Genomic DNA, 57,113 nt, shown 5'->3' with positions numbered 1-57,113 from the left:
CGATGGACAGTCGCGGCCAGTATGCACCGCCACCGCCGGTACCCGTCGATGTCCACCAGCCTTTTTCTCTGCTTACGCTGTCAGCACAATGCCCTGTAGCAGTCCCGGTCAGTTCCCTCGCCGACTATCTGGACGCCGCCGCGACAGACATTGAAAGCGGTCTGAACGCGGGAGCCCGGATTGAGCGCGGCTGCGGCTATCGCTTCAGACTTGCGCCCGCTCATCAGCCAGAACACTAACACTTGGGTGCTGGCGTTCCGGCACGTAAACACAGAGGTCACCTGTCACAATGCGAATTTCGGCGATTCAGAAAGACATCCTGTTTGTTCTCTATGCCCTGAGGGTCCGGGGGAACAAAGGCCCGGTTGCAAGCACTCGCCTGCTGTCCCTTATCAATGCCCACCGGGGGCAGGAGATCCACAGCTCCAACTTTCGGATTTCCTGCCACACCATGGCCCTCCACGGGCTGGTTGTCCTTTCGTACAGCAAAAGTCTGAAGCTTCTTGTCGGGCTCGGCATTGACGGGAACATCATCGGCAGTGAGATCTATGATGCTCGTCTTCGTGAATTGCAGGATGACGCGACACCGTCCGTGGGCCAGACTGATATCATTTCTGCCTGAAGTAAGTGGCAGCAGCTGCCGATACATATCACACCGCTGCCGGAAAACCCGGACACCTTCGTAACCAGAGAGAGAATAATGAAACGAACGCTTATCGGTTTTGTACTCGCATCCGTCTGTAGCTTCCAGGCTCATGCCGGGACGTCTTCTGACCAGCAAAAAGTGATGGATTTCTGTGCCACGACCAAGATCCCACTGGGCGTTGCTGCGATGCAGTTCACTAATCTACTGGCGAACAACACCCCACCTGAAAATGCCCGTACCGAAGCGACCCAGACGATGAAGAGCTCATCGCAGTACAGGCAGGCGTCTGCTGAACTGAAGGACGTGATGGACAAAAACACCTACATGGCCACGGACAGTAATGCCATGCTCAATCACCAGAAGGCGATGATGGATATGGGAGAGAATATGCTCAGCACCATCGCAATGAGCTGGGGTATTAAAAGCACGGAATCTTTTTTGGCGTGGTGCAATTTCAATCATCTCAGCAGCTGATGGGGAGTCCTGCACAGTCTGCACGGGATTAGCAGCCGGAAAGAGAAGCGTGTCTCAGTAAATGATCGTCATCGCGCTTTTGGAATATGGCCCCGCACACACGACGGGGCCATTCTTTAAGAAAGGAGTTCTACAGCACAGGTTCTGTCGCTCTTAAAACCACCGGATAAAGTTATAACCGCACCGAATAATGGTTTGAGCTGCATGACTTCCGTCGGATATACGCTAACAATAAGGCGTTTCCCATGCTTTCTTGCTGTCCTGATAAAATGCAGAACTTTCGAATTACCCGATGCATCACCTGCGGTGACGCCATCTAGAATTAAGGTTCGCTCCGGCGTGTTCAGGAAATCAAAATCATCAAAGTTGTCATCACAAAGCTCCCAGCGTTTTTTCCCAGTATTCAGATCCGGGAAGTGATAGTACCGGGAGCCACCGTCGACCGTTCTCAATTCTGCTAACAGTGTGGTTTTCCCTGAACCCGAATCACCCGTGACCAGAATGTGTCTATCATGATTTTGTAATACATCAATAGCGAGTTGGCGCATAACTACCCTCGGTTAAATTTTTTTCCTGCAATCAATTCAACTGCCCCATCGACTCATCAGCGTAAGGTATCGGGTACTGAGCTTCGTGACATCTGCTTCCGTCAGCCCCTTGTAATAGTCCGTACGGTGCAGGTGCGGGTAGCCCACCGGGAAAAGGGAGGCTTCATCATCCAGACAGATGAACGATTTAATCCGGTGCGTATAGACAAAATCCTCACATTCCGCAGCCCGTACCCCGGTCTGCCCAGGCATCAGATAAAGCGAGCTTGTGGCACCAATGAGCCGCTCCTCGCACGTTTTTGGGAATAATGCCCTCAGGTAGCCCACGCTGGCGCATTCCCGCCACGAGCTGGAAATCACGATGACCATGGCGGGGCACTCCTCCAGCAGGCGTTCCAGCAACGGCATCTTCTCAAAGGTTTCACTCTGGCAGGGGTGACATACCCCGTCAAAGTCCAGAAAAAGCACCACATGTTTTTCCGGGAGCGGACGCCACAGGCCTGAAACAGCTTGTTCTTCCTTTCGCGACGGTGTGACCGGGGCCGGGACCTCGATTTCTGGTGACTGAAAAAGACGCAGCAGTGGTTTGATAACGGAAGCAATCATCAGTGATCCTCTCAGGGCGTTTTGTAAATTCTATCACTTTCAGAAATGCCTCCCCGCCGACACAGAAGGTGAGTTTTATGCATTTCAACACCCAAGCCATCCAGACAACAGCGATGGACAGCAGTGTTTTCCCCGGCGAGTGCCCCGGACCGTTCAGACAGGCAACCGGAAAAATAACTTTCACCGAGACACCGACTGAACGGCCATCATCCCCAGCGCTACAGGCCAAAAACAGGCGCTTAACGTCGACTTTTAAAATGGCGCGATACCGTATTATTTCGCTACGCCTCTCCGGGAAGAAAAGTTACTTTTTTCTCCGCGCATTATTAGATAAGTGAGCCAACTGTGTATCGTGGTTACACAAACCACTGAAAAGAAGGAAGACCGAAATGACTTCAATCGCCACTGAAGCAACCAAAACCGCCACCCCTGAACAGAGCCTGCGTGGCTATGTTGAGCGCACCGGGAATGGCAAACGTAAAGCCAACGGCATCGTAATTGACCCTGCGGTCATCGTTGAGCTGGAAGGGTTTAATACTCGCACGGCGGGGATGGGGGAAGCGTATTACTCAATGCCACACGTCCTTGAGCACCTCAACGGTCTGGCTGAGGCCTACCTTGAAGACCCGATGTCGGTCACCCCGGTAGTGCTGCAAATTCTGGACGGAAAACCCGTGCTGCGTCAGGGTGCATGTCGTATCCGCGCCATCGCCATTGCTAACCGCCAGTTGGAAGCAGAAGGCCTCCCACGCATCAGTGAGATCCGCACCGAAGAATTCCGTGGTAGCCCTGCCAAAGCCGAGCTCTTCACGCTGACCGGCAACTCATCCTTGTCCCTGTCCGTGGTAGCACAGGCGCTGTCCATCAAGCGGCTGGTGGAGGATAAAGAAGAGCCATACAGCTACGCGGATCTGTCCAAAAAGCGCGGCAAGTCTGAACAGCATCTTCGCCAGATGGTGCGCGTACTTGACCTACCGGAGGCCCTTCAGACCATGCTCGTAGCGGATGAAGTATCAATGTACGTTGCGCTCGAAGAATATCTCTACAGCGGCGAAGCGGCGTTGGAGAATATTCGCAAGGCTATCGACGTCTACGGCAAAGCGACCGCCAGCACCCTGAAGCACGTTAAAGCGGTCAGACTCAGCACCACCGGCACCAAAAGCGCCCCAGGCCTGACACACGGCAACGACGCCGAAACACAGACGCAAACCGATGACGGGGCAACGCCACCGGCTCACAACCCGGAAGAGGAAAATACCTCCGTCAATGCCGCCAATGACGGGACTGAAAACGAAAGCGGGCAGGACACTGAAGGTCAGCCAGCGGAAGGACAGACCCCGCCGGTCAACAAGTCGCCGACGCCTCCGATTGAACCCAAGTCGCCTTCACTGTCCAGCGTTCTGAACAAGAAAACCGTGACTACCATTGCCGATACGGCTATCCCGCTGTTTGGCCGCATTGCCGAAGCTGCGTCACACAAGCCGGGTGAGTTCATCGGCGAAGACACATACACCCTCGTGCTGACTCATGACGAAATGACCGCTATCATTAACGCCCATTCTGACCTGGAAACATTCCTGCGTAAGCACAAAGATAAGCAAGACCAGGGTAAGGCGTGAAGCTGACTCCGGTCCAGTCAACTGGATGGGCCGGAACATTACCCTGTTCCCCGTGAGTCAAAAGTGGTGACCTATGATCCACCCCACCGCCAGTCCTTTGAAGGCTGCGGCCCGGTCGGACTGAGCAGTCTAGCCGGTGCCAACGCCTCATCTCGAAACCCGATATTTCCCGCAGCAGCGTAACCGTATCCGCCACATCATTGCCAACCCACAATCGGAAAGGGAACCGTTTTCCCTGATGTTCTGCCATCGCCTCCAGCACAAACAGCAACATTCTGTTCCTCGCCACTATCAATCAACCTTCCTGGTGACCGGCCCGTTAACGTCCCGAAACGATGCCAACGCAAATGCTGGCGCCGCAGATAACTGCCGTGTTGTCATGCCGCCGATGTTAAAAGACTGGCAGTCGGAAAAAGAACGAGTCTGGATCAGCTTCCAGCCTTAAATTAGCCGTCGTCTAATTTTATATAATTGAATTAATTTGATTTATTTACTCTTCGGGTTATTAGCTCTGGTAGAGCAGTCCGATAAAATCAAGGAAAAAGAAAGGAGCAGATATGAACACTACACTGACCTATGCCGGTAATGCCTCCGACGCAGAATATCGTGTTATCTACCGGGCCCTACAGCGACTCTCAGCTGCTGAGAATGAAAGCCTCTACCAGCTGGCCATTGCCGAGTGCCAAACCCAAAAGCAGATCCAGGCCAAGGCAGGGTGCTATGCCGGTGTATGGCAGGCCGTTTTTAATGCCTGGTGTGAGAACCGCTTGCCTAACGTGGTCGTGCGTCCGCTACTGTTCAGACCGGTGCTCTCCGCCTTGGAATTTCACCAGCTGGTTACGCGCTGGAAATAAACCCCATTCGCACGGGCCAAGCCCACAGGAGCAAGACCATGTTCAGCAAAGATCGTGACACAACATTCCTGACACACACCAATGTCATCCAGCCGGTCTATCGCAATAACGGGGCAGGCCAGTTTGAGTTCGACCGCAAGAAGATGACTGATACCGTCGACCTCATTTTTAATAATCTCATGCCCGGGCGTGATTACCTTACGGAGTTTCCCCGCTGGGTGCAGGTTAAGTCCGCTCGCCGCGTGGCCCAGTTCGATGACGGTACCGTCCGCTATGGCGTTCACGTGGAGTTCTACAGCAACGCCGACATTAACGTCTTTCGGATCTTCAAAGAGGAGGGGCAGGACTGCCACGATTTGTATTTCTTTAAAGCCAGCCAGGACCACGCGGATCTGCTCGACTGCCGACTGAATGTTACCGGCATGTACCTGAGCTCTGTGTTTACGCATGCGACCGGCCTGTACCTGTCCTATTAAAGTTCCCGTTCGGGAACCATCGGAAGGATTCCAGATCAACAATGAACCTGGGGATCACAATGAGCCAACATGTTACGCACGGTACCGCGATTTCAATGGCGCAGGCCAGGAAATTGCAGCTCAATATCGCAATGTCACCATTGAAGACGTCCATCTGGGTGGTCATTTCCGTATCGTTATCCGTAATATCGCCTTGCCATGCACTCCGATGATCTGGCGCTACTGGAATTTCGATGCAGAGGCGCTTGCGGAGCTGGAACGCAATCTGCAAACGGATGGGGTAAAAGCCTGTATTGATGACCCGTTCTGAACATTCACCGGGTAGTACTGGTTACGGCCACCGGCAGTGGCGTACTGCGTCTGCTGGTGGATGGGTGAAAGAGGGCAGACGGCCACAGGAAAAAAAGATGAAAGACATCACGATGACCAAAGAGCAACTGGTCGAAAGTATGAAAGCCCAATATCAGCGGGTAAATAAGCTCGGCAGTTATCAGCGAGCCTGCCTGGCATTCGTAGAACGACATGGTACGATTTTCCTCAACCAGTGCAGCAATCGTGACCGTAAAACCTACGACCGTCTGGTCGAGTTAGGCTTTCTGGTGCTGTCGCACGGAGAGACCCGGACAGATTATCTAGGCTATCGACTGCCCCACAAAACCCTCACTAAAGAAGTGCCACCTAAAGGCAACATTTGACAAACTGTTAGAGTTCACCCCGGCCCAGTAAAAAACAAGGAATCGGCTTTAAAACATTCAATGATATTAAGGCGGCGGGCGGCAAATTTTATACATCCCTTGAAACTGTACACGGGTACAACGGCGCCCATGTTCAGTGTATTGAGAATACGGGCGATCACAGCCAGCATGAACACAGTATGCCTGCCTTTATCTTCGATAAAGGCAGGCCGGGTATGCTGATGATGAGTATTTTGTGACGTTCAAGCGGGATTAGAGAAACTGGACCACTAACGATGCAGGCGGGCCCCCAGCCAGGCTGGGGGAGTCGTACTGCATGGTATCGATGCCCCGGGGGCAGTACCGTCCTGTCGACTGAAAAAATCGGTGGCGGCGGAAATCGTCGTTCGCATCCGGGAAAAGTAACTTTTCGCAGATCTCGCCGAAAGCCATGGGCCACGGCAGGGACAATGTCCTGCAAACGGGAAAAAGCTCTGATGCTTTTGTACTGTAGCATGTATGCGGAGCGCCGGTCGGCGTTCGAATTTACAGTAGGCGGATTTGAAAACGGGGGGCACGTCCGGCGGGTGGCCGATGCTTAATCTTGTGTCCGTCCATCCTAACAAGTCAGCTTGGTGACGCGCTGAATCGGACATATGCCAACCTGTCTGATTGGTTGAGCCAAAGACACGCAGCCGGAAGAAAATCCTCTGGTAACGGACATAAATACATTATGGTGCAGGCTGGTTTTTTTTGTGCGCGGTGATTGTTAGGTTGATAAGGCGATTGCGTATAATAGGCATATAGAAATCGGGGAGGTCACAATGAGCTTAGAAACATTCTTTATCGTCTTTGTTCTGGTCATGGTTGTATGGCGCGTAATTCGTCATCTTAAAGCTGAAAAGAAGCAGACAGTGCGACTGAACAGCAATGGCCGCATTATTGAAGTGGTTCCGCTGGTGGTGTTTGACCATTCTGTACATGGGGAACTGATCAAAGAAAAATGCAGCGAAGATAAACCCTGTATGGATTCATTCTTCGAAGAAATGAATGAAGAACAAAATAAAAGGAATATGAATTACGTTGATGCCATGAATAACCCAGCGAATCCTATGCACGATGTTTTATTTCCTGATAAGTAATTAGTCTTGTTTTACGGGAGGGGGTAATGCCGATGACTCAGATTTTTAAATCGACAGAAATAGTACCTTTCAGACGCCCTAAAGGTACTCTGGACAGTCGTTATATGCCGCAGGCGTATGCAATGGTGCGGGATTGGGCTAACCATCTGGAGAGGACGGGCAACGACGGAAGTAAGGCGCCCGTTTTATTGCTCGGCTACCAGTTAAAAGGGACGCGTGTTTACTTAATGCTGGTGCCGGTCGAATTCGAACAGGATGATGTGGAACTTACCAGTACCGTATTACGTCCCACGCAGCCTTTAGGCGAGATCATGCAATCCATGCAGACTGCGTGGCAGGAAATCCCCGCATTAAACCCGTAGGGGCCCATAACAAGGCCTCTTACGGTTTCACGATTTTCTTGAGGCGATTTAAAACGGATACCGCAATTTCTATTATCAGCAGAGTTATAAGCTGATCTACTTTCATACTTGTCTGGAATTTATTATTCAGAAAATGAATGTGTTTTAAGTCGGTATACAATCCTGGCGGACGACGCATGACATTCAGCTGGTTTTTGATGTTACTCAGTGCCTCCTGCTGGAACACTTCGACATGCTTTCGCGCCTCTACTTTACGTGCAAACTCCTCGATCCCCATGCACAGCCAGTCAGGTTTTACGGTACCTCCAAACTTACACTTGCCGTTGATAATAACGACGTTTATGCATTCGAGGTCTGCATAGTTAAGGGTATGTTGTATTGCCTTTATGTGGCTGTAATTTTGACGGAACGGGTTTTGCAATTTCATGACTTTTGAAGCACCGCCAAATTTTGTCCAGCTTCGGTCCGCCATATTCCCCAGCAGGCGTCCACTGTAGTTTTTTTGCTCGATGACATAGAGCCCGTGAGGAGCAAGAAGCACGTGATCAACTTGCGTTGTCCCCACTGACTCAAGACTCAGTGTCAAATCACTCATAAGCCCGTCAGCGCAATCAGGCAGCTTACTGGCTATCTGCTTGGCAGTTCTGCGTTCAACGATATCCATGATAATAAAATTTTTCAGGCAGTATAAGACGATCAGGAGCAAGCCGATGAGGACGAGCCCTGCCAACTGCCATACCTGCATCAGCGAGCCCATCACCTTTACCTCAGCTTAGGGTGGCTGGCGGAATCTAACGACTCGGCGAGCCTGCTGGTGGTCTGGGTAAGGCTTTCTACCGATGTTGTCAGTGAAGCTAACATCCCCAGTGCCGAACGCAGATTTCTCTGGGGCTCGTTGTAATTCTTAAATCGTTGAATGCCGTACATAGCTGACAGGCGAGAACGGACTTCAACTGAAGTCACATCGGCATCAATGAGCCCGTACTTGATAGCCGTGGGTGTCGGCCAGACACGGCCGCTGTAAAGTTCCACAGATTCGGCATCTGACGGGCTGAGGATTTTCTTTCCCCTGGCCAGCTCGACGTCGGCGATGAACTGCTTATGCATATTATCCAAGATCTGCGTTTGCATAAAATCACGGGTTTTTTCACTCAGAGGATGATAAGGATCGAGTGAGTCTTTATTTCCACCGGCAATCAGTGGTTCGTTTTTAAGCCCAATTGTTTTCATCACCTGGGACACATCCCAATGGTCCATGCGTACGCCGATAGAGCCTATCAGAGCATTGCTGTCGGCAAAGATAGCATCGGCAGGAGATATGGCGTAATAACAGGCTGATGCGCAAATTGATTTCACGCTAACGATAATTGGTTTGTAAGGATAAAGCTCATTAGAGATAAAGGTTCCCTGCCCGGTGGACAGAACAGATAGAGTATTGGCTTTGATCTTCTCCAGTTCCTCCTGCTTTGTTTTCATTGCTCTGGCTTGAAACTCTGGAGTCAGAGGGACGGGAATCTCATTCGGTGGCTGAAGTTTTCCGTTAACAATTTTGTCTACTCTGATTTTTTGCTGGTGGCCTCGCAGCGCATTAATTTGGCGATAGATGGTGATGGCATCGGAAGGGCTACCGCCACCGGATTCTGCCTCTATGACGATAGCTTTGGCGTGAGGGTTACGATACGCCTTTCCCAGAGCCGTGGCGATGACGGTACCGTCGCCCGTATCCGATCCTGACGACATTTCCCCGCTCAAACGGATAACCGCAATATGGTCACGTAAACCTTCACTTTCCTGATATTGGTCGTAGAGATTATAAAATGAGTAGCCCACGGCAATGATGGCCAGTCCTGACATGACGATTTTCGCCGACGTACTGATGCGAAACATGCCATAGAAACGATTGGCCTGATGGTTGAACGCGTGCTTAAAGTTGGCAGGTGATTCTTTTTTTTGCTTTAACATTTTCAACCTTACATGAGTTTCTGATAATTAGCCCAGAGGCGGTTTAAGGCAACGCCTAATATAAAGAGCGCTGCTGGTGGGAAAAGCTGTGCCACGTTGTTAAACAGGGACATATTTGGGGTGACCAGATAAATAGTCGTGAGGACGCCTATCAGCCAGAACGCCCTGAACCAGACGCGATAAAACTGGACTGTGACTTTCCCAAAAACATACCTTTTCAGCTTCCACTGATACATGCCATCTGCTAGCAGAGCGAATAAAAACGGGGCAAAGACGAATGACCAGCCCACCAGTAAATTCCACCGGTACAGCGTCTGAAATATAAGAAGCGGAATGTTTTGTACCGCTGTATAGAGGAATGAGGACATCTTTTCTGCTGGAATACTCAACCCCCGGACTTTGCTATCTGGGTCGGGAATAAGGGTATTATTCAGAATTTCAATCAACTGGTATTTTGTTACCAGAATATTAAAGGTCGCTTCGGTTTTTCCGACAACATTGTTCCAGGTATCCGAGGGGATAATGCTCTGGCTGGCGTTGATTTCATCACTGATTTGTTTATTGAGTTCTGCCGTGTCCTGAATAGTCACGTTGTAGACCAAATAAGCAAAGAGTGTGACGCTGGCCAGCAGCCGTATTACTGTACCACGTGTTGCTGTTGAGTTAGCCATGGCTGACGCTCCAGTCTCGCATGAAGGCCACGCGCTTTTCGTGGTCGGGGTAATCGTGGCGCCACATCGTCGGGATCCCTAAATGCCAGTGAAACTCCGAAGGGATGATTTGGCGGATTAACGTATGTTCCGCGAACTGTCTCAGGGCTTCGCTTTTCCAGCTAATCTGTCCGATGACTGGCAAATATACCGAGCTTTCACTTTTTGTCGCCAGGCGCAAAAACTCGCCAAATTTAAACTCCCATGGCGTCCAGCTGCGACACCGGACATTATCGCCGGTATGAAACACTGGCAGTGCCAGTAATGTGTCGGTGTATTTTGAAACGACAGCACGGCAGACGCCCGGACTGTTGAACGGCTCCAGGCTCAGTTCCAGTTGAGCAATGAAGATTTTGTCGATGATATAATTGAAGGTGCTGGAATATTGGCATTCCTGATCCGGCAATTTATCGATAGCGTCGACCAGTTTGGTCTTCAGTCGAGACAGAAAGGGCGAGTCTTCAATTGCTACGATATGCTCGAAGGTCGTGGCGGGATGCACCGGGGATTTTAAACGCAGATTCCGGGCAAACGTCAGCTCTGAGGGGCCACTGATAAAGGCCGATGCCGCTTTGGAGAAATCAATAAAGTAAGGCAGCAGATAGCCACCGAATTTAAGTTGATTGTTATAAACAAGGGTGGCTCGGGCTGGCGGCTCATCAAAATAAATCCGGAATTCCACAAACTGATGATCAGACTGCTCGCTATTGAAATACGAACGCAACCACTCAGAGACTGCACCATTTGAGACAGACCAGTAATGCGTGGATCTATCCCCGTATCGATCACTGGTCGTCAGTTCGCCCTTCAGCAGGAAAAGCTCTGACAGCAATACTGCCGCCTGCATAAGCGAGTCTGCATTATTGGAATAACAGAATGTGGTTACATGCCTGGCGACATTTTTTTCTAATTTATTGAGCCGTTGCCGCGTTTGCTCATCGCCTACAAAATTCAAACCAAGAGACTGGAACCGTCGCTTGATGATTGATTTGCTCTTGCTGACTTTCATCGGGCTATTAAAACAATGTTGCCAACTGAGAGTAATGAAGTCATCCATCAATGCGTTTTCCTTAGGTATTTGCTAATTTCGGCAATATTCAGGTTTTTGCGTAAAGTAACTTTTCTTGGGCTTTTGATGAGCATCTCGACCAGTTTGGTTGAGGGTTTCATCGCTGACTCCGATACGGCAATCGGTATCTGTCCTACTATTTTCCGCCCATCCTGAAGCCTTGCAACAATATGCAAGTTTGGTACCTGCCCCATAAGTTCTTTCGGAATGCTCTCTTCAAGCGTTGTTTGTTTTCGTTCCGAGATAGAACCACTGAAATCATTATGCGATAAAGTTGTCCCGGTTCCGGTCGAGTAAGAGACCATATTTGTGCTTATAGGGCTTTTGCCGAAGTTTTCCACAACTAAAGTCTGGGTTGGGTTGTCGTTTATACGAAGGCTGATGTAGTTGTTGCATAGACCCGTAATACGATTCGCCGTTTCGGCATTTGCTGAAGCAATAAAATCGGAGATGGTCTGGGTGCAAATAAAGAGCGCGATTTTGGCGGCTCGACCCTGTGCCAGCAGGTTGATCATGGAGTTGTTGATGGCTGAGTGTGCCTCATCCACAAAAATGCTGATCCGGGAATGCCCTGAAAGGTCACCATCGCCGGAGTTGTATCGACTGCCAGCACAGGCGGTGAGGTCTGACATGATTAACTGCGAAATGTCACGAGCGGTTTCAGGGTTGGACAGGCCATCCAGTGCGATGTACAGAACACCTCCTGAATTGAAAATACCATCGCTGGTCACTACTTCACGACCATGATTCGTGCTGTCACTCGGTGACAACAGTTCATCCAGCGGGCTTTCTGTCAGGCGACTGAACAGCGGCATAATACCGGCCGTCATTTTCCCCATGTGCTCTGCACTTGAAGTCGAGTAGTCAATGAGCTTGGCAACAGTGTCCAGCCACTCAAGCTTTTCAAGGCCTTCATAGTTCATGAAGTGTGCGACATACCATTCAAATAAACGCTTTGCACGCTGCGAGAGAGGTTCATTCGGTGTGTACTTCACCTTCTCTATCCACTGATCGTGGCCATAAAACTTCGCATAGGCGCTTTCCAGTGCTTTTACCGTGAGGTTGATGATGGCCTGCTGGTTCATCATATTGCGATAAATAAGTTTGATAGACGGTTTAGTATCAATCAGGCGAAGGCCCGAGATGATTGTAGATATTAAAGATTCAGCATACTGCACAAACGGGTCTACCTTACCCGGTTCACTGACTAGGCTGAGTATGCGTGAAGTTAGGTCACTGACATTTACAAAGGAATTACAGACATCGATGCAGACTGAAGAAGAAGGCCTGCCAGGATGGAACTGATAGAAGGGCAGACCTAAATGTGCGGCCTCCTTTTTAAGGCCTTCTCGGCAGTCTGTATCGTTTTTCGGGTCAAGGAAAACGACGACGTGGCCCATATGCAGCATGCTGGCGCTGAGAAGACGCAGCAGCACAGTTTTGCCAGTACCTACGTTTCCGGTTATCAACGTATGACCAAACCAGTTTCTCTCGGTGACAAAGGTCGGTTCCCTTTCGTCAACGGCAAACAGCGCATTGCTCCCCCCCATGTTGCGGGCAAGCGAAGCAAAGTGCCTGGTGATCGGCTTCAGGACAAAGGGTAAAGCAATCTCCCGTAAATCGCTGGAGAGGTTGTTTATCTGATAGGCCCGATCAGCATGCTCTGGCCCCCAGGGGTAACCGTCACACAGATAGGTTTTTCTCTCCGGCATTTCCTTATTGGCTTTCGCATACTCATCGCTCAGCATTCGAAATTTTCGCTCGTTGGCGAAAAAGTCACTTTTGTTAATTATCCTGAGTTGATCGAGGCTTATAAAGAGAAATTGCCTTTTGAAAATTCTCCAGTGGGCATTAAAAAAAGGTTTAGCCGCATAGCAGCGCCAGACGCATAACAGAAAGAGGCTGGTGGCCATAATCAGGACGACGGGAGCCGGTGTCGAACCGTCTGACTGATATCCCTGTATAAGCGTCACCAGTGCGCAAACAAGTAGGATTGTCGCGCTTCTGTACTCAAGAACCGGTCGGTAAAGGTTTTCCTGGGCATGCAGGTTTGTTCGTTTTGTCTTTGCCATCATTGCTCCAGCAATTCGTCAAGAAGTGTAGAAAGGTCGATGTTTATACGGTCGGAAGCGGTCAGCAGTTGGTTCATATCGAACTGGAAGCACTTCGTGTTTTTGATAGCACCGCAGTTGACCCGGTAGATGGGCAGTTTAATAAACACGCTTTCCTCACCCTCGACCCCGTCAGGTTCAAAACGTTTGATTCCGGACTGTGTGATGTAAAGAAAGTTCCCAACCAGTAGAGTGAAACGATTCTTTCGGGCGCTATTAAAAAATTCCTTCATTTTGATGACGATGACCGCGAGATCCCGCGCTATCAATTCGTACTCAGCATGATTCGGAGCACCATCAGTCATTAGGGTAAAGGTACCGTCGGACTCCGGGTCTGACGCAGGCGCATCCCCACCTGAATTCACAGCGCCATTAGCAGATGCATTCTGGTCATGTGGCTTAACGTCGGGTTCCGACGTTGGCGTAGATTGCGCTTCGGCAACGTATGCCGTTGGAACGGCAAACAAGCGGGCCAGCGCAGGGCTCAGATGAGGTTTAGCGCTGGCAGGTCTTTCTGTCGGCGACGGGTTTTGGATGGACGATGCATCCTTCTCCGGTTCTGTTGGCGTGGATTGAATATGTTCAGATTCATGGGAGACCAAGAGCGCGTTGCGGGTATCCCCGACGTCCGACTGCTCATCAGCGGTCAGGACGGAACCTTCTATCCTGTGGCGAACATCGCCATCCAGTGCCTCACGGTCTGGTGCGATTTCCGCAAGTCCAATCAGATACAGTTCTTGGATTGAATCCATTTCCACGTCGGACTGGTCGTCTTCGCCATTGTGTGTGTTCAGGCGTTCCGGGGGGAGCGGTAACGGAGTATCGCGTGAATAGTCGTCCTCATCGTCATTGCGGCTCAGATCCAACGTAGCAATGTTCAGTGTCTGATACATGGACGTGTCGAGGAGGGACTTCAGTTCTGTTGAATTCGCTTCTGACTGGGCTCCCATATGAATCCCGGAACAACAGTCACCCAACTGCACCAAGCGCAGGTCATTAACATCCCTGACAATCCAGTGCCCCGTTAATGCACCATCCCGGTGTGTCTTCTGGAACATGGGTTCTCGGCAAAATGAGGTGTCATCCAGTGCAGGTAAGTGCTGTTTTGCCGCATCCACTACGAGAAAAGGTACGGAATCTACGAACCTGAGGAAGTTATTCGGTACCGTTGTAGTTTGGAGCATGCTCTGTAAGGTGAGTTCTGCGTTCACCTGTTCAGATACCGCATCAGTTTCAAGCACAAGTGCAGATGCCTCATCTTTGCCGACAATGGACTGGTGTTCGTCATCGGCACTGTGGGATTCGCGCTGAAATATGGTGGATTCGCTGTCTTCATCCATGACGGCAGAAAGCCAAATGTCATTAACAGCTGTACTGTCCGAAGATTCATTATCCCGTTGCACCGTATCCAGGGCGATTTCGCCATTAGGGTCTGGGTTGGCGGGATTGACTGTGCGCAATCCGACAGCTAGTGATTCCACGGTGTCAGTAATTTTTGTCACATCTTCTCGGCCGGGTACCGGCCTTCTGAATTCGGTAAGTGAGCGCTGTTCATTGATGTAAAGGAAATCTTTGTTGGCATTGATGCTGAATAAACCTGGCACCGAGTCAGGTATTTTGTACGAGTCAAAAACGAGCCCGACCCACTTCAGTTTAAGCAGATTATAAAATTCAAGATTTGCGATCCCTTTAATGAAAATCCGGGCAATATCATCTTCGCTAAACACTCCAGGAATAAAATAGTGTACGACCCGTTCATTGCTATAAGGTTCGATATACCCGCGTTGAACAAGGGCTTCCGTTAACACATTTTTTCCGGCTTCGCCTTGGGGGAAGTTGAATTGCATTTTTTCGAAATCAGCAAGAACAAAATCCAGAAACGCATTCTCATTCAGATACACTTCACCGTTGATGATGATTAAGTGCATCGGTTTGGATTTAAAATCATTAATATTGAGGTGCTGGAAGTTATGCTTCAGTGAGCCTAGAGCACGAGCAGCGGCGTCATTTGATCGTAACCCCATAACCGGATCACGCATGACGTTCAAGTCCGTTCCTGTGGAATAGTAATCGGCTTTCCGTACGCAGCGTGAAAGGTAGTCATTTCCGTCGTTATAGAAATTTAGAGCCGTGAGCATCTTGGAGTAGACCCTTTCTTTGGTCACAATATCAAGATATGCCATGCACACTGAATTTAAAATTCGCTCAAGAAAAACACCTGACCAGATATTATGTTGATTATGTACGCGTGAACGCCAGACAATTTCATATTCGAATATATTGTTTTCTCTCGCCCAGTCGAGAAGACTATGTTTGCTTGGTGTCCAGGTAATTGAGGGTTCGATATTAACACTTAGAATATCCACATCGTAGATTTTTCCTGCATCGTGGACCAAACCACTAATAAAGGCTGCATACAGATAGACCTTACGACGTTGCATCTCTTCATCTTGATATCCGATAGGTCTCAATTCTGAATGGTAGGCATTTTTTAAGGAGAGGATCGCAACATCAAGGCTATGTGAAAAAAGACCGCCGATTCCATTATGATGATGATTCTCAGAGGCCGGGAGGAGATGCACCCAACGTATATATTCAATGAGTGGTTTTAAAATTAAATTTGTAAAAGAAAAGGCATCCTCTCTGATATCACTATCGCCAATTGCAAGCAGCATTTGAGCCGTCTGGATTTTATCACGGTACAAAGAGAGAATGGACTGCTCATTAAAGCTTTGTATACCCGTAGGGCGGGATGGATATTCTATTAACTTCAGGACCTCCTGATTTGGATGATCAGGGACTGCATATTTTGCTTCGCCATTTATTTGGGCAAATGGAGAGTCAGGATCAACGTTAAATGCTGCCAGTTCATCGCCCTGCGAAACAGATACCTGACACATATTCCAGATTTTATTCAGAAAGGCCCTGAAGTTCATTACTTACTCCTCAGCAGTCTTGGAAGGTAGTTCGGCATCAATATATGCCTGAACGCTTTTATATTGCTTTACCTTTTCAATAAACTGTTCAGGGTTGTAAGCCCCTTTATTACGACGGGATACATTAAGGGTGCGTTTTACACGTTCAATGTAAATATCGATGCTTTTAATTATATTGTGGGCCATGACGTTGTAATCGCTGATTGCTAACAAACCGAGCGAGTTGTACTTAGACATGGTTGTTAAATGCGAATTCATAGCATGGATGTACTTATAAAAACGCATAGTGTTTGCATGGTTAAAGTTAAGCTGAATAGGGTCATAGGTATACGGCGTAAACTGAATCGAAGAAATAAATGGATCATTCTCATCGATAGGAATTGATTTCAGGAAATTATCCAAATTGGTACGTAATGCATCATTCTCGGCGTGAAGGGTATCAAACCAGTCCTGAACGGCCGCTATAAGATCTGGATGTTTAATTGGATCGATTGTTTTAAACAGGGATGATATGGCGATACTGACATCATTAAATCCGCGAACTGCTGCCCCGGCTTTGGAGATCAGATAGCGGTTAAACTCAGGTGTGCCTGGGTTAATTTGAACAGACGCCATGCCTGGAATTGAAAAACTGTTTAAACGGTATTGTCCCCGAGCTGGTTTCGCTGTGTCTTTATCGACGGATTGAACATCATTCATCGTTACGTCTGTCATAGGATCACCTTAGTTTGTGTTTAAGTGTCGGAGTTTTCGGCCTAACTCTATATATTGCACATGGTAGTATTCCAGGAGGTCCCGGTAAGGTTTGAGTTTGAACTCGGTACTTTCAATCATCTCCCATTCCCATGTTGCATGGTTTTGAAAACAGCTTTTTGTATACCCGCCTGACTTCGAATCCACTTTTTGAGACATATGGTTGGGTGGGTTATTTTTGAACGGCTTGAATTTATACCAGTGGACCGTTTTTTTCTTTCCATGCCCGATCACTACCATACGTGGCGCATACGAACCCAGATAAGTACGTTTAAGCTCACTGCTTGGGTGAGGTGTATTAATTTCAATTTTGTTACGTTCTTTCCATGCGCTCCAGTAGTCGTTAACCAATTTTTCAGCCTCACTGTGCAAGGCATTGATATTATCTCGTAACGTTTTACGTGTTAGTTCGATTGTTTCAATCAGATTAGCACTGACCATATCCCCTCCGTTTTATAACTACTCTACAGAAATATTTTTGTCAGATTTCTCGATATCGAGGCTTTTTTTCAATGTTGTTTTATTTGTTTTTGGAGGGGTGTTGGACAAACACGTAAAACCGACTTTCGAGTTCGTGATAGAGGCGACCACTTGTAAGCTCAGCAATAAGTGGATTGTCATACAGCAGGGGCTCAACAAAAGTAACTTTTGTTGATTCACGGACAGGGAAGATCTGCGATTTTCAAAGGCGCTTTCTTCTATTAATTACATATATATCTAGTAAGTTTTTTCGTCGAAAAGTGACACTATGCAAATCGGTACATAGTGTTACTTTTTCTAAAAGTGACACTATGCGTTAGGACACATAGTGTTACTTTTCCTTGAAAAATGACACTATGCGTGCATGACATAGTGTTACTAATGTCAATAAAATAACTCTATGTTATTAAGATATTAAAGATGTAGAAATGGTGTTTAATCACAGATTGAATTGCGCTGATTTGTGCTTAAGTCAAATTGTGGTAAATCGGGGAGTGACGCGTTGTCTTAACTACTTCACACTTTGCATGATTATTGAGATTACTCTCAAAATTCAGTATCGTTTTTGGTAAATAAGTGCTACAAGTAATGTCTACGAGTCTTTCGTATGATATACGAAGCTTTAAGCACTTGAACAAATACAAAAGTTACTTTTACCAAAATTAGCAAACCTGAAAAAATTCAAATCCGGATCGGAATGCTGGTTGATATTGCTGGAAGGAGTTAATCGCATGTCTAACGCAGATAACTTAATGCAGAGTTTACTAAGTCGCCTTTTTCGGACAGAAGTTTCTGTACTTCGTAGCTATCGAGCTTTCCTGATGCAATTACCAGTGCATGGTTCTGCCTGTTATCAAACTGGAACCCCCGTATTGCAAAAGCGCTTATTCGGGAAGAATTTTGGTATTGCAACTGATTCAGCATTTGATCTCATCAGTCGACCAGGAAGTATCCTTACACCTCGTTCATCCGGGAGAGAAATCAAATGGGATACTTTTTTCAATGCAATTATAAATGATGACAGCAATGTCATATCTGCCATTGATGCAGATGAACTTAATTCAAGCATCTACGGTTCTGGTGAAATAGTTCCACATTTAAATGGAAGCAAAGCCGAGTATAACCCGACACGCCTCCAGGAACTTCGGGAAAAATGTGTCGATGTTCAAAATGATTACTTAATGCAAATTGTTTTTTGTTCCATGCTTTCCCCTGAGTTGGTGAGCATTCTGTTTGGTTTAAAACCAGACACTTGTATCGCTATTAAGGATGTCGGTATTTCATCATTGAAACATATCAATGATCTGTATCTCTTTCCCCGCGTCATAACTCTAGGGCAAGGACCTAGAGAAGACGGCGTGGTAATAAATACCAAGATTTTTGCCTGGGCATATGAAATTGCTGCCGATGTAAAACTTGGCATAGTTAGTGAAGACTTAATTGAACTGCTTCGTTATGACACGTTGTTCACCAGCCATCGTCATGATGTTTTTGATACCCTATCCAATAAAACGAACGTATAGGAATGACCTAATAAATGGCAAAGGTTGATCAGCTCAGAGCATCATCATTGTTTAATGCAACCAAAACTATGGAAATGGGTGCTAACAAAAGCACGATCAGAATTCTATATGGCAGTAATGTGGCCGAGGGTATCGAGTTTAAACAAGAAAACAAAGTTGTCGTCAAGAAAGGGGTTCGTACGTGGTGCAAAAGTTATTACAATCGCAGAGTCTTTTCAGCGGTAATTGATATATCAGTCAATTATTTCGGTTTTGATCCGTTGCACCCTCAAGTGAGCTTCAGAAACATTGATTTCAATCGCGTTCTAAGCGTCATGGGGGCGTTGGGTTACTATATTCGGGCTCCTGAGCTGAATAAGTTAATTGAAACATTATGCTCTCTGAGTGACATAGAAGGGTTGGGTCAATGCGAACAATGCGAACGCCCGTACATTGTTTCCTCTACAAATGATTCACATTGTTCGCGTTGCCGACTGACTACGGTTTCATCCGCATTGTCCCGTTACAATTCTGACGAACTAGAATACGACTGACGGCGAGTTAACCGCCGCTTTTAATTTTTGATCGAACTCTGATTTTTTCGTTATTTAATTTGTATCCGACATGCGTTCCTGTTTCTGTCATTTTTAACGTTATTCCCTTCTCGTTATTTTGAGAACTGCTATCGGTCATTCCTCTTAAAGAGCTAAACCTTATCTGTCGTGACAATTCTTGATTCATATACTCGAACGGAATGCTGTTCTGTCTTCTTATTGAAGATTAATCTGATCGAGGTCTTGATATGGATGGCCTAAAACACACCTCCTTCCCCGATCTTTTCCCATGTACACGCAATTAAAACGCAGTGTTTGTCTTTTTTAGTTAACCGGAAAATCCTTTTATTTAAGCAAGAAAACCCAGGGTCTTAGCTGAAAACCAGAAATTTTTTGTATGTCACAATAAGGCATCTTGAAATGAGGAGTGTGGTTATGATTTCGCTCAAGGCTTTGCCCTCTAAGTTAATGTTGGCGCTTTCGCTTGTTATTACTGGCGTTCAGGCCGCACCGGAACAGCCCCTGATAAATGGCACTCCATTTATTTCCGGGCAGGCATTCAAAAAAGGGTTTTTCTGGTATGACGATCCAGCGCCTAAGGAAATCCCTGAAGAGGAAAAGCAATTTGCAATTCCACCGTCAGCATCGGCAAGTCAAACCGAAGAAGAAAAAATTGACTTGAACTCTAAATGGCTAAAGGAAAATATGCCGCATCTGCTGACTCAGGCGATGGATAATCCCACACCTGAAAACCTGTCTCGCTACTATACGGCACAGCGGTTAATGCTTGATATCAGTACTCGGTTCTCGGATAAGTCAAAAGATTACTTTTTGAAGAACCCGATGATGTCAGAGAAAAGAAGGCAACCTGTTGAAAAGGTCGCCCTTGATGCCCATCGTGAAATTGTCGAAAAAAACCAGCAATCGGTAATGAAAGATATTTTCACCAAGTCCGGGCTGTTCTTCTTTTTTCAGAGCACTTGCCAGTTTTGCCATGAAGAAAGCAATATCCTTTCCTTTATGCAAAATTACTATTCGGTCGATATTATGCCGATCAGTATGGATGGACTCGGGTTGCATAATGGCCTTTTTCCTGATTTCTCCGTGCCCAATCCGCAGATTATTGAGCAGTTTAAAATTCGCGAAGTCCCCACTATTTTTCTTGTATCAAAAGACGGCACGAGTGCGCAGCGCATTAGTGAAGGGATGATTTCGGCAGACGAATTGAAAAGCACCATTATCTTGGCCGCTAAGGGGATGAAACTGATTGATGACGTCTCCTTCCAGTCGACACTCGATGTCAAACGTCAGTACACCATTGGCGATGACGGTGTCATTTCTGTGGAGAAGAAAGAAATGGATACAGATCCGTTTCTTCTGCAAAGAATTATGGACCAGAAGCTGGAAGGCTATGACATGCCAACGGCTGATCCGGTGCATTACATGAACGCGGCGGGTTCACTCGGGGGCGCTTATGGTCAGTAAAATTCGCCACACGGCACAAAAGTTACTTTTGCCCATGATTATTTTTGCAGCGTGTAGCGGACAGACTGCGCATGCCGATAACGCAATGCGGAATATCTTCAATGGCATGATGACATCGACTTCCCCTGCGACGTTTGAAACGGCTACGCGGACCGGGATTGTGGGAGGGTCATTCTCGTACCGTCAGACCAATGTTAATACGAACCTCATTTCGATGTCATTCCCGAAAGCGTCCGTCGGTTGTAACGGTATCGACGTGTTTCTTGGTTCTTTCAGTATGATCAACGGTGACCAGCTTGTTCAGGTTGCGCGTGGCATTGCCCAGGGTGCCGCTATTTACGCATTTAACGTTGCAGTTTCCGCAATTTGTGCGGATTGTGCAGCCACAATCAACGATATTCAGAACAAGCTTCAGGCGTTAAACAAATTTGCGAAGGACAGCTGCAATGCTACTTATTCATTCCTCGCCGAAACTGCTGGTCCTCCATCTGATTATGCAAATAAGGTTAGTTCTGGCCCCGCTTCAATTTTGAACTCCGTTAATGGCCTGATACCTGATTTCGGATCATCCATGACAAAGGCCCCGGAAGAGATTACCCGGCAGGCCAAAGCCAAAGATCCTGATGACTTTAACGAGAAGTTCTCTGGCAATCTTTTCTATATGGCATTCATGGATATCGACAAGGGCTCTTTGAATATCGGGGGCGTGACTGAGCTCTCAGGATACCGTCTGGCAGAACAACTGATGTCATTGGCCGGGACGGCCATTATTAACTGGGATGCCAAGGGTGAAAGGGCTGGATTTGAGATCCGTCCATCCACAATGACGGTGAGTGATTTTATTTACGGACCTCCAAAGGGAGGCAGTGTGAAAATGTTGAAATGCGCACACGCCCCTGACACAACCAAGGATAGAAAGGCTCAGTGTTTGGTGATGAAGGAAGTTCAGGATGCCAACTTTAAGGGGCTAAAAGATACGATTGCTGAATTACTGACCAATGTGCAAACCAAAGTCATTAACAACCAGCAAGTTTCTGATGAGGAGTTACGCATCATTAACTTCATCGGCATTCCGACTATTCTGGAGTCGCTGTATACGTTTGAAACACCAGAAGGGTATTCCTATATCCAGGATATGAGTTCCGTTGCGGCTACCAGCCTGGTCATCAACATGCTTCGCCAAGTGGAAGCGAAAGTGACCACGATGAGTATACCAGTTGAAGCGCTTGCCAGCCGAAAAGATGACCTTAACCGTATGGTCGACAACCTGCATAAGCAGGTCGATGCTGCTAATAAATTAAGCAGGGACACGGTGGGAAGTGACTCTGAGGTTATCTCTACATGGGATGATCGGCGCATTAAACGTCAGGCATATGCGGAAAGCAAACGCTCACAACGAAACTGAGGCCTGCTATGGATTACAATATTTATACGTTGGGCGATATAGATTTTGTCTGGTCGGCTTTTAACGGTATCGCACTGATTTTTTCCAAATATACCGGCGTCAAAGAATTCATGACTACCGCCGCAGTGCTTGCCGGAGTAAATCTGTTTTACAAGACCTGGTTGTGGGTACTGAATCCGACCAAAACGGAGCTGCCGGTATTTTCGTGGTTCCTTGGCCTTATCTTGTTCATGATGGCAACGGTTCGCGTCGATGTAACTATTGAGTCTGTAAAATCAGGAGAGGTCAGGAATGTCGATGATATACCCATCTTTATTGCTGCTACGGCTACTGTTACGACAAACCTGAGCCAAGGGCTGCTGAAGGACTATAAAAAAGCCTTCGACCCCCTTTCTCCCGTTAATCTGTCAGCTACTACCCTCGACGATGATCTGACGCTGGGCCCAATGATTAAGTTCATGAAGTTCATGCAGTGGGGAGGCGACTCCCAGGGCTTCTGTTCGTTATTTCCGGAACCTGAGTCGGGCCTCGGCCCTATGAATCTGTGTGCAACAATCCAGTCAGTGGCCTATAACTGCCTCAATGCATCGCAGAACTCCAGCGCCAAAATCGCCGGTAAAGAAACTATCTTCAATACGATATTTTCCTCTGAAATTGAAAACAGCCTGTCACAGATAACCATGGCGGTGAACTCCGGGCTAAAAAATGCCAGTGCCAATGTGGTTGGGGCAAATGGCAGCGTTTCTAAACCCTGCAAAGACGCATGGGGGACAGTGCTTGGAATCACCGGAACGCCAGAAGCCAAAAACACAATGAGCAAAATAGCTCAGATCAACGGCATCATCAGTCCGGATGAAGCGAGCGGTGGCGGGAGTGCCTCAAGCTTTACTGATGTTATGGCTTCAGCAAACGGGGGGCATGCCACCGCAATGGCCGCGCATGATGCTGTCACCGCGCTTTTCGTAATGAATGAGCTCAAGAGCGGGGCAAGCAAATACAGAACGCCGTTGGGTATTGCCTCTGATATGCAGCTCTTTGAGGCATCATTGAAACGTACAAATACCATGGCCTCTCAGGGCCAGCTCTGGATGCAACTGTCCGGGGCCGCCATCGCTTTCTTAGAAATGTTCAGTTATATGGTTGCGCCATTTGCCCTCCTGATGCTGCTGGCATTGGGTGGTAACGGTGTGGCCGCAGCAGCAAAATATCTTCAGCTTATTGTGTTCGTGAATATTTGGCCACTCACGGCAGTAATGGTGAACGCCTATGTCAAAAAAGTGGTGACTGCCGATTTGGACACTTGGAGTACGATGAATGCAGATAATAATGCGGTGACTTGGATGGGCATACCCGGCCTTGCTGAAACCTACAGCTCTTATCTCTCAGTGGCTTCTGCACTGTATGCCCTTATCCCGGTTTTGACACTATTCCTGATGACGCAATCCATTCATCCGATGATGAATGCCACCAAAGGCGTTACACCGGACGCACCGATTAATAATGGTCACCTGACACCTCAGGTCTGGGATGCACCCAACAGCGGGAAATCGGCGTTCGGCGACGTAGCTCGCACTAACCTGATGAGTACGGGTCAGGGTTCATTGGACGGTGGTTCGGTCAAATCTAATCTTGAACGACTTGGCTCCTGGAACGTGGGGAGCGGGCTCAGTGCCGCACAGGGTCAATCAGGGAGTCAGACATCAGCAATCATGAGTTCCGCTCAAAACTCCTATCAATCGGCATACAGCCGCATGAATGAGTTAGGGAAGTCGAGCAGTGCAAATAGCCAGTTCTCCACAAGCCTGCAAAGCGGGAAAGCCTATGCCGATGAAGTTGGCTCCAGCGTGGCTAAAGATTTTTCTGCAAAATATGGCATTGATGCAAAAACATTGGCTTCCACGGTTAGTGCTGCGGTGCTGAATGGAGGACTATCTGGCAACTTAGGTGGCGGTTTTGATTCTGCAAAATTAGGCGCAAGTCTTGGAACCTCGGGTAACGTTAATAGCCAAGATAACAAAAGTCTTCAAATGGGCACTGCGCTTAATAACGCCATTAGCACAAAATTGGCTGAAAACGCTAAGGCGACGGAACAATTCTCACAGAATATGGCCAACGTGCGCTCCGATTCATTCGCGCAGACCAGTGCGTTTAAAGAAGGCTTCTCTCAGATGAATCAGGCCTCACAAACGATGGGGCAGAACCTGTCAACGTCGGTCTCAACAAACGCCAATGCAAATAGCCAGGCAGGTATCGACAGTAAACAGTCGGTGAATCTCGATATGTTGTCAGATTCTTTGCGGAAGAAGAACTTCTCTGATAATGATGTTCGCGCTTTTGCTCAGAAAAATGGCCTGAACGAAAATGCGTTTATGGACAAATTCCAAAGCTATAACGACACCTTCAAAGCCAGCAATCAACTGGGAGCAAAAATTCAGCGTGCTGATGCCCTGGTCGCCACCGTGCGTGATTTCAGCGATGACAAGATTGCCATCGATACGGCACATGGCGAGACAGCGGCCAGTAATGTCAAAGACCTTAGAGAGACATCGGGTTTGCTGAAGAACTTCATTGCGGATTTCGGCGGCAATGCACAACAGCTCAATCCGGTTATTAATCAACTGGATAAACTAAGTGGGGGGAGTTCCGGCACAGATACCCTTGCAGGGATGGAGAACCAAGTACCTCAACATATCGATACCGGCAATGTTATGGGGGCTAGAGCGGTTGAGGGGTTAGGTGCCAGCGTGAAAAGTGAGTCCAGTGGTAGGTTGGATGCGGGACAGCAGGCTGCAAACCAGCAACCTACGGGCCGCAGCAAAAATGGCATCACTGCGCAGAACGTAGGAGAGGAAGGTGGAAACGCCGTTCGTCAGAGTTACCAAGATTACAATAAGGATAACTACTCGGACAATGACCGTTCATTAGTGGAAAAACTGCCGTCAGTCGCGCCTGCCGTTTCGGACCGGGATATCAGCAAAATCGGGGCGAAAGGAGAAGCTCTGGAACGTCATGAGAAAACCTTTGATGACGCTAATGAAGCAACAGCCGGACGGACTACTAACTCAGGCGGTAATGCTATGCGAAATGCACTTAGTAATCGCTATGGAAATGATGAACAGAGGTATCTCAGTAACAATGTCGCGAACTATACGGATAAAATCCTGAACAGAACGGATATGTCTGACAGGGATAAAAATAGTGAGATATTGCAACAGGCCATCTATACCCAGGGGGCTGCTAACCGGTCAACCGGTGGCGAGAAGCGCCAGTACGAACAGGATGCGCAGAAACTGCTGGATACGCTTGATAGCCGGGGCGTTCATCTGGAGCGCGGGGATCTGAAATCTCTCGACAAAGGGTTTGATACCTACAACCGTAACGGCAGCACCCTAAAAACCGTGTCGGACTCGGTAGTCGGGAAGACCAGTGATTCACGTATATCTGGCTCTGGCCGGGGCACCAACCCTCTTGACCATGCCGTGGGAGAGCTAATTCAGAAAAATATGACGGACGGCTCTATCACTAATGGCGCCGCGAATGCCTGGCGAAATGGCAATCAGAAGCTTGCGGATGGGATGACCTCCATAGGGGCGCAAGGCTTAAGTGAATGGGCTGAACGTGGTGGCATTATTCGCGGCTCTAACGGACTTGCGACGGGTGCCAATAACGTGGAGATCATGCCAAAAGGTATTGATGAAAAAGCAGTGAAATTCATGCAAAACTCAGATGGGGCTAGCTTGATTTCGGAACGCTGGACGGGGTTGAATGCTCAGCAGGCTACAGGGAACTACCAGGAGGGTAAGGATGTGACTATGCTGGCCATGAAGCAGCAGTTGTCAGATTCCCCTGAGTATGGCCCTGCCGTGGCCGGGAAGTTTGAAGAATTCGCTAAGTCTAATCTATCTGACCGTAACGAAAACTATGAAAGCCGTCTGGGTAAACTGAACGACTGGCTCAATGAAAACAAACGGTAGATGTCATAACCTGATATGAAAAGCCGCGCTTGTGCGCGGCTTTTTTTGAGGATGGCTCAGGGCTTACCGGAAAATATGAAAGTTACTTTTGATACCGGGTACGGATAGCCAATCATACCTGCCTGACCGTGAGGACAGGCGAATGGGAAGGGTGAGAAATCTATATGAAAGCTGCTTGCTGGTAGAGTACGCAGGGCGGAGGGTTTACCCGCCTGCCTTTGTTATTGCGGCTGGCGGGTGGGTATAGCCTCATTATTAGCAATATGACCCTGATAGGTGGTGATCGGGTGCGTCCAGCGATAAAGTTCATCCATGCCGTTTCGGTTTTGAATACGGCGATTGTAACGGACCATAAAATTAAAAATGTACTTTGCCCGCACTTTGGGCGTTTTACTGTTGTAGTCCCCGATCCCTTCAAAGACATTACCGTTACGATCGACAATTTTGCGATACAGCCACCAGGTCCCCACCCAGAAGCTGGCACAGGCATCATACGCCAGAACCTTCCACGTAACGGTCGGAAAGTGCTGGGCTATCTCCGGCAGATTTGAAGAGTTAATTTGCATCGGTCCGATATCATAGCTGCCGTTAGTATTGCGGCTGAACGTGCCGACTTTCCCCCCTTCATTGTCGAAGAGGGTATACACCAGCTCTGAGTCGATACCGAAGTAGTGTGCGGCATCGCGTATGCATTGTGTCCGTATTTCAACCGGGACGGGAATAGGTTTCACATCATCAGGGGGAATAAACACGGGTCATCTCCACAGGTTAGCCAATGCGTATATTCTCCCACAGGTGAATTACCGTATCCGACAGAATAACCCCCGAATTTGTTCCGCAAGCAGAAAAGTTAACAAATATCGCATGTTAATATCTCCATTACATTTACGGAGGTGGTATGAAACCTATTTTAAAAACGGCAACCCTTACATTAGCTTTAGCATTTTCATTATTTAGCGGATTGGCAGGTGCCTCCTCCTCAAACCTCTCTGAGGCGGCACTTAGTAAACTTAAAAACGTCGGGCTGTCGATAGAGCATATAGAGCCATCCCCAGTGAGTGACATTTTTACCGTGGTTTCACGTGAAGGCATCAGTTATGTTACCAGTGATGGCGATTATATTTTCACGGGAAGTTTATTCCACGTTAAGGGAAAGGACGTGGAAAATACAACGGAACGAGCGGTGTTAATGGGGGTCCGTTCGTTTGCTGCTAAAACCAAATCCATTGAATATAAGTCGCCAAACGAAAAATATAAGCTTGCCGTATTCACCGATATCACGTGTGGTTTCTGTCAGAAGTTACATCATGATATTAAATCCTACCTTGATGCGGGGATCACCATTCAGTATCTGGCCTATCCCAGGGCGGGGCTGAATTCTGTCGTCGCGGATAGCATGGCAAAGGTCTGGTGTTCGGCCACGCCAAATAAAGCCCTGGATGAGGCGATGAGCGTACCGTCAACTGTTCCGGCGGGCAGAGCCACTGAGTCATGCCTGGACAACATCAAGTCGCAGTTCCAGATAGCCTCGACTATTCCGCTCAGGGGGACCCCAACCATGGTCTCACTGACCGGGGAGCCATTGGTGTTCAATGGATGGGTGAGTGCCGATAATCTGATTAATCAGATGAGTTCGGTTAAAAAGTAACTTTATGAACGTTGTCATGAGGTGATTATGAAATTGAAAATTTTGAATGTGTTTTTACTGGTTGCAGTGAGTTCCCAGCCCGTGATGGCTTCCGTGTGTGCCAACGGCGCATGCCAGCTCACAGAACGTGTTCAGGCACGGGAAGTGTCAGCCTCTGTCGCTGCTTCCGATCACCTGACGGCTTCCCCCAAAACCAGTGATGAACTGGCCCGAAAGCTGGACGGGTATCTGAAGAACGATAAGCTGAAGGTCAATAATGACAGCACTCACAAAGGTCCGGGATCAAGTCAAGTTCAGCAGACAGACGAACTGGCGCCAATCAGGCAGCTAAAAGTTATCCGTCCAGAGCTGGTACAAATGCCGCTATTCCAATTAACGCCGACTGGCATTGTCCGGTTTGCCTGACGGGAAGGGATCTGAAATGAATGCAGTGCGGTTACTGGATGATCTGGTTTTAAAAGCGACAGGCCTGCCAGACCGGGTGTATCTCAACGATCCTGTGGTGGCTCAGCAATTTCTTATGGCACAAAAAAAAGTACCTTTGCTGCTGGCCGGGTGGGTTGTCTGTATGGCTCTCATAGGAATAGTGAGCTTTGTCCTGCCGATCTCTTTTGAATATCAGGCGGTCGGCTTAGTATTGCTGGTGATTGCGATGGCCTTCCTGCTGAGCCAGCTGCACTGCCTGCACCCGGAAAAGGCACTGGGTGACGCCACCCTGCGTGAGCTTCTTGAAGGGCCTCTCACCTCTCTTGGGGTGAAAAAACAGCTGCATTATATCTATGTAAACAAGCTCTCGCAGGTTTCCTGGGGTGACGTGTATCGACTTTACGACATCAACCATCAAACACGATGGGCGAGCGATTAGTCAGTTCCAGGGGATAACGGTGCTGTAGAATCCGGAACGAAGTGGCGCATCCATTTTCTCTGTCAATGACGCGATCATCGCTGAGTAAGCGGCATTATCAGACGGGACAGGTGCGTTGCTTTTCATACTGACGGATAACACTTCTTTACCCGCAGGCGAACCCGGGCGCATGCTCACCCTGAATTCACGCGCATAGTGAAGGCGTGAATAGGTTTCTGTACCCACTACAGCTTCGACGGGTTCATAGTCATATTCGGTTTTAGATGCTCCCTTTTTGCCCGGATGCTGTTTTTTTTCGGTCATCACATACCCGATTACGCCCGTGACTTCCTGAGTGCTGTATTGTTTATTTTCTACTGGGCTGGCGTAGGCAAATGTCATCACGTAATCAGGCTGGCGACCAGAAATAACAAAACCCTTCTTCGATAGCCCGCTGGCCAGCTCCGATGCAAATACCCGTGACTGAATTGAATCATCAGGTGCGATAATTTTGACCTTTTTATTCAATACTGGACGAGGGATCAAGTCATAGGCTTCCATCTCCGTCTGGAAATGATAACCGCAGCCGCTTAAAAACAGTGCTGCAAAAGGTAGTACCCATTTCATCCGCATCCCACAGCCCCTTAAATACGTTTTATAGCGAATAATTTAACCTTGCCGCTTCAGTATAATCTTTTCACATTGTTCTCTAATAGACAGAATGACATAAAGGTGCATATGAAAGAGTCCAAACCGGTGAGTCGATTAAAACTGATGGCAGCGATTTTAATTACAGCTGGCGTCACAGCAACGGCGACGTTTTTATTGCAGCAGCATTTGGTTGAAAGCAAGCATATGCAGATGGAAAAATCGGCGCTTAACGAACTGGCCACTAAATCGGGAGCAGCCGGGTCCCGTGTCTATACTCCACAGGAAATTGGGGAAATCGCCGCTGACTACCTGATAAAGCATCCCCAGAAACTGGTAGAAGCGGGCAATGCGCTGGAAAACTCGAAAGCAACGGCGTCTGTTGAGCGACTGATCCCGTATGCACCGGCACTGTTTGATACCACCGAAACGCCAAATATTGGACCGGATAACGCGGACGTTGCCGTTATTGAGTTCTTCGATTACCAGTGCATCTTCTGTATGCGGGTGACGCCGGTTGTTGAGACCGCCATGGATCAGAACAAAGACGTGAAATTCTTCTTCAAAGAATTCCCGATCTTTGCCGGTACCAAACCAGTCTCTGCGATGGGAGCCGCAACCGGTCTCTACGTGTTCCATAAGTACGGCGCCGACGGTTATCGCAAATACCACAACAACATCATGACCAGTGCCCACACATTTGCCACCACGCAGCGGACGTTCCAGCTGGCGGATTTTGACACCGTCGTGAAAAAATCGGGCTTTGATGTGGCCTTTACCGGCAATGATAAAACCCGGTTTGAAAACGTCATTTCTGCAAACATGCAGCTCGGTGAGCAACTGGGCGTGTCCGGGACCCCGGGATTCATCATCATCAACATGAAGAACCCAACGGCAGACACAACGTCGTTTATTCCTGGCGCATTAGATATCAGCACATTGCAGGCGGCAATTCAGAAGGCTCGCGGTTAATTTAAGGTAATAGAATACGATTACTTCCAAGCCGGGTGCCAGTTAACCTTGCTTTCTAAAAGCACTCCGTGTTGCTTTTCTGGCGCCCTTTATCAAAACAGTTATGTTAGATGTTCGAAAGCGATAACCCTTGAGGTGCATTGTTGGTAGGACGAGTTCGTTCAGCTGCTTCAGTCGGTAGAGAATCTTAAATGACAATAGCACTTGTCGTGTTGACGCTTGCAGTTTTGGCTCTGGCGTATGGACGTTATCAAGATCGAAAATTATTAAGCGAATTGGTTCGTAACCAAGAGAATAATTTAGCTCTCCCAATTACCCAGCTCGAATCGAAGCCGAAATTTGTCAGTCGGGAAACAGCCTGGGAGATGCATTGTTTTGCCAGTATTGATCTATATCTTCACTTGCTCATAGCCCTGGAAAACAGCTTAAAACATGAAGGTTTTACACTAACTCGCTCAGGTCGAAATGCGGAGAAACTCAACGCAGATACAATCAAGCGAGTCGCACGATACATAGCGACAGAGCATTACTTGTATTTGTCCCCAATGGAACCAACTGAAATGATAGATGATAAAGTGAACGTTGGCGAAAGAGACGGTAGTAACATTGAGAGGCTGATTCTACTGAGCAAGGGGTGTCGTAAGCAGGGATGGTTTATTGAAAGATCCCAGGATTAAAGAGGTTTGACAAATTAGAATCTGGTAGTACAGCAGCATAACACCACTTTAAGGAGGTCGCGTTTAAAGCGCTCAGTACACGCGATTATCTTTGCCGCTTCAAGCAGACCCTCTCTATGGATATAAGGGTACCGTCTAAGAGCGCGCAACAGGAAGTTCATCCCAGCGAGTGGTGTAGCGTGGCGATAACAGGGTCTGTTTCATCCTGAAGGGCTGTTCAATGCCTTCAGCCAGCATGAATACAGTTCCCCTGTGTTGCCGGTTAAGACGATCCATTACTTTCATCAATGCCTCACTCCCTGACCTCACTGGCCTTTCATCAAACAGACTCAGCTGCTCAGTACCGTCGGTCATCGATGACAGCACCACTCCCGCTTTTGCGTAGGCGACCCCTGGCCGGTAAATCCTGTTAAGAATAGCGATGGCCGCACTGTTCAGGTCCCGCGTATCCTGCGTGGAGGTAAGAAATTCTATTCCGCTGGTGCTGAAGCGATCCGGACCCTTGGCAAAATGACTGCTCTGGATGAATACCATTATCTGTCGCGCCCACGAACCGTCAAGCCGCAGCTGCTCTGCGGCTCTTGCTGTGAAGAAGGATACTGCCTCATGCAGATCGTGCCGCTCGGTAAGACGTTGACCAAAACTGCGGGAAACGATGATTTGCTGTCGGGCCGGAGGGGAGTCATCCAGGGCAAAACAAGGTTCACCATTAAGTTCTCGCCAGGTCCTTTCCATCTGTACGCCAAAGGTCTTTCTGATAAAACGCACATCGGTATTGGCGAACTGAGCACCGGTTTTGATCCCCAGCTCACAGAGATGTTCGCTTATCCTTTTGCCGATCCCCCATATTTCCCGGGTTTCAACCAGTGACAATAATTTTTGAATGCGGATAGGGTCAGTCAAAACGACGACTCCCCCCGTGGCTTTCCACCTCTTGCTAGCGTAGGTGGCTAATTTCGCTAACGTTTTCGAAATACCCACCCCCACACCACAGGTGAGTGAGAGGTTGTGCTGAAGGGTGGCCCGAATTTCACGACCATAGCGTTCCGGATCGATAAGATGCGTCATCCCAGCAAGTGACATAAAGCATTCGTCCACAGAATATCGATTGGTGGCAGCGGCGTACCCTTCAAGGGTCTCATGGAACCGGTTCGAGTAGTCCTCATAGAGGGTAAAATTAGAGCTTCTGATGGCAATGCGGTGCTTTTTGATCAGCTCTTGGCATTTGAAAAGGGGAGCACCGCGTTTAATTCCAATATTTTTTGCCTTTTGATTCATAGCGATAACCATAGAATCGTTGTTGCTCAAGATCAACAGCGGATGATCGGCAAGCTTTGGCTCCATGGCAGTTTCAAAGGCGGCATAGGCCCCGTTGATATCGACATGCATATACATATCAGAACTGATTTACCGCAAAAGTGACCACACCCCAGATCTCCAGCTCCTCCGGATTGACCCGTATAGGTGAAAATGCCGGGTTGCAGGGCAACAGCATGAGCTCCGGGTTGAGCTGAAGCTGCTTGACGGTAAATTCACCGTCCACAAGCGCAATGACGATGGAACCGTCGGTGGCAGTCAGTGAACGGTCGACAACCAAGATAGCTCCATCGCAGATCCCGGCGTCTTTCATGGAGTGACCACTGGCTCGAATGAAAAAGGTGCTGGGGCGATTTTTAACTACGTGCTCATGAAGGTTAAGTTCGTTGTCCTCGTGGCCTGCACAGGGGCTCATTACCCCGCAACTAACGAGGTCGGAAAAATATGGAGAGTACGTCTGCGGGTGGGCTGCGGGGATGTCAAAAGTAACTTTCATGATCGCGTCCGAAAATACTGGTTATATACACAGTATCACCGCCATTCGCGCAAAGATCAAACGCTCTCAGCTGTATGAGGACGCTCCAGCCCGACTAAAACCGCGAGCCTACTTATATTATTCAAGGCGCTAATGCGGAGGAGATCCCTGCGATGTGAAGCCTGTCTGAATATCCCTCAGTAAGCACATTCAGCAGGGCCGGAGCCATTGGTTTTACCGGGAAGGGCTGTATCGCCAGGTACTGGTACCGCAACCGGAAAGAATTGCCGGAAAATATCCCATGCGGTGCCTGTGCGGCAACCTCATCACCCAGTTGCAGGCGCACCCACATCTTCAGGCGGTAGTCGAGGATATGCCCGTCCAGCACTATCCAGCAATGGGGAGAAAACGCAATGCCATTATCCAGTCCGCACACTTTTCCCAAGACACGCTGGTGAGGGATGTTCTCACGTGAGAGGGCTAGGCTGACCATCATCGTGTGTCCATCGCATTCCTGTGGTGCGTCATCCACCAGCAGCAATGTCTGATGGAGTGTTTTGAGATAAGAAGGCGGGTTTGTATCCATTAATTGCGTCCGGGTAAAACTGCGGATTCTGTCGTAAAACATCATATCAAGTTAAGCAGGTAATTCTACCGAACCCATTTCGACGGATCTGACTTAGTTAGATAGCTCGCACATTTCCGTCAGGATGTTTTTCAGTGTCGCGGGGTTATTAGGAGTTCAGACTAAGTTGGTATGCTATGACCAAATCGCGGCAGGTAAGGAAAATCCGATGGGTGAGTTGATCATCAAAAATAGCGTAGAGCGTATTGAGCGCTTTCAGTCTCTGGCCTCCGGGGAATTCTGGTCTGCGTTAGTGGACATCCCGGAGGAAGGCATTAGTGTCGGTGATACCCTACTTATCGTATCACTGCGCTACGCAGAGAATGAATTACATACGGTGATCCTTCGCTCTCATCCCCGTGTCTATGGCAAAACCATTGCTGTTCAGATGACGAATAGCCAGGGCGAGATTAACGAGCGTGGGAAGACGATGACAGAACATCGCTTCCTGAGGCAGGATTTTCTCAACCGCTTCCAGTTTCAGCCCGAGCATAAGCAGATCCGTGCCGCCGAGCTGCGGCTTGTTCAGGAGGAGGTGGCGAGGCTTCAGTCTGAGCTCACCGGACTTGTCAGCAACCCGCAAGCCCTCAGAAGCTTCGCTCTTGAGCAATTCGAAGAGGAAAAGTTTAAGGCGGATTCCTCTGATCAGCGTGGTGGAACCCTGGCCTTTCCGGCTCAGCAACAGACGATTGCCTCCCTTGCCGTGGGAAGCGTCCAAAATGCGCTGTCATCGGATTTAACTGAGGCGCGTATCGATGAGATCCGAAACGCCGCCAGGCAGGAAGGTCGGGTGAACGAAATTATCAGCCAGACTATCTCCGCTAGGTCGAATGATATCACCAGAGCCATTCAGCGGATGACGCCGTATTTTGAAGAACAGGGCGCGGCGATGATTGCGACGTCTGAAGCCTCCCGGGAGCATGTGAAAAAAATCCAGGATGGCGTGGGAAGTCTAGAGCTCTACGTTGGCAAGGATGTTGAGGTAGTGACGATTTGCGAGGGAGAGTCAGCCCCGGAAAACATTCCACTTCAGATTGTTCAGGCAAAACTCATGGTCGACGAAGAACTGGCCGTGTGGACCGATCTGAACCAATGGTTTGATTTCTCAGACATGGACAGATTCCATCAGGCACTGAAAGCTCATCCTTCGCTGGTGGGCCAGATTTTCCCGTCTGAACGCGCCGTTGTCTGTATGGCCACAACACGCCGGTATATTGATTATCGTGACCCGTGGGAAAGCCGGGAGCGCAACGCGCAGAACAGAGTGGTGTTCCTGCTGGTAAGGGATGGGCAAAACGTTTACCAGGTTTTTTCTTCTGTCGAAAGCCACCTGGGTGCCAGCCAGCTGTTTCCTTCCGAAAGTGAGCAACAAGCTCATTTCAAAGGGATGGATGGCAGTACCATCAAATTCGAAGATGTCAGTTACACGGACCGGCTCAAGGCGCACGACCTGATGGCCTTGCATTACCGGCGCTTTTTAATCCTCATCTGCGGGCTGGATCACCGGCTGAAGCTCTTTGGGTCGTTCTACGACAAACGCACTCCCTTCAGCTTCCTGAGCCTCGAATTTCAGGAACAGTTCATGACCTTCCTGCATGACAGTGACGGCAGCGGATTACTGGCTGCACCTGAGATTCGCCCATCCCTTAGCGAGTTCGTAGATCGTGCCAATTCGGCGTTACAGTCCGGATCACGGGTGCTTTGCGCCTGGCGGGAACTGATTTCTCCTCGCACGGCGCCAGGAGCTGTACAGGAAGACCGCGATTATAACAGCAGCTACCGGGGCTGGAGCTGGAAAGCGAGCCCACTCAAAGATTATGAGATTGTCATTGCCAGTAGTCAGGGCGAGGACCTTATCGTGAATGCGTTGTGCGAAAGGCATTCCACAGGCAAAAAAGTCAGCTGTAAGGTCAATGTGTCGAAGTTCCAGGTCAGGGATACCATGGGATACCTGTGCATGGATACCATTCTGCCAGAAGACCTTGAGTGGTATATCCGTCGCCGAAAATTTCGCAGCAATCATATTTTTTACATCCGGATGTTTAAGATGGCGTTGGAATTTATCCGGCAGGAACGCCAGGAAGAACAGACCTATCGCATTGAGCTGAATCAGGCACTGGTCGATGGCCATATTGGTACACCGGAAAGCCGCCCGGGGCTCATTGATAAATGCATCATCATATTCCGCGCCAATAATCGTGGTGATCCGCTCTCTATAGCCATGGCGACCCAAAAGGGCAGGGAAGGGTTGCTGAATCAACTCTATCAGCTTGGCGGGGCCGGAAGGAGCCAATTACCGGCGGTGAAGGCCTTCATTGAACAGAAGGGGTTCACGCTTATTCGTCTATCGGTAAATGCCACGGGTAAACTGCTGGCTTACGCCACACCAGCTGCCTATGAATGTGATAACCGACTGGAGGCCCATGCCTGGGTACACAAGCTAACGTTGGCATCCAGCACCAAAGGGGTTATTCGGCAGGCTAATAAGGACTGGGTCAAACTGAAACCAATCACGCCGTCAGAAAATATCCTGTTTGAAGAGCCGCAGCTGGTGGCGAAATGGGCAGGCAAAAAAACTGCATTTTCAAGTTATCAGGAAAAGCAGCGCTTGTTTGACCTTTGTAGTCGGGGTCCAGAATTACTCCGCCAGTTCGTGGACATGAAGAACCCTGAAACCTTTCTCCAGATGATGTCTCAATGGCTTGTGGCTTATGAGGAAATCAATGAGACCGGAGCAACCGTTGAAAACCCCGCCATGATGGTGCCCGTTGCGGTAGAGCGTGTTAAAGGGAAGGCACAATTGGTGTATCTCGGGACCAAAAGTCCTGAAGCATGGTTTATGCATCATGCCCCGAATGAGCAGATGCGGGAAATGTTTACCGAAGAGTACATTGAGTTCTATGAAAATGCGGAATCAATGCGAAGTCGTCTGCTGGCAAAATTAGAGGCTGGGGTATCACCTGGGATGAGTTTCTACACCAAAACAGAAGGCGAAGTACAGGAGCCTATCTTTGATGGCAACCGTAAATCCGAGTATAGCCTATGGTCTACCAGTAACCTGACTGCATTGCCGACAATGCTGAACGACCAATGGACCTATCTGATTTCTGGTTTCGACCGGAATGGCCAGCTTTATCTGACGCCATCATTCATTGATGACGAAGGTACCGTCATGATTGACGAAGCCATCGAGTATCCTCGGCCAGCGGGATTATCACCTGTTACGGTCTGGGAATTTGAGCGCGACCATTTCGCAAAAATGGCGGTAGATTGTGATGGAAAGCCGGTAATGCTGACGCACTGGTACGACATCGCCCCTGAAGAACTGACGGTACAAGAGGTTTTGGGAGGTATCTCCCCGGCAGATTTTGTGGTGCGGACGTACCGAATGGACTCAGCAGAGCAGGCAATGAATAATTTCAACCGGGGGGCGGGCCGACTGCGGTACGCATCGGAAAACGAGGAATGGCCGCAGCCGCCAGAGGGGGTTATGCGGATCGTTAAACGCGCCTGGTAGTTGTCTACCCTCTGACTACGTGTGGGTCAGAGGGTACTGAGCGAGTCGGCTATCCATCCTCACTGAAAAAGGTCACGGCAGTAGTAAGAGAAAAGTTACTTTCTTCGTACTGGCCTTTAAGCTGAACCCAGGGGTTACAAAGTTTTAGCGGGAAAGGGGGGGTAAAATAACCTTAGTAGCTAAGCGGAATTAGTTATGCTGTATTGTGCTCATAATACTGACAATTAATACTAGCTAAATTAATTTCTACTTAACGTAGCAGTTTAAATGCATGTCTGCTAATCCATGAGCGGTCCAGCTCTGCATCAAGCTCCTCTATTAATTTCTCATACTTCCTGATTATTTTATACATAGATGTCTGTTCACTATCACGAACGTTTGTTTTACACCACACTGCAAAATGCTCGCAATTATTTACCACCAAATGATAGTTCTTCTCACCAATCCTACTGTTCGCTCGGTGAATGACTTCATCAGGAGTCTGTATTTCATAATTTATAGATTTAAGTAGTTCATATGTGGCTGACAATGCTTTAAGTATTTTAATTAATACTTGAATAAAAGTTAACGGCCCGAAAATAGATGAGAGAGTCGCATTACTGGAAACGCTTGTGTACGTACGCTCATCAAAGAAGTGTTCCGGGAAATCAACAATTTCATATTTTTCACTATCTTTTAAAAAGTGAGCAAAATCTGTTGTCATTATCATATTGTTCGCTGAAGAGGTATCTGAGTCAGACGAGGTGTAATGAATGACGCGGCTATCATTGTCAAAAATTGCAAAGTGCCAGAAATTTTTGGTTGCAATACGACGAACTCTTAACACATCACCACGAACAGGTTTTCTCATTTAAATCTCACTTTAAAATTTGTAAATTCAGCAGTGTGTTGATGAACTGTGGTCAGACTAAATCGATAGCGCAAGTACTAATTATCCCTTTCGCCGGAAAGCGATGCAACAAGGCGTTTAGCATGTTTGATATTAAGCGTTGTCATGTTGGCGCCCAATTCAGCCATCATTTTGTGATTAGCGCATCTTACATACGGCAGGAGGCATCCAGTGTAGGCTTTGGTAGTTGCAATAGTCACCTGGGAAAAGGGCACATTCAGGTGTCTGATGCCCTCCAGTAAATCCTGTTCAACTGCGTTCAGATAAAGCGGCGATGCAGCGAGAACAAAGCGGTCATTGTTGCAGGTACTGAGTAGCTCAGAAAGTGAGCTCATACGTCCGGGTAAAATCGGGTTTCGGGTATGAAGGTCCCACATTCTTGTGGCCATTTTCCCCATGGTAGAGAAACTTGCTTCATAGGGAAGTGCAGGGTCAGAGCTATGGCGAAGACCGATACCTGCGGAAATCACCCAAAGTGAGACCTCCGGATGAAGATGACAAATATCTAAAGCAGTCTGCCAATGAGCACCGCGATACAGCGAACTGGCATTCGTCACCCCGTTGTGTTGATGATACCGATGTCTAAGGCCAAGAGACCATTCTAAGAATGTTTCATTAATATCTATCAGATCATCCGGGAATACTGAGTTCTCTGTTTCTCCAGACTTACCTTTGGCGCAGGTGGTTATTAAGTGAATATTACTCATCTTATTACCTTAAATCGGAATGATTTGAAATTAATTGTGCGGCAGTAAAATTACTTTCTAATTGGCAGTCAATGTTAGGTGTCGATACATTATTAGTTTTAACAGCAATAATGTTAGCATATCTCTTAATGGCTGCACATACATTGATTTAAAAATGACAACACAGATAAGAGGTGACGTTTTAATGGATTCGATTGATAAAACAATCAGCAAACATATGCTGGAGAAATTTGGCTGGGCATTGGAGAATTTTAATCATGCCACCCCAGTTACATCCCACTTTGTCTATTTTAAAGACTGGCGGGAAAATAAAATCTGGCTAATGAGTTTATCTCAGGAGCACTTTAACCATACGAAGATTACTACTGGGATTTGTTTTGACGATGTGGTGTCAGCGATAGCCTACTACGTAAACAAAACAGTACGAGACCAAGTGCTGACTGAAAAAGAACAGAGCATGCTTGCACCACTTTTGATCAACTACATTAAGCAAACTCAAAATTATGCGGCATGGCGTCGTCAAATTAGTCGTGATCAAAGACTGCATTTTCTTATTAATGTCTATTCTGAGCCAAAATCTGATAAAGACGCAATTACGCTGCGTCCATTTATTGCTAACGCCGATGAAGTCATGCTCAGTTTAGATGAGGTGATAGATCTCACGGGCCAGGTACAAAGGGTGGACAAGAAAAACCACCCTGAATGGGTTTGTTAAATAATTCGGACCCCGATATGAATCGCTTCTACAGATAAGCTTTATGGTGATGATGTGGGTCCAGAATATTGCCAGAAGCGGCATGTTTGGTTGTGCCGCCCAATCCTTTTTCGATGATTAAGACGCTTTATCGTCGGTTCAAAGGCAAAAATGCTTGCTAAGCTGCTCTGAAAGTGAAAATTGCCAGAGTTATCAATTAATCTGGCCAACGAGATAAAAACTATGAAGAGCTTACCAATCCCGAAAAGAGGCTTCCGGGTTTACGACCTGCTGAAAATGGCCGGTATGTCATTAGATGACTGGCCACATGCGAACGCCCCCAACTTTAACATGCGGTGGGCCTGGATTGAGGGTGACATTGCCGTAGTAAATGTGTGGACTGATAACATCATGGAATCAGCCGAACTGGAAGGAACGTATACGGCGAGCTACACGGCCCGGGGTCAGAAGAGGAAGTGGGCAAAAGATACTGATAATACCTACAAGGAAATTTCTCGAAGAAGATTGCTGGTCCACGTACTGTTGAAGGAGCGTAATACCAACAAGAGCATTCTGGATACCGAACAGTGGTCTGCTGTGTACGACGAATTGACCGGTGTACTGCTTCTTACGAGAGGTGACGTCACGCAGTTTGAAGACCAGCATGGCGATTTTCGTGATGACAGCAGCGTAGTCCAGACAGAAGCGGCCAAAAGGAGCAATCAATTGCGACTGGCGGCATTAAAAAGAAGTCGGGGAATATGTGAGTATTGCCGCGAACCGGGATTTCTTACGGTCAGAGGGACACTCTTTGCGGAAGTGCATCATATTCAATTTTTAAGCGATAAAGGACTAGATACGCTGGATAACCTTGTCGTACTTTGTCCAAATGATCACAGGCGCGCGCACCATTCTATTGAAGGAGAAGAAATGAAGCAGTTTTTCCTCAATCTACGTAAGTTCAGTCTAGGATTATGATAATACGACAGAGATGTCGTACATCACGTTCCAAGAAAAATAGGATGGGTTAAATATTGAATTTTTCCCTCTTTAAAAAGCATTAACTGAGGGGGAACTTTTACTCATTGTCCGCTTCTGGCAGGGAGCGGACAAGCTAACTGAGCTGAAGGTCCGCTGTGAGCGAGGAGCGGAAGTTGCACGTGATCATCAATGGACATGGAGCGGAGTAACCAGCTGAAAGGATACCAACCAAAGCAGAGGTTACTAACAACATTCACCTCATGGGCCGGATATGTATCGCCTTTCATACCCTCTGAGCATATTAGTATCAACTATTTGCGAACCATGCCGATACTGACAGAATGACTATCATTCGATGATAATGAAAGAAGGATACTTGAATTGAACAGAATGACAGGAATTGCTGTTTTATGTCTTGCGCTGATGGGATGCAGTTCTATGCCCTCAGAAAACAGAACGCATTACCTGAGAACGGAAATGCAATCACCAGTTTCAGGGCCAACAACAGTAACTGTAACCGCGGACAGCCTTCTGAAAAAAGACAATACCCGTAATTTGCTACTGTACGCACTCCGCCCGTTGCCTGGAAAAGTATTCACCTCTGATCTGGACAGAAAATTTGCAGCAGCGACGATCTATATCGATTTCTACGCAGATAAAGGAAACAGTACGGCCGAGATCAGTGGTGAGATAAATTACTATGATCACGAGCAATATGTGAATGCCCTCTTGGTAGGAGGCATTGTCAGGACAATACCACTTGCACCACAGGCCATCCCGCTGACGCTCAATAAGCCTTTATCAATCAGTCTGCCACATGGGATCCACTATTCCGTCATGCTGACGGACAGCCAGCCTTGAACAAAGCTCCGCTTAAAAAAACGCATGAGGACGTAATGGCGAATAGATGGCACAAAATTAAATCGGTTTTCATAGCAGAACCGGAAGATGCATACTGGGATCAAAGAGCGACCAACCTGGACTATCTGGTGAAGCGGCATACGGGTGAAATTGTAGTTGATCCGACCACCGCTCACTTGTCTCTGGATGACCGGGCCAAAATGGCAGTCGATACGGTAGACTTCGAGACGATGCTTTCCGACCTGGAGATATCGACGGATTATCGTGCACTCAATTCCAATGATATTGTTGTGGCAGTCTGCATTGGGATCATGGGGGTTGGCGCTGCGCATATGACAAATCACTATGCCGATGCACTGGAAGAAAAGTTCGTAAAGCTGCATGAGTATTTTAAGCCTAAGGGTGCAGGTGCCAGTCCCTTAGACTACCGGGCAGGTGCTAACCATCGATCTATCTTTGGGCACGACTTTAATCTCAATCAGAAACTGCCAGACGGTTATACGTATGGAGGGCAAGATGTCGGTGGGCAAACTGTATATTCGCTGGTACTAAAATACCTCGAAAGTAACTTTCCCGGGAGCACGGGACTCGGCCTGCATCTTAAAGCAATCCTGCATATTCTGACCCACTATCTTTCCGATTTACCCACAACGAAAGGGTTACCTTTACCCTTTTCTTCTTTTTTTACAGAATGGAAAGAGGACCCCACCAAATCATCAGGCTATGCGGCTTCTAACCCTTTGATGGAAGCTCTGGGAGATGAGTACGGAACTATAAACGCAGCTGATGCATCCAGCTACATTGTTATGAAGTTGCTTTTACTCTCTTATGGCGCTTTTGCCCATAGGGGACTGGATACTCCGGAAGATGAAAAAGAGCTACATAAGACGCAACTTGCGGTGATAGCTTATGGCACTGCTCTTATTATACAGATGCTTCTGCTGGTAACAGGAACTCTTGGACGAACCGGAAAGCTGAACTACCTTATTGCCGGTCCGTTCCTCTGGAACAGTGCCCGCTCGGTGTTGATAGTCCATAAACAGCATCGTCAGGTCATGACTCATTACGAGAAATCTATTGCCGTACTTAATGACAGCGAATCAAATTTTGACTATTGGGTAAAAACTGTATGCGTTTAGTAAACCATGCCACTAATACAAAAAACTTTTATCATTTTGAAGACTCCGATGATTTTTGCGAGCCTGCTGTAGTAACAGCAGCAGCTGAGCGTTTGCGGCAAAGCAAAGATCTTAATGGTGCTGATGCCGCCCAACTCGAAACGATTGTCTCGCTTGAACTGCTTAGGTATGAGTACGCTTCTGGCGAAATGCCGGTGGATGATTTAAAGTCGCAGATACAAAAACTGCGTAATACTTTAATCGATGTCTATGGCCGGGAACCTTTCGATAACGGCAATATAGATAAAGGTTTCTACAGATTTCTGAACGAGGAATATGGTCTTGTCACAAAGTAAAAACATCCTGGCCGCTGTTGGGTTATTAGTGACTGCTATTTCATCAGCTTTTGCAGGGAAAAAGGCTTCGGACCATCTTGAAAAACGTCGTAAAAAATCGCTTGAAAAGGAAGAGGGTGAGATTGATAAAAAACTGAAAAAGGACGGCAAATGATTATTTTATTTATTGTTATTGCATTAATTGCTTTTGTTATTATATTTGGTGCCAATGAGGTGTCCAGACGAAGAAGGCATCAGGCGATGCAGGAGGCAAAAAAGAAAAGGTTTCGTGATAGTGAGCAGAGATGAATGACGGAGTATTACGATCAAGCATATGTAGCATATTCATGATGTCCACTTCCCGTTATTTGATATGTATTAGCTCAGACCTGATCTGACAGTTACCGGTTATTTATACAGGTGTCTGTCAGATTACATCTGGCTTAAATTTTTATCAGCCCAGATGCGTTTTCCATCAAGTAATGTATCCATTGGCGTCCGCCTACAGCACATTTTTCCCTGATGGGTTCGCTCATTATTATAGTGAGTTTGACCTGCTCCCCGTTGATTAATACACCGCGATGTTAGTAATGTCTTCATAAGCCACATGAGGACATCCCCATGAAGAAGCGTTTTTCCGACGAACAGATCATCAGTATTCTCCGCGAGGCTGAAGCCGGAGTTTCTGCCCGTGAACTCTGCCGTAAGCACGCCATTTCCGACGCCACGTTTTATACCTGGCGTAAGAAGTATGGCGGCATGGAGGTGCCTGAGGTTAAGCGCCTGAAGTCGCTTGAGGAAGAGAACGCCAGACTCAAGAAGCTGCTCGCCGAGGCCATGCTGGATAAGGAGGCGCTTCAGGTGGCTCTTGGGCGAAAGTACTGACGACAGACCAGAAGCGCGAAGTCGTGGTGTTGATGTGTGATGCGACCGGTCTGTCGCAACGTCGTGCCTGCAGACTCACAGGTTTGTCCCTGTCGACCTGCCGCTATGACGCTCAGCGTCCGGCGGCTGATGCCCATTTATCAGGGCGCATTACTGAACTGGCACTGGAGCGCAGGCGTTTTGGCTACCGCCGCATATGGCAGTTACTGCGCCGTGAAGGGCTTCTGGTTAATCACAAGCGCGTGTACCGCCTTTATCATCTGAACGGGCTGGGCGTTAAACGCAGACGTCGTCGTAAAGGGCTTGCAACAGAACGTCTGCCGCTGCTCCGCCCGGCGGCGCCCAACATGACCTGGTCGATGGATTTCGTCATGGATGCGCTGGCTACTGGTCGCAGGATCAAGTGCCTTACCTGCGTCGATGACTTCACAAAGGAATGCCTGACGGTCACTGTTGCCTTCGGGATTTCAGGCGTGCAGGTCACGCGTATTCTGGACAGCATTGCGCTGTTTCGCGGCTATCCGGCTACGATAAGAACCGATCAGGGCCCGGAGTTTACCTGCCGAGCGCTCGATCAGTGGGCCTTTGAGCATGGAGTGGAGCTGCTGCGACTTATCCAGCCCGGCAAGCCGACGCAGAACGGATTTATTGAGAGTTTTAACGGACGCTTTCGCGATGAATGCCTGAATGAACACTGGTTCAGCGACGTCAATCATGCCAGGAAAACCATCAGCGAATGGCGTCAGGATTATAACGAATGTCGCCCGCACTCCACGCTGAATTATCAGACGCCGTCTGAATTTGCAGCGAGCTTGAGAAAGGGTAATTCTGAGAGTGAAGGATCCGACATTACTAACTGAGCCTTGTATCTAATCCTGGGGGCAGGTCACAACGTCCGCTTCACGCCCTGAGACATTCGACAAGCTTTTTACGGCATCAATAAGGGGGATTTTCGCGCTTCCAGTGCCAGCAAATATTTCGCTTCGTCATAACGGGTTCTGGTCTTCCAGCAGCGGTAAATTATCCTTATCCATTTGAATGCCAGAGCCCGGATAGCAGATTGATGAGATTTTCCTTTTTCTCGCAGCCCCTGATAATACAGCTTGGCCCAGTATGATGAGTTAACCGTCTTGGCAGCCCATTCGACAAAGGTTTGCCTGACGAACTTGGCACACTGCCATCGCCAGTGAACCCAGGATTTCTGGCCACTTCGTTCTGTCACCGGTGCAATACCTGTGTAGTTTTGAATTTCCTCAGCGCTGTTGAATCGGTCGCGGTTATCACCCAGTGCGGCAAGCATACGTGGGGCCATACAGGGCCCCATGCCCGGTAGTGATTTGAACAGTTCTGCATCCGGCAGCGTATCGAATAGCGATTCGATTCGTTCGTCGTAGGTTCTGATAAGTTCACCTACAAGTTTGATTTGCGATGCAAGAGCTGTTGCCATTAGCGCGTTCGCCTCGATGACACTTTTATCAGTGGTCAGGGGAATAGCGTTCGCAATGCTTGTAACCCGCTGTTCTGTATACGCTACAGCGGGACCACCTCTTGCGTTCATAAAATGACGAACGGTATCACTCCTGGCACGCTTGAGCTGTTGCAGGCTTGGCCAGCGGATTATGAGCTCACAGAACAATGCACTGTCCCGATGCGAGAACCATTCCAGGGGTTGAGGATAATACTGCTTAAGCGTGTTAATGAGCCGATTAACAAAGCGGCGTTTGTCTTCTACCAGCAGTCTGCGCTGCTCGACTAGTTGTAGAAGTAAACGGATATCAGCATTGTCGGGTTCGATGGGTTTTATCTTTTGGGGATAGCGAAGCATCAGATCTAACGCCAGCTCGGCATCCTGCGGATCGTCCTTCGCACCACTTGGCGAGAAGGTCTGCCGATAGCGGGCCAATGATAACGCGTGTACAGGAAAGACAGTAACAAATGGGTACTTCTGGAGAGCATACACGACCGGGCCTTTCTTCAGTTCAAGGGCGATAGCGATCCTGCCTTTGACCTTCTGATGCAGCTCATTGAGCCAGGTATCAAGCGATTCCGGCGTATGGTTAATCACATGGAATGTGCGCTCACCGTTTTTAAACTGAACGCAGACATCGTGCTTTTTATCCGCCCAGTCCAGACCAACATGAGCAGCAAACTGATCTATAGCAGTCATCACCAACTCCTTTTAACCGAGGATTGGTATGCATTCCACGCCCTTCGAAAGAAATATAGTCAGCAGTTTATCTGCATGCCCTGAGTATTCGTTAGCGAACGTGGAGCACTTACTGGCTCGAAAGCAAAGCGGCAATCATCAAATCACATGATTCTGGCACAATATTCGTAACCAGTAAGCGCATACCCTGAATCACTTAAAAGTGTAACCCTCAGGGTTCGAATGACTATACCTGGCACAGAGCTGCCTGTCAGATTAGGTTTAGATCTGTACCATAAGTGTGTCAGGACAAATCTGAGCTAATACACCTGACGTATTTTATCTAAAGGCCTCAGAAAGATCTGGAATCTTATTCCAGATCTTTCATAGCATCAATGGATGCAGTGTAAGTCTCATAATTCTCGCCATATTTTTCCATGGCTCGCTTAACCCGTTTTTTCTTAGCCAGTTCGGCAGCGTGTTGAGCCTGATATTCCTGATTATTATGCTTCTTAATGTCAGCTCCCGGGCCAGCGCCGTAGGTTTTGTTTTTGTCGCTGATGCAGGAACGGCATTTACTCTTCAGGCCAAACTTGCCTTTCAGTTCTTTGCCAAAGTCCGGAAACGGTTTTACCTGGAGGCAGGATTTACATTTTTTAAAGCCTTGCGGGAGATCAGTGTCAGTCATGGGCAGTTCCAGAAGAGAGCAGGGTTATGGCTAGTTTATCGCAAACCTGGACAATATACGAAGAATTCGACTACTTCCCACCGATTCAACATAACGAGCATTATGCGCATAAGCGATTGATTTTAAAGGGTGTTAAATTTAATATGCGCACTGATTATTAAGTCGGCATGTCAGAATTCTTCCTCCCAATGCACTTTAGAATTCTTCCTCCCAATGCACTTTTTCGCCCAAGTGTGTAGCCATTCTCTGTGTTTGACTTTGTCGTTTGGCGTTCATCGTCAGGTTAAAAATCCATACTGATGAGATCCATGAAAGTCTGGTACTTCATCCAGTCTCAGTAGCTCAGCATCGGTAAATTCTCGACCAAGTTTAGTGGCGACTGGTTGCCAGTGTACTCGAAGGCTGGGTAAAAGCTTCAAGCGCTGCTGGTAATGGGCTTCGCATACCCTAGTTACTTTCGCGCCTGCAATACGCACAACCCAGTGGCTGGAGCGATAAGGATAGTCATCGACACCTTCGCGAACAAAGTGGCAATACCATGTGCCGTCCGCTAACCTTAAATAATTATTTCCTGAGCGTCGCCACTCATAGATGGCGTCAATTATGTCCGGCAAATTACTATCTCCCGTGAGGGTTGGAAGCGTACACAGACCAGGATGTGAAATATCGCTTTAATGGTCAGGCGCCATAAATGTCGCCGGAATCCCAGCCAGCTTCAGCTAATGCTTCATCGCTATTCCTGGGGCCGGTTATCCACATACATTCCCTGGACGCTCTGGATGAAAATGCCCATGGCTCATCAGGATCAATAACGACAGCTTCTTCAGTGTACTCTGCACTTTCTGGGTCAGCAGGCACAACTCTGTTTGTATCGAAAATCCAGGATTTTGCCTCCTCATGAGTACTCATCAGAAATCGGTAAAGCTGGCAGCTTCCACCATCATTGATTGCGTATAGCCTCGACCTATCCCCAAACTCAACAGTGACGACATTATTCTTGCGGAAATCGCGATGAGTTTGCAGGTTTAGGGCTTATCGCTCTTCTTGCTGCCCGCTTTTACGTTCTTTACCGGCTTAACAGCTCGTGGTGTGGCAGCGCCGGAAAGCATGGCAACAGTCTCTTTCAGATTGGCCGAAATGGCTTTCTCTGCTGTCAGCAGCGAACTGGCAGTGAACAACTCTTCTTTCAGTGTCAGCATGCCCTCGACAAGACCCTTATTAATCTCGGATTTCTCATTTAACTGACCCGACAGGGTTTCGTTCTGTACTCGGGCCTCCCTGTAATGTCCTTTCAGCGTTTCGAGCTCAGAAGTTGCCGTTTCACATTGCTCACCAAGCTCACGTAGCTGGCTTTCAGCCCGGGCATGACTTTTGAGGGCTGCATCGAGCTCCCGTGCATGTTCAGTTTTAAGTGTGGCCATCGCTGTGGCCGCAGTCTCTAACTTGTTGCTTAACTCAACTACCGTTGATTTCAGGGTATTCCGTTCACTGCGAAGACTGCTGATCTCACCCTGTTGGGTGCGGGATTCGCTGACCAGCTGTTTGAGGTAGTCCTGCTGACTGGCCAGATCATGTCGACGTTCTGACAGCTGACTGGTCAGATTGTCACACGACAGCTGAAGCCGATCTGCTTCGGACTGTATTTTGTTTCTCTGTTGCTCAAGTGCGAGATTCTCATCCCGGGATTGCTCATATTTTAAAGTGGTGTCACTTAGCGACAGAGTGCATTTTTCCAGTTTTTCAAAAAGCTGCCGATTGATGCTTTTCTGGTGAACGATCTCTTCTTCATGCTCACGGTGCCGGGTTTCGTGGTTTCCAATGTCTGTTTGCAACGCCTGGATGTGGGAGACCAGCTCTTTCACTTTATCACTTTGAATGTCCTCATAGCTCATTCGGTAATACCAGGTGATCAGTGACATCAGGTCATCTACCGCCGTAGTGATCCCTTTAGGTATCGCCAGCTGGCGGGCTTCTTCTGGGACCGTTTCAACGTATTCGATATATTTCAGGAACATTTCCTGGGCCCGTTTGAAAGAACCGCCGACGGAATCTCTCAACCAATGTACCCGAAAGAACTGGTCCACGTTCTCGGGCGAAATACTTTTCTCTTCACAAAGGCGCTCGATAGCACTGAAGTAGGTAAGCATGCCAGTGGCGGTGTTCCGAGGCTGCTTTACTTTGTTTCCTACGGCGTCACGCTCCTGAGGAAGAGACTGATCTAATTCTGAGGTCATGCGGATTCTCCGGCCGGGAGTTGACCGGCAAAGTAGAGGATGATGAGATCGTTAAGGGCATTCAGCAATGATGGGGAATCAATGTGGATATGCACGTTGCCGTTCTGAAACAGCTTGCAGCGCCAGCCTTGGGAGTTAACCAGCGTACCGGCAGTTTCTTGTGTTCTCAGAGTGGTCAGTCTAGCGGACATATCGGCGCAATTGGCAGGCGTACTGACCCCGGTGCAGATGCACACGATATTCTCAAAGTCCCGAATATAAACAAGATTGTCGGGATTATACCCGTTATGCGTTAGCGGATCAGTGTGCTGGAATACACCGCGAAGAACAAAACGTGATGGCATGGTTGTTTTCTGCCGATTACGGATAAACCCCCGGTCCAGCTCGGTCAACAGGCCAACAAAGCCATCAGCAAGGGTCTGTGGTCGGTTTGCAACTGCTGCACGCAGAGTGGCACGGATAACCGAAATGGAGGCAATTGGGGGATCGGTGCGAAGTGACACGCTGAACGCTTCGCGCTGTTTGTGGTTCCAGCACCGGTCGAGCCCCGTTTCACTAAACAGCTTATTCCACGTCACTCTGTCCAACGATTTACGGCCGCTCTCGATAGACCCGTTCAGAGACTGCGGCAGGCCAAAAGCGTTAGGCTTCATGATGTCGCTGCTAAAGAGGCAGACCCCGGCCATTGTTGACGCTTCTGCAATTAGCCGCATGCCCTCTTCAAATTTCTGCATTGCCGTATCGCGTATTGCTGCCAGCTGCTCGGCCCGCGAATGTATCTTCAGTAGTTGTTCAGCCATCACTTATCACCCTCTTATTTTTCAGGAACGGGACGAATGCCATTCCGTCCTGCTTCTCCCGGATACGTAACCGGCCGCTGCGTTGCATGGGGCAAGACTTTTAGCGGCGGAATGCAGCTACTGTAACCATCCCCGAGAAATTTAAATTTCAGCACAAACTATGCGTGTCAGGATTATAGATTTCACTCAAACGCTCCTTTGGTTACTGCCTCACTATTTACTATTAACCATAAATCTAACACATCCCGGCACAAATCAAAGAGTCCGGACGGGGGGAAATGGAGGGGTATGAGATATTGATGTTTTTCAATAAGTTATATGTAAGCATACGTCAATGAATGAGATTTACATCGAATTAAATCTCATAGTGTAAAAAGAAGACAAAAATCAATGTTGATTTGGTGACATTGTCACGTATTGAGTCGCTTTTTGGTAATTAGTAAAGGCTTTACTAATTACTCTGCGATCTGATCGTTACTTTCTGGGGTCAGTTTAGATATCGAAAATTATTGTACGTTAAGGTTGTTTTTTGACCTTTCTACTTTATCTGGCCTCAGCCGACGAAACTTACCGGAAGCCGGTATCCGGTTACTCTTCCAGATATAATCGCCTGTCAGATTGATGTGTTCCCAGCCTAGCGGGGACAAATGCGACAGCAGTTGCTCGTTGATCTTCATCACCTTACGCTTCAAGGCCTCGACCGCTCTTTCCATATAGACGGTATTCCACAGCGAGATAGCTGCCGTCAGCTGCGTCAGTCCACTGGCGCGGTAGCTCTGATTTTCCGGTTTTCGGTCCCTTATTTCACCCAGCCGGTGCAGGAATACTGCACGCGCCAGCGCGTTACGGGCTTCTCCTTTATTCAGTCCAGCCTGTACCCGCCGACGAAGTGCCGGATCGCGGAACCAGTCGAGCATAAACAGAGTTCGTTCAATACGGCCAATTTCTCTCAGTGCTTTGGCAAGTCCGTTTTGCTTGGGGTAGCTGGCAAGCTTTTTCAGCATCAGGGATGCAGGAACGGTTCCCTGCTTTATTGAGGTCGCCAGGCGCAGCACTTCACGCCAGTGAATTTCAATTTCTTTCAGATTCAGGCTGGTTGTTGATATCAGTGACTGAAGCGCCGGGTATTGGTCCGCTTTCCCTTTGATAAACAGCTTCTTGTCGTGAAGATCCCTAATTCGTGGATAGAACGCAAATCCCAGCAGATGTATCAGGGCAAAGACATGATCGGTGAAACCCGCTGTATCAGTGTAATGCTCCCTAATTTCCAGGTCGTTTTCGTAGTACAGCAAGCCATCGAGCACATGTGTTGAATCCCTGACCCGACTGATTATGCAGGTGTAAAATGGGCTGTATTGATCCGAAATATGGGTATAAAACTGACGTCCGGGCTCCTGCCCGTATTTCGGGTTAACTTGACCTGCGTAGCGGCCTGCGCTGCCTGTTCTGAAATTCTGTCCATCTGATGATGAGGTTGTCCCGTCTCCCCAAAATGCCGCTAACGGCCGTTTTCCCTGCGCGTTCACCAATTCTGCAAGGGCGGCTGAATAGGTTTCGTCACGGACGTAACATGCCTGAATATCTTCGAGCGAGGATTTGGTGATCCCGGGGCAGGCTTCAGCCATTTTGGTCAGGCCAAGATTGATGCCATCCGCAAGAATGGTGGTGAGGAGCAGGCGGGTATCGGGACGGGTAATGTCATTTTTTATATGCGGAAAATGTCGGGTAAACGTCGTCCAGCTGTTAACCTCATCGAGAATTTCCGTAATTTTTGGGCGCGGTAGCATGCTGTAAACCAGCTCCGCCAGCGGTTACACCTGCACCGGAACGCAGTTATCCAGCGGAGAGACTTTTACTCCCCTGTCGGAAATTTCCACATCATGCAGTTCACCAAGGGCAGCCATGGCATTGACTTCTTCAAGTCTGGACTGAAGCAGGGTCATACGGCTGGTAATGTACTCATGATAATCAGCAGATACGGGCAGTGGCAGCGCCGGTGTGAGTTTGTCAAAGTCCTTTTCTGGTATGAGGTAATCATCAAAATTTTTGTAGTGGCGTTAGCCTTTAACCCAGATATCCCGGGAGCGCAACGCCCCCTTAAGCTCGCTGAGCGCACAAAATTCATAATACTGCTGGTCAACACCCGAAGGTGTAATAACCACCCTGCGCCAGCTTTCAGGGACAAACTCAAGCGGCGCTGTCGCCGGAACTTTACGTGACTGCTTCCGGTACATATCCTTGATCACAACCAGCGCATCAGCCAGAGGTTGCGCTGCCGGGGTTGCGACTAACTGTAAAGCGGACAACATGCGAGGGGCATATTTCCGTAATGTGTTGTATTTCTCAGTAATAATATGCAGCGGGTCAAAATTATTTTTTCTGGCGAGATGGCGTGTTTCCTCCAGACTGGCGACAAATTCAGGCCATGGAAGTATGTTTTCTATTGCGAGCCATGGATCGCCACCGGAATCACGGGCATCAGACAGCGCCTGACCGACATCGATGTACTGCCTCAGTTTGGACTGGATCAGCTTGCCGGTCTGCTGAAGGCGCTAAGCCTGTGTTCTTTTGGCTTTGCTGAAAAGACTGTTCAGCAGGCGTTCATGCAGTTCAATCACTTCGTCTGTCAGTGTGGCTCTGGCTTCTTCCAGCAAGCGCACCAGGATCGCATGATGCCGGGCTGCTGAAAACCGAGTCAAATCCCGACTGCTCATCTTTCTGCCTTCCCGCGCCAGTTTCAGTAACCGGTTCTGGTGAATGCTACGATCTATACCTTCCGGTAATGCCAGCGATTCAATGCTACTGAGCCGATCAAGATGTTGCAGCACGTTCTTACCATTTATTTTACCCGGCGGTTGCAGAAGCCATGTCAGCCTGGAAGACTGATTATCTGATGACTCAAGTAAACGATCCAGAGCATCCCTGTGAGCCGGAGTTAACGGGGCATTCAGGGTCTGAAATGCGATTTTATCGCCCCCTGCCATGGCCTCCGCACAGGTTCGCTCCACAACTTCAATCGCGGGTATTATCACGTTGTTCTGCCGGAGCCAGACCAGCAACTCTTCGGCCAGGAGAATACCTTTATCGGTGCGCGTCGCCATCGGCAGCAGGTATGTAACACAGTCCTGCTGTATTTTGCCGGTGAACGCCTTTACGCCAAGATAGCGGTACAGTTCGGTTAAATGTTCACGCCGGGAGGTATCCCTGCCGGAAAGGTAAGTTGACCAGAGATCCCCGGTGAGTTTTAGCCTGCTGGCTATATGTTTAAGCAGCGCATCAGCGGGGGAAATTTTTTTATCCGGAGCAAAGCCAACATTTTTCAGATAGCAAAGAAGGACGACAAAACCAAAACGGCTGGCGGGTTTACGATGAGCACCAATAAGCGCCAGGTCATGTTCACTGAAATACGCCATTCTGGTCAGCGTTAACTCATCGTCTGGGAATGCCAGTAATGATTCTCTTTCCGACAGCGAAAGGATCTGCCTCCGTGCCATATAGTTTCCTTATAAATTATTTTGTGCGGTATTTTTAACAAAATTGGTTCTCGCATAAGGGTATACCCTGACGCCAGAACTAAAACGTGACGACGCACGACATATACCAGAACTTATATGCGATAGCTTAAATGCAATAAGCGGTTACCGCACTTCAGTACATGCTGATTTTCCGTAAACATTCCACCGTCCAGGTTATGGCGGGCAATCATGCAGTCTGCCCAGTAGTGCCCCTGATTGATACGGGATTCCAGCCCCGGGTCGAGGACATAAATCAGCAAAGCGATAATAAGCACCCCAAAGGCACCGCTTGGGAGCCACCAACGTAGCCATTGCGTGTAGAGCCGTTTTTCAGGTGATGCGTTTTTCGGTGAATGACCGGGAAAAAACGATGATATTCCCATGCCCGTTTCATTATATAGCTGAGAGCAAACTACACTGATTTGACCTGACAGGTGATGATATGATTCTGCCCGCAGGATTAAAAAGTCGCCCCACCTCTGCTTGGACGAATCCCTGGTGGCTTTTGCATACTTATAAATTTCATCGTTTGTCTGCTCCAGCTTCACCGGGAGTTCATGGATCTCTTTTATCAGTTTCGGGCTCAGTGTTAACCAGTTCCCCTTAATATCGTCAAGAACAAAGGGGCCAACCGACGTTAACTCCAGCTGGTCGTAGTAATATTGCGTTACAGGATCATGCCGGTCAGCTGCGGCAACAGAGCAGGAGGACATCCAGGTTTCCAGACGCACGCTAAGTAGCGCACCCAAAAGCCGTCTGTCTGAATCCATCTGCTCTTTTTTGGTCTCTTTCTCCTTATGCTTGATATAGATCTGAGCGAGAATCGCACCACTAATGGCCAGAATGCCACCGACCAGAGTGGGGACAACCGAAGACCAGTTTATATCCATTACCGTGTGCTCCTGCGCTGTTGGAAATGCCCGTTCAGGCTCTTAGCAGGCCTCCTGCGCCGAGAGAATGTCCGCCTTCTGTATGGAGCGGACTTTGAACAAGATTTGATGTAGTGTATTGCGCGATTCGTATAGCAGCAACGTAAATGAGAGCCAGACTTATGAACTACTTTATTCGGCCAGTTACGTCTGACGATATCAATACAATCATCGAATTCACCATTCAGGCAGCACAAGAATCAGAAGGTTCAGTGATTGATCTTGTTGCTGTAGAGCGTGGTGTTTCGTCAGCGTTTAGTGAAAACCCACGTTCAAAATATTGGGTCATGGAAGATTCTTCAAGAACGGTGATTGCCAATACCTCTGTCGTAAAAGAATGGAGTGATTTCTATGGTAATGACTACTGGTGGATTCAAATTTTTTATATCGCCCCGGAGCCTCGTGGGATGGGATTAGCTGATGAGCTCATCAAACATCTTACAAAAGAAGCCAAATCAGAAAAGGCACTGGAGCCTCGCTTAAATGTCCACGGAGATAACAGTCGTGCGATTCGAGCTTATGGGCGATGTGGTTTCACTGAATCTCCGTATACCATTATGAAAGTGGGTTTATAACTTCCCCAAATAGAGCACCCTATTGCCCTACCTGAAATCAGAACACAATGCCGCGAAAGCGGCATCTTTCATTCCAATGATGTTCTTGATCGCCCCAAGCATATAACGCCAATTTCCGCTTCTCGCTCAAAGCTGCACGTCAGCTCCTACCTGATTAAAAAACAGGCTTACCGTACAATAATTTTCGTTTCCCAAACGGAGCCCTGGTTACAGCCTTTCGCAGGTATGCAAAATACAGGTACTTTATAAAACCAGTGAAGACCATACAGAATCGCTATAATTGTAAACTCAGTTGAATGAAGGATGACACGATTATCCGGATAAAATATTTACTTATAGGGGTGATAAGTATTTCACTATGTCTGAAGTGTTTTCAATGAGGTAGGCTTTTGCTCTTATCCTGCAGGGAGTTATAGATGGAAATAACGGAAGCAGATGAAAGACATATCTCCGCGATTCAACAGATATACGCCTGGCATGTATCGCATGGCACAGCCACTTTTGAAACAGAGCCACCCGATGTCGCAGAAATGACTGCCCGGCAAAAAAGATACATGCTGCCGGACTTCCGTGGTTTGTCGCGATAGAGAATAGAAAGGTTCTGGGTTATTGTTACCTTTCACTTTACCGTGAAAGATGTGCATACCGGTTCACTCTGGAAGATTCCATATACATAGCCCCTGCATTACAAGGGCGAGGGATCGGAACGGTGTTATTGTCACGTGTAGTGTCATGGGCAGAGGAATATGGTTTTCGCCAGCTTGTCGCGGTAGTGGGTAACAGTGAAAATATCGCCTCTCTTGCACTGCACCGTTCCGCCAGTTTCAGCCATACGGGGACATTCAAATCCGTGGGTTTTAAGCACGGCCGCTGGCTTGATACAGTAATACTGCAACGCACTCTTGGTGTTGGTGATGCAACGCTTCCGGACATACCCTCTGGCTGAAGCACTTCTCTACATCCGGAAAGATTATTTCGGGGAGCACCCTCCCTGAAAGAAATCAGATATCTTCAGTAAACCTTAAGCGCTATATGCTGCGCTGGTTTACCCTATCGGAAAGTGCCTCTGCACTTTCCTTACGTTCACTGTAGCGGTCAACCAGGCAGGCCGTTCTTACCCGGGTAAGCAACGTAAACTTCATCAGCTCTTCCATCACATCCACGATCCTGTCGTAATAGGCTGAGGGCTTCATCCTGCCTTCTTCATCAAATTCCTGCCAGGCTTTGGCGACTGATGACTGATTCGGGATAGTGAACATTCGCATCCAGCGGCCAAGAATACGCATCTGGTTTACCGCATTAAAGGACTGAGAGCCACCGCTGACCTGCATCACCGCCAGCGTTTTCCCCTGGGAAGGACGTACAGCTCCTTCGCTCAGTGGGATCCAGTCTATCTGTGCTTTCATAATCCCGGTCATTGCCCCATGACGTTCAGGGGAACACCACACCATCCCTTCCGACCATCGCACCAGTTCACGGAGCTCGGCAACTTTCGGGTGGGTATCCGGAGCATCATCTGGCAGGGGAAGCCCTGACGGACAAAAAATACGGACTTCAGCCCCCATGGCGGTGAGCAGGCGTGCGCCTTCCTCCGTAGCCAGGCGACTGTAAGAACGTTCACGTACAGATCCATACAACATCAAAATACGCGGTGCATACCCTGGAGTTTCAGATACTGGGTTATCAGTAAAATCCGGCACGCTGAAAATGTCAGGGATGATATTTGGCAGGCTGTCATTCAATTTGTTCATTGCTGGTTTTACTCACGGGTTGATGTAACTGTTGAAACACTGGCTGCGCTGCCCATGCAACACTCATCCAGCAAAAATCCGACAATCTGGCTCAGTTGTTCATACTGTGGCTGGCAGTACAGAGTGCGCCCCTGCCTTTCCTGGCGTATAAGCCCCACAGACAACAAGGCAGACAGGTGATGGCTTAGCGTCGACGCCGGGATATCGAGACGCTTTTGTAACTCCCCGACAGGCAAGCCTGTATATCCAAATTTAACCAGTTCCTTGAAGATGCCGAGCCGGGTCGGATGACCCAGCTCCTTCAGTGCATCTGCCGCCTTCACAATATCCATAACACCTCCTTAATCTGTATTTCCAGAATAATGGAATCTTCAAATATAGCAATCCTTCAAATCTGACAGCAGTAATGTCCAGGGGCGCATTTACGGGTTGTTCAGAAAAAGAGATAAGCTGTGTAGCCTGCCATTATCGCCATCGAAATAATGACCAGCACGAATGCTGCCAGCAGCCTGAACCTGAAAAGGGCGCGCAACAGGATCAGTTCCGTCAGGCTGGCACCTGCACTGCCGATGCCAAGAGCAAGAACCGTTCCGGCCCCCACCCCTTTGGCCAGTAATGCAGCCGCCAGAGTAATAACCGCTTCAGCCCGGATATAAAGGGGCACACCAATAATTGTCGCAACAGGAATGGCAAAAGGATTTGCCGGTCCTGCATACCGATCAAGTAACGTCGTGGGCTGGTAACCATAAATTATACTTCCGATAGCTATCCCGGCGATAAGGTAGGGGAAAACACCTCTGAAGTCAGCCCAAATTACCCCAACACTTTTGTCTCTCAAAGCTCTCGAATAAAAAAATATACAATTACTATCAAGATGATAGGAAAATGAACAGTTCAAGATTTGTATGGGGAACCTCTCGAATATCAAATATTCGGTGGT

The 57,113-nt window shown here is 48.2% G+C and carries 57 protein-coding genes and 3 pseudogenes (1 of these 60 running past the window's edge); 32 read left to right on the top strand and 28 right to left on the bottom strand.

Annotated features, from left to right (window positions below):
• The 3 genes from JBO43_RS17900 to JBO43_RS17890 all read left to right on the top strand — a co-directional run.
• Nucleotides 1-239: the 3' end of a hypothetical protein gene (locus JBO43_RS17900; protein ID WP_202668432.1), read on the top strand. It extends 376 nt beyond the left edge of the window; 239 of the gene's 615 nt are visible here — the last part of the coding sequence; the start codon falls outside the window, past its left edge; it ends in the stop codon at nt 237-239.
• 50 nt (nt 240-289) lie between these two features.
• On the top strand, nt 290-622 hold the full coding sequence (locus tag JBO43_RS17895; RefSeq protein ID WP_202668431.1) for a chromosome segregation protein ParM: 333 nt from the start codon (nt 290-292) through the stop codon (nt 620-622).
• 78 nt (nt 623-700) lie between these two features.
• Nucleotides 701-1,120 carry a hypothetical protein gene (locus tag JBO43_RS17890; protein WP_202668430.1) on the top strand — a complete coding sequence of 140 codons (420 nt, stop codon included), beginning with the start codon at nt 701-703 and terminating at the stop codon, nt 1,118-1,120.
• Nucleotides 1,121-1,236: 116 nt separating this feature from the next.
• Here JBO43_RS17890 and JBO43_RS17885 read toward each other — a convergent pair whose 3' ends face one another.
• Together JBO43_RS17885 and JBO43_RS17880 are read right to left on the bottom strand one after the other, a co-directional pair.
• A complete protein-coding gene (locus tag JBO43_RS17885; protein WP_202668429.1) occupies nt 1,237-1,668 on the bottom strand; it encodes an ATP-binding protein in 432 nt (143 codons plus the stop codon).
• A gap of 36 nt (nt 1,669-1,704) precedes the next feature.
• Nucleotides 1,705-2,274 carry an HAD domain-containing protein gene (locus JBO43_RS17880; RefSeq protein ID WP_202668428.1) on the bottom strand — a complete coding sequence of 190 codons (570 nt, stop codon included), beginning with the start codon at nt 2,272-2,274 and terminating at the stop codon, nt 1,705-1,707.
• A gap of 389 nt (nt 2,275-2,663) precedes the next feature.
• Between JBO43_RS17880 and JBO43_RS17875 the strand changes: the two genes are divergently transcribed.
• From JBO43_RS17875 to JBO43_RS17840, 8 genes are all read left to right on the top strand, one after another.
• On the top strand, nt 2,664-3,893 hold the full coding sequence (locus tag JBO43_RS17875) for a DNA-binding protein (RefSeq protein ID WP_202668427.1): 1,230 nt from the start codon (nt 2,664-2,666) through the stop codon (nt 3,891-3,893).
• A 136-nt stretch (nt 3,894-4,029) separates the two neighbouring features.
• The gene (locus tag JBO43_RS17870; protein ID WP_202668426.1) at nt 4,030-4,338 is read left to right on the top strand and encodes a hypothetical protein; all 309 of its coding nucleotides are present in this window, start codon (nt 4,030-4,032) and stop codon (nt 4,336-4,338) included.
• A gap of 112 nt (nt 4,339-4,450) precedes the next feature.
• On the top strand, nt 4,451-4,747 hold the full coding sequence (locus tag JBO43_RS17865; protein ID WP_202668425.1) for a hypothetical protein: 297 nt from the start codon (nt 4,451-4,453) through the stop codon (nt 4,745-4,747).
• A 38-nt stretch (nt 4,748-4,785) separates the two neighbouring features.
• The gene (locus JBO43_RS17860; protein ID WP_202668424.1) at nt 4,786-5,223 is read left to right on the top strand and encodes a hypothetical protein; all 438 of its coding nucleotides are present in this window, start codon (nt 4,786-4,788) and stop codon (nt 5,221-5,223) included.
• The gene (locus JBO43_RS23230) at nt 5,195-5,533 is read left to right on the top strand and encodes a DUF905 family protein (RefSeq protein WP_202668423.1); all 339 of its coding nucleotides are present in this window, start codon (nt 5,195-5,197) and stop codon (nt 5,531-5,533) included. Before JBO43_RS17860 ends, JBO43_RS23230 begins: the two co-directional genes overlap by 29 nt.
• A gap of 97 nt (nt 5,534-5,630) precedes the next feature.
• The gene (locus JBO43_RS17850) at nt 5,631-5,918 is read left to right on the top strand and encodes a hypothetical protein (protein WP_202668422.1); all 288 of its coding nucleotides are present in this window, start codon (nt 5,631-5,633) and stop codon (nt 5,916-5,918) included.
• Between the two features lie 803 nt (nt 5,919-6,721).
• Nucleotides 6,722-7,039, top strand: a complete 318-nt coding sequence (locus JBO43_RS17845; RefSeq protein ID WP_202668421.1) for a hypothetical protein — start codon at nt 6,722-6,724, stop codon at nt 7,037-7,039.
• 26 nt (nt 7,040-7,065) lie between these two features.
• Nucleotides 7,066-7,401 carry a hypothetical protein gene (locus JBO43_RS17840; RefSeq protein ID WP_202668420.1) on the top strand — a complete coding sequence of 112 codons (336 nt, stop codon included), beginning with the start codon at nt 7,066-7,068 and terminating at the stop codon, nt 7,399-7,401.
• Between the two features lie 19 nt (nt 7,402-7,420).
• Here the strand turns inward: JBO43_RS17840 and JBO43_RS17835 are convergent, their stop codons facing one another.
• Genes JBO43_RS17835 through mobI form a run of 8 tightly spaced genes read right to left on the bottom strand, consistent with a single transcriptional unit; the run spans nt 7,421 to nt 17,383 of the window.
• Nucleotides 7,421-8,158 carry a nuclease-related domain-containing protein gene (locus JBO43_RS17835; RefSeq protein WP_202668419.1) on the bottom strand — a complete coding sequence of 246 codons (738 nt, stop codon included), beginning with the start codon at nt 8,156-8,158 and terminating at the stop codon, nt 7,421-7,423.
• A gap of 5 nt (nt 8,159-8,163) precedes the next feature.
• Nucleotides 8,164-9,363 (bottom strand): S49 family peptidase, encoded by a 1,200-nt coding sequence (locus tag JBO43_RS17830; RefSeq protein ID WP_202668418.1) that lies wholly within the window; start codon nt 9,361-9,363, stop codon nt 8,164-8,166.
• 8 nt (nt 9,364-9,371) lie between these two features.
• A complete protein-coding gene (locus JBO43_RS17825) occupies nt 9,372-10,034 on the bottom strand; it encodes an IncC plasmid conjugative DNA transfer DtrJ family protein (RefSeq protein ID WP_202668417.1) in 663 nt (220 codons plus the stop codon).
• Nucleotides 10,027-11,130, bottom strand: a complete 1,104-nt coding sequence (locus JBO43_RS17820; protein WP_202668416.1) for a hypothetical protein — start codon at nt 11,128-11,130, stop codon at nt 10,027-10,029. Before JBO43_RS17820 ends, JBO43_RS17825 begins: the two co-directional genes overlap by 8 nt.
• The gene (gene traD / locus JBO43_RS17815; RefSeq protein WP_202668415.1) at nt 11,130-13,214 is read right to left on the bottom strand and encodes a conjugative transfer system coupling protein TraD; all 2,085 of its coding nucleotides are present in this window, start codon (nt 13,212-13,214) and stop codon (nt 11,130-11,132) included. The genes JBO43_RS17820 and traD overlap by 1 nt, the downstream gene beginning before the upstream one ends.
• Nucleotides 13,214-16,189: a MobH family relaxase gene (gene mobH, locus JBO43_RS17810; protein ID WP_202668414.1), complete on the bottom strand. Its 2,976-nt coding sequence runs from the start codon at nt 16,187-16,189 to the stop codon at nt 13,214-13,216. The genes traD and mobH overlap by 1 nt, the downstream gene beginning before the upstream one ends.
• Before the next feature lie 3 nt (nt 16,190-16,192).
• Nucleotides 16,193-16,903 (bottom strand): hypothetical protein, encoded by a 711-nt coding sequence (locus tag JBO43_RS17805; RefSeq protein WP_237730105.1) that lies wholly within the window; start codon nt 16,901-16,903, stop codon nt 16,193-16,195.
• A 9-nt stretch (nt 16,904-16,912) separates the two neighbouring features.
• Nucleotides 16,913-17,383 carry a conjugative transfer protein MobI(A/C) gene (mobI, locus tag JBO43_RS17800; RefSeq protein WP_202668413.1) on the bottom strand — a complete coding sequence of 157 codons (471 nt, stop codon included), beginning with the start codon at nt 17,381-17,383 and terminating at the stop codon, nt 16,913-16,915.
• 770 nt (nt 17,384-18,153) lie between these two features.
• Here mobI and JBO43_RS17795 point away from each other — a divergent pair.
• The 5 genes from JBO43_RS17795 (at nt 18,154) to JBO43_RS17775 (ending at nt 26,342) form a co-directional block, all read left to right on the top strand.
• Nucleotides 18,154-18,945 carry a trhR gene (locus tag JBO43_RS17795; protein WP_202668412.1) on the top strand — a complete coding sequence of 264 codons (792 nt, stop codon included), beginning with the start codon at nt 18,154-18,156 and terminating at the stop codon, nt 18,943-18,945.
• 14 nt (nt 18,946-18,959) lie between these two features.
• Nucleotides 18,960-19,478 (top strand): hypothetical protein, encoded by a 519-nt coding sequence (locus JBO43_RS17790; protein WP_202668411.1) that lies wholly within the window; start codon nt 18,960-18,962, stop codon nt 19,476-19,478.
• Between the two features lie 435 nt (nt 19,479-19,913).
• Entirely contained in the window at nt 19,914-20,963 is a 1,050-nt protein-coding gene (locus JBO43_RS17785) for a thioredoxin family protein (RefSeq protein ID WP_202668410.1), read from the top strand.
• Entirely contained in the window at nt 20,953-22,368 is a 1,416-nt protein-coding gene (locus JBO43_RS17780) for a conjugal transfer protein TraH (RefSeq protein WP_202668409.1), read from the top strand. Before JBO43_RS17785 ends, JBO43_RS17780 begins: the two co-directional genes overlap by 11 nt.
• A gap of 8 nt (nt 22,369-22,376) precedes the next feature.
• A complete protein-coding gene (locus tag JBO43_RS17775; protein WP_202668408.1) occupies nt 22,377-26,342 on the top strand; it encodes a conjugal transfer protein TraG N-terminal domain-containing protein in 3,966 nt (1,321 codons plus the stop codon).
• A 221-nt stretch (nt 26,343-26,563) separates the two neighbouring features.
• Here JBO43_RS17775 and JBO43_RS17770 read toward each other — a convergent pair whose 3' ends face one another.
• The gene (locus JBO43_RS17770) at nt 26,564-27,094 is read right to left on the bottom strand and encodes a lytic transglycosylase domain-containing protein (protein WP_202668407.1); all 531 of its coding nucleotides are present in this window, start codon (nt 27,092-27,094) and stop codon (nt 26,564-26,566) included.
• 146 nt (nt 27,095-27,240) lie between these two features.
• Here JBO43_RS17770 and JBO43_RS17765 point away from each other — a divergent pair, with 146 nt between their 5' ends.
• From JBO43_RS17765 to JBO43_RS17755, 3 genes are read left to right on the top strand one after another with little or no spacing between them, the layout of a single operon-like run.
• The gene (locus JBO43_RS17765; RefSeq protein WP_202668406.1) at nt 27,241-27,990 is read left to right on the top strand and encodes a thioredoxin fold domain-containing protein; all 750 of its coding nucleotides are present in this window, start codon (nt 27,241-27,243) and stop codon (nt 27,988-27,990) included.
• Nucleotides 27,991-28,017: 27 nt separating this feature from the next.
• Entirely contained in the window at nt 28,018-28,395 is a 378-nt protein-coding gene (locus JBO43_RS17760; protein WP_202668405.1) for a hypothetical protein, read from the top strand.
• A 16-nt stretch (nt 28,396-28,411) separates the two neighbouring features.
• Entirely contained in the window at nt 28,412-28,855 is a 444-nt protein-coding gene (locus tag JBO43_RS17755; protein WP_202668404.1) for a hypothetical protein, read from the top strand.
• Here the strand turns inward: JBO43_RS17755 and JBO43_RS17750 are convergent, their stop codons facing one another.
• Entirely contained in the window at nt 28,856-29,461 is a 606-nt protein-coding gene (locus JBO43_RS17750) for a hypothetical protein (protein ID WP_237730104.1), read from the bottom strand. It lies immediately after the preceding gene.
• A gap of 111 nt (nt 29,462-29,572) precedes the next feature.
• On the opposite strand from JBO43_RS17750, the gene JBO43_RS17745 reads away from it, so the two are divergent.
• The gene (locus JBO43_RS17745; RefSeq protein WP_237730103.1) at nt 29,573-30,454 is read left to right on the top strand and encodes a DsbA family protein; all 882 of its coding nucleotides are present in this window, start codon (nt 29,573-29,575) and stop codon (nt 30,452-30,454) included.
• Between the two features lie 191 nt (nt 30,455-30,645).
• The gene (locus tag JBO43_RS17740) at nt 30,646-31,131 is read left to right on the top strand and encodes a hypothetical protein (protein ID WP_202668402.1); all 486 of its coding nucleotides are present in this window, start codon (nt 30,646-30,648) and stop codon (nt 31,129-31,131) included.
• A 135-nt stretch (nt 31,132-31,266) separates the two neighbouring features.
• Here the strand turns inward: JBO43_RS17740 and umuC are convergent, their stop codons facing one another.
• The 3 genes from umuC to JBO43_RS17725 form a co-directional block, all read right to left on the bottom strand.
• On the bottom strand, nt 31,267-32,520 hold the full coding sequence (gene umuC / locus JBO43_RS17735; protein ID WP_237730102.1) for a translesion error-prone DNA polymerase V subunit UmuC: 1,254 nt from the start codon (nt 32,518-32,520) through the stop codon (nt 31,267-31,269).
• 7 nt (nt 32,521-32,527) lie between these two features.
• Entirely contained in the window at nt 32,528-32,944 is a 417-nt protein-coding gene (umuD, locus tag JBO43_RS17730) for a translesion error-prone DNA polymerase V autoproteolytic subunit (RefSeq protein ID WP_237730101.1), read from the bottom strand.
• A gap of 121 nt (nt 32,945-33,065) precedes the next feature.
• On the bottom strand, nt 33,066-33,509 hold the full coding sequence (locus JBO43_RS17725) for a hypothetical protein (protein ID WP_202668400.1): 444 nt from the start codon (nt 33,507-33,509) through the stop codon (nt 33,066-33,068).
• Between the two features lie 208 nt (nt 33,510-33,717).
• Between JBO43_RS17725 and JBO43_RS17720 the strand changes: the two genes are divergently transcribed.
• The gene (locus JBO43_RS17720; RefSeq protein ID WP_202668399.1) at nt 33,718-37,065 is read left to right on the top strand and encodes a hypothetical protein; all 3,348 of its coding nucleotides are present in this window, start codon (nt 33,718-33,720) and stop codon (nt 37,063-37,065) included.
• Between the two features lie 250 nt (nt 37,066-37,315).
• Here JBO43_RS17720 and JBO43_RS17715 read toward each other — a convergent pair whose 3' ends face one another.
• Nucleotides 37,316-37,915: a lecithin retinol acyltransferase family protein gene (locus JBO43_RS17715; RefSeq protein ID WP_202668398.1), complete on the bottom strand. Its 600-nt coding sequence runs from the start codon at nt 37,913-37,915 to the stop codon at nt 37,316-37,318.
• Nucleotides 37,916-37,992: 77 nt separating this feature from the next.
• Nucleotides 37,993-38,661, bottom strand: a complete 669-nt coding sequence (locus JBO43_RS17710) for a hypothetical protein (RefSeq protein WP_237730100.1) — start codon at nt 38,659-38,661, stop codon at nt 37,993-37,995.
• Nucleotides 38,662-38,845: 184 nt separating this feature from the next.
• Between JBO43_RS17710 and JBO43_RS17705 the strand changes: the two genes are divergently transcribed.
• The 7 genes from JBO43_RS17705 (at nt 38,846) to JBO43_RS17675 (ending at nt 42,959) form a co-directional block, all read left to right on the top strand.
• On the top strand, nt 38,846-39,376 hold the full coding sequence (locus JBO43_RS17705) for a hypothetical protein (RefSeq protein WP_202668397.1): 531 nt from the start codon (nt 38,846-38,848) through the stop codon (nt 39,374-39,376).
• 222 nt (nt 39,377-39,598) lie between these two features.
• Nucleotides 39,599-40,333, top strand: coding sequence for an HNH endonuclease signature motif containing protein (locus tag JBO43_RS17700; protein WP_202668396.1), 735 nt, complete (start codon nt 39,599-39,601; stop codon nt 40,331-40,333).
• Between the two features lie 384 nt (nt 40,334-40,717).
• Nucleotides 40,718-41,197, top strand: coding sequence for a hypothetical protein (locus tag JBO43_RS17695; RefSeq protein WP_202668840.1), 480 nt, complete (start codon nt 40,718-40,720; stop codon nt 41,195-41,197).
• Nucleotides 41,198-41,232: 35 nt separating this feature from the next.
• A complete protein-coding gene (locus JBO43_RS17690; protein ID WP_202668841.1) occupies nt 41,233-42,336 on the top strand; it encodes a hypothetical protein in 1,104 nt (367 codons plus the stop codon).
• On the top strand, nt 42,327-42,671 hold the full coding sequence (locus tag JBO43_RS17685; RefSeq protein ID WP_202668842.1) for a hypothetical protein: 345 nt from the start codon (nt 42,327-42,329) through the stop codon (nt 42,669-42,671). The genes JBO43_RS17690 and JBO43_RS17685 overlap by 10 nt, the downstream gene beginning before the upstream one ends.
• Nucleotides 42,658-42,825, top strand: a complete 168-nt coding sequence (locus tag JBO43_RS17680; protein WP_202668843.1) for a hypothetical protein — start codon at nt 42,658-42,660, stop codon at nt 42,823-42,825. The genes JBO43_RS17685 and JBO43_RS17680 overlap by 14 nt, the downstream gene beginning before the upstream one ends.
• On the top strand, nt 42,822-42,959 hold the full coding sequence (locus tag JBO43_RS17675; protein WP_202668844.1) for a hypothetical protein: 138 nt from the start codon (nt 42,822-42,824) through the stop codon (nt 42,957-42,959). The genes JBO43_RS17680 and JBO43_RS17675 overlap by 4 nt, the downstream gene beginning before the upstream one ends.
• Nucleotides 42,960-43,082: 123 nt before the next feature.
• Here the strand turns inward: JBO43_RS17675 and JBO43_RS17670 are convergent.
• Nucleotides 43,083-43,196 (bottom strand): annotated as a pseudogene (locus JBO43_RS17670) (IS481 family transposase); the annotation flags it as partial.
• 75 nt (nt 43,197-43,271) lie between these two features.
• On the opposite strand from JBO43_RS17670, the gene JBO43_RS17665 reads away from it, so the two are divergent.
• Nucleotides 43,272-44,395, top strand: a protein-coding gene (locus JBO43_RS17665; protein WP_202668824.1) for an IS3 family transposase whose coding sequence is annotated in 2 segments (ribosomal slippage) — nt 43,272-43,530 and nt 43,530-44,395 — 1,125 coding nt in all. Because the reading frame shifts where the segments join, the coding sequence is not laid out codon by codon here.
• 68 nt (nt 44,396-44,463) lie between these two features.
• Here JBO43_RS17665 and JBO43_RS17660 read toward each other — a convergent pair.
• From JBO43_RS17660 to JBO43_RS17630, 7 genes and pseudogenes are all read right to left on the bottom strand, one after another.
• Entirely contained in the window at nt 44,464-45,702 is a 1,239-nt protein-coding gene (locus tag JBO43_RS17660; RefSeq protein WP_202666323.1) for an IS110 family RNA-guided transposase, read from the bottom strand.
• 349 nt (nt 45,703-46,051) lie between these two features.
• Nucleotides 46,052-46,369 (bottom strand): hypothetical protein, encoded by a 318-nt coding sequence (locus tag JBO43_RS17655; protein WP_202668825.1) that lies wholly within the window; start codon nt 46,367-46,369, stop codon nt 46,052-46,054.
• Between the two features lie 678 nt (nt 46,370-47,047).
• On the bottom strand, nt 47,048-47,278 hold the full coding sequence (locus JBO43_RS17650) for a hypothetical protein (RefSeq protein ID WP_237730099.1): 231 nt from the start codon (nt 47,276-47,278) through the stop codon (nt 47,048-47,050).
• A 116-nt stretch (nt 47,279-47,394) separates the two neighbouring features.
• Nucleotides 47,395-48,603 (bottom strand): coiled-coil domain-containing protein, encoded by a 1,209-nt coding sequence (locus tag JBO43_RS17645; RefSeq protein WP_202668826.1) that lies wholly within the window; start codon nt 48,601-48,603, stop codon nt 47,395-47,397.
• Nucleotides 48,600-49,403 (bottom strand): DUF4942 domain-containing protein, encoded by an 804-nt coding sequence (locus JBO43_RS17640; RefSeq protein ID WP_202668827.1) that lies wholly within the window; start codon nt 49,401-49,403, stop codon nt 48,600-48,602. The genes JBO43_RS17645 and JBO43_RS17640 overlap by 4 nt, the downstream gene beginning before the upstream one ends.
• A gap of 516 nt (nt 49,404-49,919) precedes the next feature.
• Nucleotides 49,920-52,897, bottom strand: a pseudogene (locus tag JBO43_RS17635) (Tn3 family transposase).
• Nucleotides 52,898-53,010: 113 nt separating this feature from the next.
• The gene (locus JBO43_RS17630) at nt 53,011-53,808 is read right to left on the bottom strand and encodes a hypothetical protein (RefSeq protein ID WP_202668828.1); all 798 of its coding nucleotides are present in this window, start codon (nt 53,806-53,808) and stop codon (nt 53,011-53,013) included.
• Between the two features lie 161 nt (nt 53,809-53,969).
• On the opposite strand from JBO43_RS17630, the gene JBO43_RS17625 reads away from it, so the two are divergent.
• Both JBO43_RS17625 and JBO43_RS17620 read left to right on the top strand, forming a co-directional pair.
• A complete protein-coding gene (locus JBO43_RS17625) occupies nt 53,970-54,422 on the top strand; it encodes a GNAT family N-acetyltransferase (RefSeq protein WP_202668829.1) in 453 nt (150 codons plus the stop codon).
• 416 nt (nt 54,423-54,838) lie between these two features.
• Nucleotides 54,839-55,368 (top strand): annotated as a pseudogene (locus JBO43_RS17620) (N-acetyltransferase family protein).
• Nucleotides 55,369-55,450: 82 nt separating this feature from the next.
• On the opposite strand, the gene arsH reads toward JBO43_RS17620, so the two are convergent.
• The 3 genes from arsH to JBO43_RS17605 all read right to left on the bottom strand — a co-directional run.
• Nucleotides 55,451-56,173: an arsenical resistance protein ArsH gene (gene arsH, locus JBO43_RS17615; protein WP_202668830.1), complete on the bottom strand. Its 723-nt coding sequence runs from the start codon at nt 56,171-56,173 to the stop codon at nt 55,451-55,453.
• An 8-nt stretch (nt 56,174-56,181) separates the two neighbouring features.
• Nucleotides 56,182-56,505, bottom strand: coding sequence for an ArsR/SmtB family transcription factor (locus tag JBO43_RS17610; protein WP_032951265.1), 324 nt, complete (start codon nt 56,503-56,505; stop codon nt 56,182-56,184).
• A 101-nt stretch (nt 56,506-56,606) separates the two neighbouring features.
• Nucleotides 56,607-57,113, bottom strand: a 507-nt coding sequence (locus JBO43_RS17605; protein ID WP_202668831.1) for a permease, incomplete at its 5' end; no start/stop codon positions are given.

The sequence above is a fragment of the Lelliottia jeotgali genome, from assembly GCF_016771845.1.
GTDB classification, from domain to species: Bacteria; Pseudomonadota; Gammaproteobacteria; order Enterobacterales; family Enterobacteriaceae; genus Enterobacter; species Enterobacter jeotgali.
The sequence above is the reverse complement of the archived record's forward strand: the minus strand, read 5'-3'. Positions and strand labels throughout refer to the sequence as shown.

Excerpts from the sequence above, each read along its gene's own strand:
- mobI (WP_202668413.1), bottom strand. The coding sequence starts at position 17,383 with ATGGTCAGTGCTAATCTGATTGAAACAATCGAACTAACACGTAAAACG.
- JBO43_RS17860 (WP_202668424.1), top strand. The coding sequence starts at position 4,786 with ATGTTCAGCAAAGATCGTGACACAACATTCCTGACACACACCAATGTC.
- JBO43_RS17655 (WP_202668825.1), bottom strand. The coding sequence starts at position 46,369 with ATGACTGACACTGATCTCCCGCAAGGCTTTAAAAAATGTAAATCCTGC.
- JBO43_RS17715 (WP_202668398.1), bottom strand. The coding sequence starts at position 37,915 with ATGAGAAAACCTGTTCGTGGTGATGTGTTAAGAGTTCGTCGTATTGCA.
- JBO43_RS17625 (WP_202668829.1), top strand. The coding sequence starts at position 53,970 with ATGAACTACTTTATTCGGCCAGTTACGTCTGACGATATCAATACAATC.
- JBO43_RS17630 (WP_202668828.1), bottom strand. The coding sequence starts at position 53,808 with ATGGATATAAACTGGTCTTCGGTTGTCCCCACTCTGGTCGGTGGCATT.
- JBO43_RS17820 (WP_202668416.1), bottom strand. The coding sequence starts at position 11,130 with ATGGATGACTTCATTACTCTCAGTTGGCAACATTGTTTTAATAGCCCG.
- JBO43_RS17690 (WP_202668841.1), top strand. The coding sequence starts at position 41,233 with ATGGCGAATAGATGGCACAAAATTAAATCGGTTTTCATAGCAGAACCG.
- JBO43_RS17885 (WP_202668429.1), bottom strand. The coding sequence starts at position 1,668 with ATGCGCCAACTCGCTATTGATGTATTACAAAATCATGATAGACACATT.
- JBO43_RS17710 (WP_237730100.1), bottom strand. The coding sequence starts at position 38,661 with ATGAGTAATATTCACTTAATAACCACCTGCGCCAAAGGTAAGTCTGGA.
- arsH (WP_202668830.1), bottom strand. The coding sequence starts at position 56,173 with ATGAACAAATTGAATGACAGCCTGCCAAATATCATCCCTGACATTTTC.
- JBO43_RS17880 (WP_202668428.1), bottom strand. The coding sequence starts at position 2,274 with ATGATTGCTTCCGTTATCAAACCACTGCTGCGTCTTTTTCAGTCACCA.
- JBO43_RS17740 (WP_202668402.1), top strand. The coding sequence starts at position 30,646 with ATGACAATAGCACTTGTCGTGTTGACGCTTGCAGTTTTGGCTCTGGCG.
- JBO43_RS17850 (WP_202668422.1), top strand. The coding sequence starts at position 5,631 with ATGAAAGACATCACGATGACCAAAGAGCAACTGGTCGAAAGTATGAAA.
- JBO43_RS17755 (WP_202668404.1), top strand. The coding sequence starts at position 28,412 with ATGAATGCAGTGCGGTTACTGGATGATCTGGTTTTAAAAGCGACAGGC.
- JBO43_RS17760 (WP_202668405.1), top strand. The coding sequence starts at position 28,018 with ATGAAATTGAAAATTTTGAATGTGTTTTTACTGGTTGCAGTGAGTTCC.
- JBO43_RS17775 (WP_202668408.1), top strand. The coding sequence starts at position 22,377 with ATGGATTACAATATTTATACGTTGGGCGATATAGATTTTGTCTGGTCG.
- JBO43_RS17865 (WP_202668425.1), top strand. The coding sequence starts at position 4,451 with ATGAACACTACACTGACCTATGCCGGTAATGCCTCCGACGCAGAATAT.
- JBO43_RS17725 (WP_202668400.1), bottom strand. The coding sequence starts at position 33,509 with ATGGATACAAACCCGCCTTCTTATCTCAAAACACTCCATCAGACATTG.
- JBO43_RS17835 (WP_202668419.1), bottom strand. The coding sequence starts at position 8,158 with ATGGGCTCGCTGATGCAGGTATGGCAGTTGGCAGGGCTCGTCCTCATC.
- JBO43_RS17645 (WP_202668826.1), bottom strand. The coding sequence starts at position 48,603 with ATGACCTCAGAATTAGATCAGTCTCTTCCTCAGGAGCGTGACGCCGTA.
- JBO43_RS17705 (WP_202668397.1), top strand. The coding sequence starts at position 38,846 with ATGGATTCGATTGATAAAACAATCAGCAAACATATGCTGGAGAAATTT.
- JBO43_RS17825 (WP_202668417.1), bottom strand. The coding sequence starts at position 10,034 with ATGGCTAACTCAACAGCAACACGTGGTACAGTAATACGGCTGCTGGCC.
- JBO43_RS17840 (WP_202668420.1), top strand. The coding sequence starts at position 7,066 with ATGCCGATGACTCAGATTTTTAAATCGACAGAAATAGTACCTTTCAGA.
- JBO43_RS17675 (WP_202668844.1), top strand. The coding sequence starts at position 42,822 with ATGATTATTTTATTTATTGTTATTGCATTAATTGCTTTTGTTATTATA.
- JBO43_RS17610 (WP_032951265.1), bottom strand. The coding sequence starts at position 56,505 with ATGGATATTGTGAAGGCGGCAGATGCACTGAAGGAGCTGGGTCATCCG.
- JBO43_RS17765 (WP_202668406.1), top strand. The coding sequence starts at position 27,241 with ATGAAACCTATTTTAAAAACGGCAACCCTTACATTAGCTTTAGCATTT.
- JBO43_RS17845 (WP_202668421.1), top strand. The coding sequence starts at position 6,722 with ATGAGCTTAGAAACATTCTTTATCGTCTTTGTTCTGGTCATGGTTGTA.
- JBO43_RS17875 (WP_202668427.1), top strand. The coding sequence starts at position 2,664 with ATGACTTCAATCGCCACTGAAGCAACCAAAACCGCCACCCCTGAACAG.
- umuD (WP_237730101.1), bottom strand. The coding sequence starts at position 32,944 with ATGAAAGTTACTTTTGACATCCCCGCAGCCCACCCGCAGACGTACTCT.
- umuC (WP_237730102.1), bottom strand. The coding sequence starts at position 32,520 with ATGCATGTCGATATCAACGGGGCCTATGCCGCCTTTGAAACTGCCATG.
- JBO43_RS17790 (WP_202668411.1), top strand. The coding sequence starts at position 18,960 with ATGGCAAAGGTTGATCAGCTCAGAGCATCATCATTGTTTAATGCAACC.
- JBO43_RS17650 (WP_237730099.1), bottom strand. The coding sequence starts at position 47,278 with ATGAGTACTCATGAGGAGGCAAAATCCTGGATTTTCGATACAAACAGA.
- JBO43_RS17890 (WP_202668430.1), top strand. The coding sequence starts at position 701 with ATGAAACGAACGCTTATCGGTTTTGTACTCGCATCCGTCTGTAGCTTC.
- JBO43_RS17750 (WP_237730104.1), bottom strand. The coding sequence starts at position 29,461 with ATGAAATGGGTACTACCTTTTGCAGCACTGTTTTTAAGCGGCTGCGGT.
- JBO43_RS17745 (WP_237730103.1), top strand. The coding sequence starts at position 29,573 with ATGAAAGAGTCCAAACCGGTGAGTCGATTAAAACTGATGGCAGCGATT.
- JBO43_RS17805 (WP_237730105.1), bottom strand. The coding sequence starts at position 16,903 with ATGACAGACGTAACGATGAATGATGTTCAATCCGTCGATAAAGACACA.
- JBO43_RS17785 (WP_202668410.1), top strand. The coding sequence starts at position 19,914 with ATGATTTCGCTCAAGGCTTTGCCCTCTAAGTTAATGTTGGCGCTTTCG.
- JBO43_RS17660 (WP_202666323.1), bottom strand. The coding sequence starts at position 45,702 with ATGACTGCTATAGATCAGTTTGCTGCTCATGTTGGTCTGGACTGGGCG.
- JBO43_RS17895 (WP_202668431.1), top strand. The coding sequence starts at position 290 with ATGCGAATTTCGGCGATTCAGAAAGACATCCTGTTTGTTCTCTATGCC.
- JBO43_RS17700 (WP_202668396.1), top strand. The coding sequence starts at position 39,599 with ATGAAGAGCTTACCAATCCCGAAAAGAGGCTTCCGGGTTTACGACCTG.
- JBO43_RS17685 (WP_202668842.1), top strand. The coding sequence starts at position 42,327 with ATGCGTTTAGTAAACCATGCCACTAATACAAAAAACTTTTATCATTTT.
- JBO43_RS17720 (WP_202668399.1), top strand. The coding sequence starts at position 33,718 with ATGGGTGAGTTGATCATCAAAAATAGCGTAGAGCGTATTGAGCGCTTT.
- JBO43_RS17640 (WP_202668827.1), bottom strand. The coding sequence starts at position 49,403 with ATGGCTGAACAACTACTGAAGATACATTCGCGGGCCGAGCAGCTGGCA.
- traD (WP_202668415.1), bottom strand. The coding sequence starts at position 13,214 with ATGGCAAAGACAAAACGAACAAACCTGCATGCCCAGGAAAACCTTTAC.
- JBO43_RS17830 (WP_202668418.1), bottom strand. The coding sequence starts at position 9,363 with ATGTTAAAGCAAAAAAAAGAATCACCTGCCAACTTTAAGCACGCGTTC.
- JBO43_RS23230 (WP_202668423.1), top strand. The coding sequence starts at position 5,195 with ATGCGACCGGCCTGTACCTGTCCTATTAAAGTTCCCGTTCGGGAACCA.
- JBO43_RS17780 (WP_202668409.1), top strand. The coding sequence starts at position 20,953 with ATGGTCAGTAAAATTCGCCACACGGCACAAAAGTTACTTTTGCCCATG.
- mobH (WP_202668414.1), bottom strand. The coding sequence starts at position 16,189 with ATGAACTTCAGGGCCTTTCTGAATAAAATCTGGAATATGTGTCAGGTA.
- JBO43_RS17795 (WP_202668412.1), top strand. The coding sequence starts at position 18,154 with ATGTCTAACGCAGATAACTTAATGCAGAGTTTACTAAGTCGCCTTTTT.